Here is a 45,839-nt window from a genome sequence, read left to right on the forward strand (position 1 = left end):
ATTGCACTTTGCATTTAAATCTAACGTATTAAAACATAGAACATTTAAATCTATTTTATTTGTAGCTATTACATTTTTTATCAAGTCTAGATGTCCTCCTCTTTCTGTGTTGGTTAACTATTATATAGATGCTTACGTTTGAAATATCAAGTAAAAAATTAAAATTAAAACTAAAATTTGAGTGGTGTATGTCTATTTCCTTGAATTTTATAATAAATTACATTCTGTTTTTGTGTGATAAATAATTTGGCTAGTTTACCTCTCATTAAGATTGTCACTATGTTAGTTTAGCTTCGATAACCAATTAAAATATTACTAATGCAGCCTGATTTTTCAAGTGCTTAAACTGCAAGTATTTAAAACTAAAGCTTAGACCTAAATTCCAATTAACCTTACGTAATAATGATAATTTGTAATAAAGACTTTTATGTGGTGAAAACCTCCTGCATCTACATTTATATTGATAGAACATTTTACATATACCAACGTGGCGCTTAACTCCTTGTTCTTATTCGATAGTTAACGTAATTAGCTTGTGTTAGCGTTAAATTATGTGATGTCTGTCTCCATTTTTTAGTTAACCTTCTTAATCTTAAGTAGTGTGTATTAAACTTTAAATTATTTAGTTTTCACTGTGAAATTTGATGATAAATTGTCACTGCTCCTTAGTTATATCTAACAGCGGCTATATAAAATTACGTTATAAGCCTGAATCAGATTGTTGAAGTTTAACATATTTAAAATTATTTTATTTTGTATCGTTTAAATACTTTTCCACTTCCCCAGTGTGGTGGCTATTTAGTTAATGTGTATTTTTATTATTAAATATAATTTCACTATGTACTTGTAAAAACTGTGATCTAATTAAAAATTCTACTTTATTTTTCCAAGATGACACATGTATTCTATTAAGTGGACTTAAACTATATTACATCTTCCTCCTCATACTCATTTTGTTCGTCGTCAACTTCAATAATATTAGTAGTTGGTGCTAGTGATGTGAAGCGCAGAGCTTCAGGTTTGTGTGTTATGCGATTGAGTTGTTTCTCTAATTTTTGACCCATAGCATTAATCGCAGTATATAAATTTTCATGTTTTGCTTGAGCGAAGAGTTCACCATTTGGGATGCCAACCGATGCTTCTATTTTGAAACCTGGTTTCTCCTCTGTAATGGTCACATGGGGATTTATCATTTGCACATCATGTCTTGAAAGTTTTTCGAAACGACTTTCAATACGTTCACGAATAGGAGCTGTAACTTCAAGTTGTTTGCTAGTGATCTTTAGCATATTTCGAACCCTCTGCTGTTTCCTTGGATTTCAGATTACCAAGGTTCACGCTATAAAACGAGATCTTCGTCACACTTTTGTACTGATGAGATATCGTTCGCTGGATATTTGATCGCTTAGGCAAATATCAATAATTCTTAGCCCAAAAGCCTTGTATTGCCTGTTAAATAGAGTCATATTCGATGGGATAACTCCGCAGTCTTTGTCCTTATTTACTTATATTTACTTTAAGTTTCCCCCTTAACTCCGATAAAATACTTGAACTTATTTCACTCGTTTATGTTGAGCTTGCCCATTTTATGAATACTGAACACGTTAAAATTAAAGTTTGGGATTTACCAACGCGAATTTTCCATTGGGGCATGGTGTGTCTATTAGCACTTTTATGGTGGAGTGCTGATGCTGGCGAAATGCAGAGGCACCAGATTTTTGCTTATAGCTTGTTGATCCTTATTGGATTTAGGATCCTCTGGGGGATAATTGGTAGTGATACCGCAAGGTTTAACCATTTTGTGCATCATCCAAGAGTCGTGTTGGACTATTTAAAAGAGGTTAAGACGAAAGGTATGTCTGTTGTACTTGGACACAATCCTATTGGTGGCTACATGGTTATTGCGCTGATTGGGATTATTAGCCTTCAGTTAGTCACAGGTTTGTTTGCGACTGATGATATTTTTACCGAAGGTCCGCTCTATAGTTATGTGAGTTCTGATACCAGTGGATTATTGACCTGGCTACATAAAATGAACTTTAACCTTATCCTCTTGCTAAGTGCCATTCATATACTGGCAGTGGTCATTCATGCCATAAAAGGAGATAAGTTAGTCAGTGCTATGTTCAGTGGTTATAAAAAGGTATCTAAGGTGGCATTGTCATCAAGCTCGAAAAGCGATCTTACGTTTAAGTCAGTGTGGCTCGCTTTAGTGTTGTTGACTGTATTAGGGGCCGTGGTTTTTGTGTATTTAATCTGGCCCATAGTACAAGTGTTGTAGAATTATACTTAGTTTTGAAGCAACAAAAAGCCTGCTTATGAGCAGGCTTTTTGTTAGACAAAAACAGAATGAAATTAGTCTTTCTTATATACGTCGTGGCAACTTTTACAGCTTTTCCCTGTATCCGCAAAGGCTTGCTTGATTTCGGCTTGGTCACCTTTTTGGGCTACAGTAGCAAGAATGGCTGCATTTTCTTGGAAGGTTTTCATTTTCGCATCGAAACCTGCTCTGTCTTGCCAAATTTTGGCTAAGGCTTCTGTGTCGCCTTTGTCTGAGCCATCAATAAAACCTTCAAATGGAATTTTTGATAGGGCAGCAACGTTGGTTGCACGCATTGCGAAAGTTTCTGCTTCAAAAGGTTTTTTACCTTTCATCATGGCTGCCATATCACCGAAGTTATAGGCAATAAGACCAAATGCAGATTGGCGGTATTCAATCGCATCTTTTGGTTCTTCGAAATTGTGTGCCTGCGCAGCTGAAGCGAATAGAGCACTGGCAACGAGAGTAAGTAGTAGTTTTTTCATTGTATTCTCACAAATTAGCGTTGAAGTGTGACATTGTCCTGCTATTGTACACAAATTAACTTGATGTACTAGAAGCATTTTTGTCAGTTTTTGTCTAGATAAGTATCTAAACGTAACAAGTTATTTGTATAGAGGCTAAATCTGTTAAACTGCCTTATGTAATGCTTGAACAGTACTTCTGAGGGTTATTATGCGAGCAAATTGGGATTTAGTATTAGAAAAAATATTGAGCCACAGCAATTATGAAGATCTTTCTGTGTTGTTTCATTTATTGTTAACTGAAGAAGAGCGAAGTGCCGTTGCTGGGCGTTTAAAGGTATTTCAGTTGTTACTGGATGGAGATATGAGCCAAAGACACATAGCGGCTGAATATAAGGTGAGTATCGCAACTATTACACGTTGTTCTAATTATCTAAAAAATATGTCACCTGAACATAGATCAAGAATTCAAAAATTGATTAGCTAATGTCCGAGTGAAAGTTTCAAGTCAAAACTCACTATATCCGTTAGTCATTTTCCATTACCACATAGAGTATTTTGTGTATAAAAAATGCACGACCTTAGATTAAGGGCATGCATCTTAAAATGTTAAACAATGGCAATTTAATCGCTCAAGGATACACTATTTCTCGTTAACCTTTGCACCACCCCTTGTCTAGCCGCGGCAACCACAGCCGCCATTGCCGTCACAACCTGTTTTAGGTGTGTCGCAGGCTTCGTGCTCTTCATGGTGATGCCCATGATCGTGCTCTGAACCGCCACAACAGCCGCTAGATTCTTCTTTACCTGAACCACCACAGCATCCACCACCATGATCGTGATCATGGCCATGACTTCCACAACCGCCTTTTGCATGAATGTGACCGTGTGAGATTTCTTCTGCACTCGCTTCACGAACGTCAATAATTTCAACGCTGAAATTCAATGCTTGGCCGGCTAAAGGATGGTTACCATCGACGATAACAACATCGTCTTTAACTTCCATGACTTGAACTGGGCGTTGACCCATTTCAGTTTCGGCAATAAAGCGCATACCTGGAACGATATCTTCGATATCGCCAAAGGCTTCTAATGGTACTGCTTGGCGTAGGCCATCGTGGTAAGGGCCATAGGCTTCTTCGGCGCTAATAGTAACGTCGAGTTTTTCGCCTTTAGTTTTACCATCTAATGCGGCTTCTAAACCTGGGATCAGGTTTTCAGTGCCGTGCAGATATAGCATAGGTTCAGAGTCGAAAGAGTCTTCTAATAGTCTGCCTTCTTCATCTGATAAACGGTAATGAATGGTTACCGCGCTGTGTTGAGTGATCTTCATATCGCCTCCGGTTCAGAATGTGCGCGCATAATAACGTGCTTTTTTAGCGCTGGCGATAAGTTGAAGTCGCTTATGTTAGATACAGCACAGCTTTATTGCTCTTGAATTAAATAGCGCTGCGTATATGGCAATATAAGAAATGTTATTTTTGACACTTAGTCTATAGATTTTAACGGAATCATGATGTAGAACAAATAATGTAGCTTTAATTAAGGTTGTGTAAATAAATCGTTTTAAAACATATTGTTATTTATGCTCATTGGCTTTTTTTGACGTTGACGTCAAAAGTTATCTAGTGAATAAAACACATTTTTAGCTCTAGAAAACTTCATAATATCTAATCTTGAATGGCTATTTCATTGAGCGCCGTAATTTGTTAATAAATAATTAATTTAAGGGGTTGACAAGTGCAGGTAAAAAAAGCAATTCTGCTTATCAAGAAATTAACATGGATTAGCCCAAACGTATGAATAGCCTCGGTTTCGTAGTAACTACCATTATTACAACCACCACTACAACAATAGTGGGGGCGGGCTGATACACCCTAAAGAATTTTAATAATGAGCCCGCTTCCCACAAAGAAGCGGGCTTTTTTGTTTCTAGGCGGGCGTGGTGCAGGAGAATAAGATGAAAGTAATGAAATTTGGCGGTACCTCGCTTGCAAATTGGCAGCGATTCTCTATGTCGGCGGATATCATCGCCCAATCATCCCAAATTGAGTCGGTGGCGACAGTCTTGTCTGCCCCTGCAACCGTGACTAATGCGCTGTTAGAAATGGTGGATGTTGCGGTTAAAGGTGAAAACTATGCGCCAGTCTTGCAGCATGTCGAGCGAGTATTTACCTCTTTGTATCAAGATGCCGTTAACTCAGTGTTGTCGAGTGAACAAAGCGAGTTGCTCTTCTCAGGACTCAATGCCCAATTAGTCATCTGGCAAGACAGATTACGCGGTATTGCATTACTACAAGAATGTCCCGATGGCATCCGTGCTGAAATCGTGGTCGCTGGTGAGCGTTTATCTGCAGCCTTGATGGAACAAGTGATGATATCTAAAGGGATCACTTCGGCTCAGCTTGATCCTCGCGCTTTATTTTTAGGTCGTGGTAGCCCCCTTGAGTCGGTAGTTGATATTGGGGTGAGCAAGCCCAGATTTAAAGTATTACTGCTGGACGAAAAACGGGTATGGGTGATGCCAGGTTTCACCGCCGCAGATGCTCACGGTAAGGTGGTCACTTTAGGGCGTAATGGATCTGATTACTCTGCTGCTGTGCTCGCTGCGTGTTTAGATGCCTCTAGTTGTGAGATTTGGACCGACGTTGACGGGGTTTATAATATTGATCCGCGCGTCGTGGCGGATGCCAAATTATTATCACAATTGAGTTATCAAGAAGCGATGGAGCTGTCTTATTTCGGTGCGAAGGTGTTACACCCCAAAACAATCGCTCCTATCGCCCAGTTTCATATCCCTTGTTACATCAAAAATAGTTTTAATCCGAAAGCGCCGGGCACGCTTGTATCCGATAAAGCCGATGAGAGTGGCCTACAGGTAAAAGCTATTTCTAATCTTGATAATCAAACCATGTTTGATATTTCAGGCCCCGGCATGAAAGGCATGGTCGGTATGGCGAGCCGTACCTTAGCGGCAATTTCCCGCAGCGGTGTGTCGGTGTCTTTAATCACTCAAAGTTCTTCGGAATACAGTATCTGTTTTTGTGTTGCCACCGCTGAGGCGGAAAAAGTGAAATGGGCCTTAGAGCAAGAGTTTGAATTAGAAATAAAAAGTGACTTGCTTGAACCTATCGCTATGCGTCATGAGCTCGCCATCGTTTCTTTGATTGGTGATGGCATGCGCACCCACAAAGGTGTGGCAGCGCGTTTCTTCCAAGCGTTAGCGCAGGCAAGCGTGAACATTATAGCCATTGCCCAAGGATCGTCTGAACGGTCGATTTCGACGGTCATCGAGCAGCGTAAAACTAAGCATGCGGTTGCTGCTTGTCATCAAGGTTTTTTCGATGTGCAGCAATATTTAGATGTGTTTTTAGTCGGTTGTGGCAACGTGGGCGCTGGCCTGCTTGAGCAGATAAAACAACAATCTTCCATGCTCAAAGAGCAGCACATCAGCATTCGTGTTTGCGGTATTGTCAATTCAAACAAGATGTTACTCAATAGTGCGGGTATCGATTTAAATAACTGGCCTAGCTTGCTTGCCGATAGCCAGCAAGCCTGTGATATCCCCGCGTTATTGGCATGGGCGCAAGAACAACAATTACTGAACCCTGTGTTGGTGGATTGCACTTCGAGCGAACAAGTATCGAATCTGTATTTAAAGGTGATGAACTCAGGTTTACACGTGGTCACGCCGAACAAAAAGTCTAACACTCGCGATTATGCTTATTATCAAGCACTGCGCCAAACGGCATTAAAACAGCGTCGTCAGTTCTTATACGAAACCACGGTAGGTGCTGGATTACCTGTTATCGACAATCTGAAAAAACTATTATTTGCAGGTGATAAACTGCATAAGTTTAACGGTATTTTATCGGGCTCTTTATCCTTTATTTTCGGCATGCTAGATGAGGGCATGACGCTGTCAGAAGCAACCGGTCTTGCAAGGGATAAATGTTTTACAGAACCCGATCCCCGTGATGATTTAAGCGGTATGGATGTAGCGCGTAAAGTGCTCATTCTTGCCCGTGAAGTGGGATTAAAGTTAGAGCTCAGTGACGTGCAGGTTGAATCCGTACTGCCAGCCGAGTTTGATGATTCAGGCGATGTTGAAAGCTTTATGGCACGTTTGCCAGAGGTTGATGCAGCGATTGCCGCTAAAGTGGCGCAGGCCAAGGCACAAGGTAAAGTGCTGCGTTATGTGGGGCAAATTGAGGATGATGTGTGCCGTGTGCGTATCGCAGCAGTCGATGCACAAGATCCTCTATATAGCGTTAAAGGCGGCGAAAATGCCTTGGCATTTTACAGTCGTTATTACCAACCTATCCCCTTTGTGTTGCGTGGCTATGGTGCAGGAACGGAAGTGACCGCCGCTGGTGCGTTTGCCGATGTGTTAAGAACCTTGAATTGGACTCGTGAGGTGAGCGTATGAGTTTGACTGTTTACGCACCAGCCTCTATGGGTAACGTGGGCGTAGGATTTGATTTACTGGGTGCGGCATTGGCGCCGATTGATGGCAGTTTACTTGGTGACAGAGTGACGATTGCTGCAGCAAAATCGGGTGTGAGTTTGGCGCAAACTGGCGCTTGGGCCCATAAACTGCCTGATAATCCGCAAGACAATATAGTGTATCAGTGTGCCGAGTTTTTCTTAAAAGCTCTTAGTCGAGAGTTTTTAACGGCGCAAGGTAAAGTAGATGAAGGCGTGGCACTGACACTGGAAAAAAACCTACCTGTTGGCAGTGGGTTAGGTTCGAGTGCAAGCTCTGTCGTGGCGGCGTTATATGCCTTGAATGAACATTTTGACAGACCTTATAACGAGCAAGCTTTGCTGGAATTGATGGGCGAGTTTGAAGGTAAGATCAGCGGCAGTGTGCACTATGACAACGTCGCCCCCTGTTATTTGGGCGGCATGCAATTGATGCTCAATGTGCCGGGCACTGTATGTGAAGCGATACCCAGCTTTAAAGAATGGTATTGGGTAGTGGCTTATCCAGGGATTTCACTTTCAACCGCGATGATGCGTAAACTCATGCCCGATCAATACGATAAAAGTGTCACTATTGATTTTGGTCGCTATTTAAGTGCCTTTGTACATGCGTCTTATCAGCAAAACGCTAAGCTGGCGATTAGCGTATTAAAGGATGTGTTAGCTGAACCTTATCGCGCTGCTGCCATTCCGGGTTACGACAATGCTAGAGCTGCCTTAGCCGATTTAGGAATGTTGACTACGGGTATTTCGGGCAGCGGTCCAACACTGTTTTCGATTACTGACGATTTAGCCACAGCTAATGCTGCTAAAGCTTGGTTAGAGCAGCATTATTTAACTGAAGCGGGTGGCTTTGCCCACGTGTGTCGCCTTGATGAGCAAGGCACGCGTAGAGTCGATTAATGCTTGTTTTTAGATCAAGACTAAATATTACGGTTAAATATCAAAAATCAGTGTTTAAGTATTAGCATCAAAAGGTTGAGTGAGCATGGAACTATATAATTTAAAACACCCTTCGCAGAAAGTGAGCTTTAAAGAAGCGGTACAACTGGGGTTAGGTAAAGACAGAGGTTTGTTTTTTCCTAGTCAAATACCCGTACTAGACGATATTGAAGGGCTGCTGGCGTTGACATTCGTTGAGCGCAGTAAAAAAGTGCTCGGTGCATGGCTCGCCTCAGAGTTAGGGCAAGATGCGGTCGATAAATTGGTTGAGCGCGCCTTTAACTTTGATTTACCTTTGATTGCTGTTGACGAGCAGCGCGCTTGCCTCGAATTGTTCCACGGCCCAACGTTGGCATTTAAAGATTTTGGTGCGCGTTTTATGGCGCAGTGCGTCAATACTTTTGTGGGTGACACACGATTAACCATTTTGACTGCAACATCGGGCGACACTGGCGCAGCGGTTGCCGATGCTTTTTATGGGCTTGAGAAAGTCAATGTGGTGGTGCTCTATCCTAAGGGTAAGATTAGTGAACTACAGGAAAAGATGTTCACGACGTTGGGCAAGAATATCCATACAGTCGCCGTCTCGTCCGATTTCGATGCCTGCCAAGATCTCGTTAAGTGCGCCTTCGATGATGCCGATGTTCGTGATGGTTTGAGCTTGAACTCCGCTAACTCAATCAATATTAGTCGATTGCTGGCACAAATTTGTTATTACTTTGAAGCGGTTGCTCAGTCTAAGCTACGCCACGATGCCGATCCGGTGATTGCAGTGCCCAGTGGTAACTTTGGTAACCTCACTGCGGGTTTATTTGCTAAAGCGATGGGATTACCGGTTAAGCGTTTTATCGCCGCGACCAATGCCAACGATACAGTGCCGCGTTATTTAGACAATGGCCAATGGCAGCCCAATCCGACTCAAGCAACCATGTCCAATGCCATGGATGTGAGTGAGCCCAGCAACTGGCCGCGTGTGGAAGCCATTTGTGAGAAATTAGGCTGGCCACTGAGTAGCTTAGTGGGTATTCGCTTATCGGAGAAACAAACGTCACAGGCGCTGGCTGACTTGTACGCGCACAATTATGTATCTGAGCCCCATGCCGCAATTGCAGCTAAAGCCTTGTCGTTAACCCTAGTGCCTGGCGAAGTGGGCATATTTTTAGGGACGGCGCATCCCGCTAAGTTTAAAGATGTAGTCGATCGTGAGCTTAGCCTGAATTTACCTTTGCCAGCAGAATTAGCAGCCGTTGCGCATAAACCGATATTATCGGCAGAGTTACTGGCTGATTTTGCTGCATTAAAAAACCATTTATTTAAAATATTAGCTTAAATATCAATCCATAATAGACATGGGAATTATATTTTAAGGGAGCCTCGCTCCCTTTTTTATTACCCTATGGCAATGAAAGCGAAATCAGCGAGTTTATTTTATATTCTCAATTTTTATCTATTTGATCTGTATTGGTAAAATAGATGACACATTTGCTAAAACTTCTCTCACTCAAGGTTACTGAACTTTTGGCTCAATTCTGCTAGTTTGATTGGCAAATAGGTCGAGCCTAGCTGTAAATGCTTTGGCCTATCACCTATAAATCGTGCGTCATAAAATAGTCCGCCATAAAAAATAAGCATACTAAAAATAACAATAAGATAGAGGTCATACATGAAACTTCGCCATTCCGTTGCCAGCTGCATGCTTGCCCTCGGCACGTTAACCGCAGTACCAGCCATCGCTGCTGATACCGTGAGCAATCAAGGATATTATCGCGCGCCAGCTCTGCACGATCAAACCTTAGTCTTTACCGCAGAAGGCGATTTATGGACTCAGACCTTAGGTCAAAAGGCTGCGACTCGCTTAACGAGTTTGCCCGCAGAAGAGCTCGGAGCGAGTATTTCTGCCGATGGTAAGTGGGTGGCTTATGTAGCCAATTATGAAGGCGCGAGCGAAGTGTACGTGATCCCTGTTACGGGCGGCGTAGCTAAACGGGTAAGTTTTGAGAATAGCCGTGTGCGGGTTCAAGGCTTTACGGCCACAGGCGAGATTTTATATTCCACCGACAGTGGCTTTGGTCCTGCTAATAATTGGATGTTGCGCAGCGTCGATCCTCAAACCCTCACCACCACAGATTTACCCTTAGCCGATGCAGTTGAAGGTGTGATTGATGATCGCAACGAATACGTTTACTTCACCCGCTTTGGTCTGCAAGTGACGGGGGATAATGCCAAAGTGTACCGTGGTGGCGCGAAAGGCGAATTATGGCGCTTTAAACTCGGCAGTAAAACCGAAGCACAGCTGCTTAGCGGTCAACACGACGGCTCAGTGCGCCAACCTATGTTATGGCAGGACAGACTCTATTTTATCAGCGACAGCGATGGTAACGACAACCTCTGGTCGATGGCGTTCGATGGTTCAGACGCAAAACAGTTGACCCAGTTTAAAGATTGGCAAGTCCGCGGCGCGCGAATGGATAAAGGTAAAGTGGTATTCCAGCAGGGTGCAGATATCCATGTATTTGATATTGCGGCCACTAAAGACTCGTTACTCAATATTGAACTCACTTCTGATTTTGCCGAGCGCCGTGAGCATTGGGTAAAAGATCCTATGGATTACGCTTCTTCGACTAATTTGGCCCCCGCTGGCGATAAAGTAGTGATTACTGCTCGCAGCCATATCGCCATTGCGGGTGTTGATGGCTCGCGCTTAGTACAAGTTGCGCTGCCAGGGACTTATCGTGTTAGAGAAGCTATTTTGAGCCAAGATGGTAAGTCGGTTTATGCGATTAGTGACATGACAGGTCAGCAGGAAATTTGGCAATTCCCTGCTGATGGCAGCAGTGGCGCTAAACAGTTAACCAAAGATGGCCATACCTTAAGAATGAGCCTTAACCTGTCGCAAGACGGTCGGTTTATCGCCCACGACGATAACGATGGCAACGTTTGGCTACTGGATTTAAAGAAAAACACTAACCAAAAAATCATCACTAACGGTGAGGGACTTGGGCCTTACGCCGATATCCGCTGGTCCGGTGACAGTCGTTTTATTGCATTAACTAAGTCGGAAATCGGTAAGCAAAGACCGCAAATTGTTCTTTATTCAGTGGATGAGAATAAGGCCGAGACACTGACTAGCGATAAGTATGAGTCCTATTCACCCACCTTTAGTCGCGATGGACAGTGGCTCTATTTCCTGTCAAATCGCCAATTTAGTGCAACACCAAGCTCGCCTTGGGGCGACAGAAACATGGGGCCCGTGTTTGATAAACGCAGCCAAATATTTGCTATTGCCTTAGTTAAAAGTGCCAAGTTCCCCTTTAGTAAACCTAATGAGCTCAGCGTGAGCGAAACTGACAAAACCGCAGCTAAAGATAAAGCTAATCCACTAACCATCGATTGGGCGGATATTTCGCAGCGCTTATGGCAAGTTCCTGTTGATTCAGGTAATTACAGTGAGCTTCGCGCTGTTGATGGTAGGCTTTATGTGCTTGACCAAGCGATGGGTGATGATACCGAGCCGAGTTTAATGACCATTGAATTTGATCCCTTGAACCCTAAGGCCGAAGTGTTTGCAGAGGATGTGGGTCATTACGCAGTTTCTGCCAACGGTAAAAAGCTGATGCTGCGTAAACATAGTGATGACAAGGCGCTACTGATTGTCGATGGCGGCGATAAGTTGGGTGATACGGATAATGCCAAAGTGCAAACGGAGCAATGGCAATTAGCGATTTCTCCTCCGCTTGAATGGCAGCAAATGTTTGAAGATGCGTGGTTGATGCACCGAGAATCTTTCTTCGACAAGAAGATGCGCGGCCTCGATTGGCAAGCCACTAAGGCTAAGTATCAGCCTTTGCTCGACCGCCTGACCGATCGTAACGAACTGAATGACATCTTCATGCAAATGATGGGCGAGTTAGATTCTTTGCACTCACAGGTGCGTGGTGGTGATTTACCTCAAGATCCCGATGCGGCTAAAGCGGCAAGTCTTGGCGCGCGTCTACAGCAAACTGCGGATGGCGTTAACATTGCGCATATTTACAGTAACGATCCTGAATTACCCGCCAATGCTTCACCGTTAAATCGTATCGAAGTTGATGCTAAAGAAGGCGATATGTTGTTAGCCATTAATGGCACGCCAGTAGCTAATGTGGCTGATGTTACGCGGCTTTTACGTAATCAACAGGACAAACAAGTATTGCTACAGCTAAAACGCGGTAGTCAAACACATAAAACCATCGTCATGCCAGTCAGTGCTACGGTAGATAGCCAGTTACGTTACCAAGATTGGGTGAGCCATAATGCCGCAGTGGTTGAGGATGCGAGTAAGGGCAAGATGGGTTATTTGCACTTATATGCCATGGGCGGCGGTGATATTGAAAGTTTCGCCCGTGAATTTTATACCAACTACGATAAAGATGGCTTAATTATCGACGTGCGCCGTAATCGCGGCGGCAATATCGACAGTTGGATTATTGAGAAATTATTACGCCGCGCGTGGGCTTTCTGGCAACCCACTTACGGCAGCGCTTATAGCAATATGCAGCAAACTTTCCGCGGCCATTTAGTGGTATTAACCGATGAGCTAACCTATTCCGACGGCGAGACCTTCGCTGCGGGGATTAAAGCACTCGGTATTGCGCCATTAATTGGTAAACAAACAGCAGGAGCGGGTGTGTGGTTATCTGGGCGAAATGCGTTGACCGATAAAGGGATGGCGCGGGTGGCCGAGTATCCGCAGTATGCAATGGATGGCCGCTGGGTGCTTGAAGGGCATGGCGTAACACCGGATATTGAAGCCGATAACTTACCTTTCGCTACCTTTAATGGCAAAGATGCGCAGCTTGAAACTGCGATAAGCTATTTGAAGGATGAATTAGTTAAACAGCCTATTCCCGCCTTAAAAGCGCAACCGTTACCAGCAAAAGGTATGGCACAGGATATTAAAGCGCAGTAATTGATCGTTAAATTTAGAATTAAACCGAAATTTAACTGAAATTTAAGATATTGCAGTTAACATAGCCGCGTACAAAGTTAGGGTGTTGTCTCTTAGTTCCCGAGACAACACCCATTTTTATGTCCAGTCATTATCGTACTCATCCCTGTCGCTATACTGCCACGCTTACAATCAGCTAATATTCTCACCTCTTATGTGCCTTTATTTGACTCAGGCTTAAATATTATCCTGCTGTAGCGATATTTTTGTAGCATCAGATGGCGTAGCGAGTCTTGCGAAAGGTTGGTGTCAGGTAATAAAAAGCCTGCTTAGGAATACCTCCAGCAGGCCGTAAAGATAACGTTTAACGCTAAAACTTAATTTGAATATCCGTCGTTAACGTATTAGCAATAAAGCAGTTAGCATGGGCTTTTTCGTGGATTTTTTCTAACGTTTCATGGTTAACGTCAATCCCATCCGCAAAAATGACCTTAGGGTTAAGTACCATTTTAATAATAGCGAGTTTTCCGGCTTCGTTTTTTCCAAGCTCGGCTGTTGCATTATCAACATAGGACGTCACATTTAAGCGTTTAAGGTGAGCAATCGTCAGAAAGGTCAGCATATGACATGAGGATAGCGCAGCTAGTAAACTTTCTTCTGGATTAACATTATGCTCATTACCTTTGTAATCTGGCGCTGAAGAGGCCTGAATGGTCTGGCCGCTGCCAAAAGTAATGCTGTGGTCTCGGCAAAACTCACCTTCTTCGGCAGGCGAAGTTTGCCAATTGACCATTAACTTAAAGCCCATGATTTTCTCCTATCTGAAAGACATCTGGGCACTATAGCCTAGCGGTGATCACATAGCTATGATCTGCCAAGTCTAAGATGGACAGAACTGTTGCGTTATATCCCAGATGCGAATAATAAACTCCCCGTTAGCACACTGCTTGTGACTATACCTATGGGTAAATGGCGTGGACTAAAGCTTAAGGTCAGAATAACTAGCATTGCCGCGAGGGAAATGATCCCCATAAACAAAATGCTACCATAGGCCCAGCCTTGATCACTTGCGCAGGCACTGAGGCTCAACGCCAGTAATAACCAGGCAAACGAGGTGAGTAAATGGCTTTGCCATTGTGCTGGTGGGCGGTTAAACACATCTTTAAAATGACCAAACTTAGCTAAGGCGAATAGGGCGAGGGAAAGATAACTTAATCCTAATATCCCAAGTACAGGGATAAATTCTGGCATCATGATTTGACTTCCTCTAATGACGGTTGCGAGGTCAGTTCGTCGGCTAGTGATGTTTTTGACTCGCTGCGGCGGGCTTTATTCGTCTTTGCATTCAATGCAGGTCTTGCTGAGCCATTTACGGGGGATGTTGCTATCAAAGTTAATCTTTTACTGGCAAATAGCATAGCGCTGCCAAGTATAATGGCGAGCAGGTCAAACCCGACTAAAGCCCATTGATGAGATTGAATATTGTTGATGAGATGGCTTGATGAGGTAAAAGCATTTAGTACGGGCAGTGAACAATACAAGCTCCCTGTGAGTCGTAATGCGGTTTGCCACTGGCGACGTGAACGACCCAAGAAAGCCCAAACACCCATTACCGCTAACGCGATAAAGAAACTGTGAACTTCCCATTCAGAGCGGCTTGCAAAACTTGTCGATAAGAGACGATTGGCGTAAAAGAAGGCTACAGTGCCTAAGGGGAGTCCTAAGATAAACATGAAGTTTAACCCTTCAACTAAACGTAATCCAACGCTTGGTTTCTCGCCTTTATCGATCAATTTTTGCTGTTTTTGACGTAGACGAATGGCCCACATCAAAGTGCCTGTCGCGATCATAGCGCAGCCTAATAAACCGCAGAAAAAGAATAAAAATCTTAGCAGCGGGGCGGCGAAACGTGCCGTGTGCAGCGACATCATAGTATCGTAAGTCGCGGAGGCTCCTGAGGCTTCTTGCGGGCTAGTATATGTAAGCTCACCATTTACCCCGTTGAATATTAAAATATTGGCTTCATCGGTCACATCTTTACCTGTGTTTTGGTAAAAGGTCACTTGGCTATTTTGATCTTTAGGGTATGACACTATCACTTGCTTAATTGGCGCATCGCCCCATGCGGCTTTCACTTGCGGTAGTAATTGGCTCAGTTGCACCTGTGGCGCACTAATTCCTGCGGCTTTCTCGGTTTGTCTGGCGGGATTAAGTTCTTTTAAAAAGGCTTGGTTATCACCCGAATAGGCGGTATTAACCGTCCATGGAATATACATCAGCATTAGGGTAATAAGCCCTGTATAAGTGATCATCAAATGGTAGGGCAGTGCGATGACAGAACTCACATTGTGCGCATCTAGCCAAGAGCGAGCGCCTTTATCCCGTCTAAAACTGAACAAATCTTTGAAGATCCGTTTGTGTATCACTATGCCACTGATAAGGGCGATCAGCATAAACATAGTGCAAACGCCGACGATATAGCGGGCTGTAATAGCGGACATATAGTGCAAGTCAAAGTGCAGACGATAGAAGAAATTGCCACCACGACTTTCGCGCACTTCTGAGATCATGCCGCTGCCATCGGCTAAAGCGACATGTTCTTCAGTTTTACCGCGGCGTTGGCCTTTTTCTGGTGGCAGTTGCCAGCTAACACTGTGAAAGGGGGTTCGTTCAGTTGGAAAATTGATCATCCAGCGCTGCGCTGTTGCCGGCGAATGCGCTTCTATGTAACTTTGACCTTTATCCAATTGGTTTTCGAGTGTATCGGCTCGGTAGTCTTGATAAACCCCTTTGTGTAATTCGGGTTCATTCCAAAGGCTGATCTCATGGCGAAAATAGCTCAAGCTACCCGCAAAAAAGATCAACAATAAAACCCAACATACGAGCAGGCCTGCCCAGGTATGTAGCCAAGATAAAGTTCTAAAAAATGTCTCTTTCATCTTATTGCCCACATACCTTGATCAATCCAAAACATAACAAACTCACTAAGCCTAAGTCTCGCCACGCATGCCAGGTTTTACGCACACAAAAGGCATAAATAATAGCGATGGCATAAAACAGGAAAGCTAGCATATTGGCCGTTATCGTGCTTTCAAAGCGCGGCATAGGTAGCACTAATGTTAGCAGGCAAGCCAAGGTTGCTGCCGCAACGTACCCAGCCAATAGAGCGGCACTCGCACGAGCAAAGACTTTGAAGGCAACCTGCGATTGCTCTTGCTTAAACCATTGCACAATTCCTCGCGAAATCAGCGAGAACGAGCGCATTTGAGTTGTAGAAGATTGCGTTGAGGTTTCAAACGCGGGTGTATTAGACATAAGTGCCACTTCTCATTTCGAGCTAATATGGGTCTGTTATGGCTATCCGTTACTGTTGATGCTGCAAAGTGTGCTTGAGCTTTTTAGCTTAACGACGAATGCATTTCTATAGCAGGGGATAGTTAACCGCGAGAAGTATAACTTAGTTAACTCAAATGATAAACGATATCATTTAGATTCGAATGTAAATCTGTGATCTTAAGCTGATCTGCTTTAGCGAGTGTAGAGTGGCGAGTTTAACGGATGTAGCGTAACGAGCGCCCTGTCACAATTGTTTGTTTTTATTTGTTGATATGTATTTAGTGGTTACTGCTTGTTTAGCATTAGGTTAATTTTTATGCTGCCTATGTGAGCTTTATCAATTTTGATAGACGACGGTTTTGGCAGAATGCGTTATCTTTTTTACCGAGACTTAGCCTGATAACCCTATGCATAAAAATTCTACAAATGGTGAAACACACCTGTCAGATAATGCGATTTTACTATCCACGACGGATCTTAAGGGAAACATTAAATATGTGAATCAGACTTTTTCGCAGATCAGCGAGTTTAGTGCCGCTGAGTTGCAAGGGAATCCCCATAATATAGTACGCCATCAAGATATGCCTGCCGCTGCATTTAAGATCCTCTGGGAGCGAATTAAGCAGGGAAAACCTTGGATGGGGATAGTTAAAAATCGCACCAAAACGGGCGGCTATTATTGGGTGAATGCCTACGTTGCGCCTGTGTATGAAGATGGTAAAGTTCATGAGTATCAATCTGTTCGTCGCCAAGCCACCCCAGAGCAGATTAAAGCTGCTGAGAGTATTTACAGTGATATTAATCAGGGTAAGCAATCTAAAGTATTGCGTAAAGATAGGTTAGGTTTCAGTGGCAAAATACTGCTGGCCATGTTGGTTTCGATTACGGCTACGGCGATGATTGCCAGTTATTCCCCCATCGTTGCCGCGATGGTGGGGATGAGTCTCGCGTGCCTCGCATGGTATTACCTGATGCAGCCACTGCAAAAGCTCGTATCTATGGCAACCAACATTATTGACGATCCTGTCGCTACGGGCGTGTACACCGGCCGCCAAGATGAGATTGGTAAATTAGACCTCGCTCTGCGTTTTTTGATCACTGAAATTGGTGGCGTTGTTGGCCGTATGGCGGATTCAGCCAGTGAGATCCAAGCACAAAGTGTCAGCCTTAAACAAACCATTACAAACACTTGGGAACATGCTGATAGTCAGAGCGAACAAACCACGCAAGCTGCGACTGCGATGGAGCAGATGAGTACCAGCTTTGCTGAAGTGACAGGAAACATTCATCGTACTGCCTTGGAAATGGTGTCGAGCCATGAGGCGGCGCAACGCGGGCATTCTCGTTTAGAAACGGTTATTGATGCGATACATCAGTTGAGTGTGCAAGTGAGCCATTTTTCCGATGTGGTTCAAACGATTGAACAAGATAGCCGTGCGATTCATCAAGTGCTTGAAGTGATACGTGCCATTGCTGATCAAACCAACTTGCTGGCTTTAAATGCGGCAATTGAAGCGGCGCGGGCAGGAGAGAGTGGCCGTGGTTTTGCCGTGGTGGCCGATGAGGTCAGGCAGTTATCGAGCCGTACTAGCCAATCCACCTCGCAAATCGAGTTAATTGTTAGCCGTTTTAGGGAAAGCACTCAAAGGGCAACCTCGACCATGATGGCGGGGCAGGAACAGGTCAAACGTTCGGTAAGCTTAGCGCAAGATGCGAGTGTGGCTTTTGGCGAGTTGCTTTCATCTATTTCGCGAATTAATTCTTTGAGTGATGATAATGCGGCGGCGATGACGCAGCAGACTTCGGTGGCCGCAGAAATCAGCCGAGCCATCCATGTGATCAGCGACTTGGCTCAGCAGAGTTTAGAGCAGACGCTCGATGCGGCGGCGCGGGGGGATCAAGTGTCACGTTTATCGACCAAGACGCATCATTTGTCCCAACAGTTTTGGCAGCAGAGTGTGCAACGTAAATATTAAGCGTATTTACCTTATGTCGTATTGGATTAAGTGATTGATTTATTATTAACGCCTGTTTATAAATCAATCACTTAATCATGTTTTTCTCGCTGTTTTATTTTTAACTTCTTGATGGCGGTCACGTTTAGGAGATGCTAATACCTGAGTTGACCGAAATATTTGCCAATAACCCTTGTGTTTTATCCTGCATGCCCCAAGCTCTAATAGTGAAGCAAAATAAAAGTGATAACACTAAAAGGGACAACCTATGAAAATAAATATTTCTGGTCACCACGTTGATGTTACTGATTCTGTTAGAGAAGATGTTAACAATAAATTTGCCAAAATCGCCACTCATTTTCCCTCTTTGGTCGCACTTGATATTATTATCTCGAAGGAACATGGCGAGTATCAGGTTGAAATTCGTACCAATTATGAAGGTGCCCGTGTTGCAGCTTCGGGTAGCGATGAAGTGATGTATCCTGCAATTGCTGCAGCAGCGAAAAAACTTGATGCAGCACTTAAGCACCGTAAAGGGCTACTAAAAGCTGATTTACACGAAAAGCCGAGTTGTACTACACCTGCTATTGCCCACGAAATCATTCAAGAAATGGATCTACGTTAAACTTTAGCTGTCACTCATTACCTAAATGAGCACAAAAAGGGCCTAACAGGCCCTTTTTGTTTTTGTATTACTGAGATTTTCATTAATGAATTTATATATTATTTTGTCCGTTAGTTAATGCGCAACATTATGTAAATCATTGCGCTATAGCTCTCGCTATCGCATCAATAAAAATGCCGTCCACCTTAAGTGAACGGCATTGTTCAAAATTTACGTTTTAATGGGTACCACCTTAGGTGATATTACTCGTCGATTTCAGCATTGTGATAAACATTTTGTACGTCATCACAATCTTCTAATGCAGCCACAAATTTTTCAAACATGGCCACATCTTCACCCTCAACTTTTACCATGTCTTGCGGTACGAAGGTGATGTTGTCGAATTCAAAGTTTATGTCTGGCATAGCATCAGTGAGCGCCGTTTTAACTTTAAAGTACTCAGTGTGAGGTGCGTATACTGTTATTAAGCCATCTTCAAGCTCAACATCGCTTACATCAACATCAGCCATCATAAGTAACTCTAAAATGGCATCTTCATCGTCGCCAGCAAATACAAATACAGCTTGATGGTCAAACATGTGACCGACTGTACCTGGACTACCGAGTTTGGCATCGTTTTTAACAAAAGCTTGGCGAACTTCGGTGAAGGTACGTTTAACGTTATCTGTTAAGCAATCAACGATGACCATACAGTTACCAGGACCAAAACCTTCGTAACGGGCTGTATCGTAATCTTCACCGCCACTACCTTTCGCTTTTTCAATTGCGCGCTCAATAACGTGCGCGGGGACTTGATCTTTCTTTGCGCGCTCAATCAAACGGCGTAGTGATAAGTTTCCATCGGGTTCAACGCCGCCTTGCTTAGCAACGACGTATATCTCTTTACCGTAGCGTGAGTAAATGCGGGTTTTTTGACCTGCTGTTTTCGCCATGGATTCTTTCTTGTTTTGATATGCTCTGCCCATCTTGATCTCGTTAGCTCAAAAAATTGCGCCGATATTAGCAGTTTTCTCGGCATATGTGCAGCCGTTCCTATGGGATTTATTACGCAGAAGGCGACGTGGCACGCATTTCAGCATGAAGTTAGCGTTATTTAAAAATCATATGTGTGTAGGGCTTGATGCTGCATAGCGGTAAATGTTTAATGTCATATATCTGTGATACTGTTGATGTAAGTTTGAGCTGATTTTATGGTAGCAGATAAATTTTCTATTCTATTCAGCTAAATAGACTAAAAAATTAATGATGTTTTATTCTAAATAACATGGCAGAGCTTGTTATGGCTCAGCTCTAGTGCCTTATGTTAAAAATTTAAATTTTAATGTTCCCATAGGGGGGCCGTTATGGCCGTCATATTGAACCTGTATTACTGCATACCTAATACGGGTGGGTTATGCATTATTTATCAGGCCCCATTTTTTAATGGAAAACATCGAGGCCGTTTTAGAGCGGGATTTAAAGCGAAGTAAATGATGAATAATCTAAGCCTAAAATATTGGCTTTATATCCATACAGCTCTTTAAATCCGTTTTACATCTATTATCTAGCGCAACTAGCCATTAGCATCTGTGAAATGTATTGGTATCTTTTTATTAAAGTGTTTAAATAATCAAAATATGCTGCATGATGCCGTATTGTATGAAAAACGTGCGTTAAAAGACGTAGTAATATTCTTGTTTTTTGATTGTGTCTTTGAGGATATATTGACCACAGGGACAGCAACGCTCTTGCTAGGTAAATATAACGCAGCTGACGCTGCTAACGTGAGTTAAAAATAATGCAAGCAAATCAAGCTATTGTGACTGTTTTATATTATGACGCGCCTGTAGGGCTCATTATGCATAATGCTGTACTCGATGGGTTATCATTCAGTGAGTCAGGGCGCGTGATGATACCTGCAAGTTTCCGTAAGGGAAAATCAATTATCGCTGTACTTGAAGGTGAATGTAAGATACTGAACTCATTAGGCGAACGAGTTTTTGCGCAGCCCAATATAGGTAACCTTTCAAGCGAGTAGGGCGGCGCTTCAGGTTCTCTATAGCTGAAAATAGTGAGATGTATGTAGCACACTTCTGTAGTACAGGCTTGTTAAATGCCAGATAAGAAAAAGGACTGAAACCTTAACGGAATCAGTCCTTTATATTGTTTGGTGGAGGCGGCGGGACTTGAACCCGCGTCCAGAACACCTACGTCCAAGGCACTACATGCTTAGTCTTTCTTTTAGTTAACCCGAATAAACTCCGAAAGACAGGATTTCATTGGGTGAGTCCGGTACTATTTCGCGGTTCACCCCCGGACAGAGTTCCCTCGCTATCAAATGTAATATGACCATCTGTATACACTGCCCATTTGAGAGACCTGTGTCAGATGGCTAGCTAGCCTAAGCTGCTAGAGAGTAGTTAGAGTCGTTTGCAACTATAACGGTGCGGCTTTTTACGAGGCCAACCGCCCCTCGGCATGCTCCCAGGGTTTCGTGAATCCTGTCGAATCCAGAATCGCCCCCAAGATCTTGATTGTAACCCGTAGCCTAATGATCACCTAGCATCATTTACTTCAAGTTCAATCGTTTGTTCATTATCCGTGCGTTTTCTCTTTTTTCATCACGCGGGCTTTTTCTACTTCCCATTCACGCGCTTTAGTATCTTCGCGCTTATCGTGATCTTTTTTACCTTTACCAAGACCAATTTCCACTTTCACCCATGCACCTTTACGCCAGTACATTGAAATAGGAATGATGGAGTAGCCTTGACGCTCAACTAAGCCTGATAGTTTATCGAGTTCTTTACGGTTGAGCAGTAGTTTCTTAAGACGTAAAGGGTCGCAGATTACATGTGTCGATGCTGTATTCAATGGAATAATAGTGCAGCCATGCATGAAGGCTTCACCATTTTTCAAAAATATATAGCAGTCTGACAGGTTTACCTTGCCCATACGAATAGATTTAACTTCCCATCCCATAAGAGATAGTCCAGCTTCCATTTTTTCTTCGAAACGGTATTCGAAGGTTGCGCGCTTATTACGTGCGATAGCCGCAGGCGCTGCTTTGCTTGATTTTTTCTTTACCATAGTGTCGCCATTATACGCACGGTGAATAAATTTGATATTGATATAAGGGTTTATTTAGTTAATTTCAAGTCCCTGTGATGTTATTGCTACTTTTTTAAACGCGATATCGTTATTGAGTTAACCGCGCGGCGCCGTGCAAGGGGTGCGTTTTTTGTGTATCGTGATAAAATCTGAACAAATTTCGATTGTTTCCTTAAAATATTCTTTATGCATATGATTTTTTTAGTGCATTTTGAGTTTGTTGAGGTTGCGTGAATACGTTAGTAAAGAGTACTAGGTCCTATGCCGCAAATTTCTCGAAGTGTGTTAGTCCGTTTTAGTGCGATGCAAATGTATAACTTAGTTAACGATGTTGAATCATATAAAGACTTTTTACCTGGGTGCGTAGGGGGGAAGGTTCTCGAATTTGATGGCCAGACTATGCTGGCATCTGTGGATGTGAGCAAAGCAGGGATCCGTAAGACATTTACAACCCGTAATCAGGTCATTCCCGGTAAGCGTATCGATTTAACGTTAGAAAATGGACCCTTTAAGCATTTATTGGGGCAGTGGCGTTTTACCGAGCTAACTGAAGATGCCTGCAAAGTAGAGTTTGAGTTGAGTTTTGAGTTTTCAAATTCGTTAGCAGATATGGCTTTTGGCAGAGTGTTTAATGATCTTATGATGTCAATGGTAACGGCTTTTACGAGTCGAGCTAAGGTGATTTATAATGACAAATGAAACAGATAAGTTTGTGGTCGACGTTGTTTATGCATTGCCCACACAGCAAAAAGTGATTCCTGTGCATGTCACTCCCGGTATCTCAGCGATAGAGGTGGTGCGTTTAAGTAATATTGTGAGCTTTTTCCCTGAGATTGATTTGGATACTGTTAAACTAGGTGTGTTTAGCAATGTTGTTAAACATGACCAAGTGATTTTACCGGGGCAAAGAGTTGAGATTTATCGTCCTCTGATTGCCGATCCTAAAGATGTACGTCGTCGTCGTGCTGATAAAGCGAAGGATGAAGGTCGGGCAAATAAAGTGACGGGCGGACGAGCATAAGTATTGGCGTTATGGCTTAGAAAGCAACGCTGTGTATTATACCTATCACATTAAATATCTAATCAGTTCAGAGCCTCACATGTATTTCAATCCGAGGCGCATTGACGCAGAAATGGTTATTGCCTTTTAAGTCAATGCAACACGGGAGTGAGATGCCTGTGATGCTCCCAAAGGGCGGCTGATTTAACTGCATGGCAACGCGCTTTATACTGCGTTTAAGGCTTTCGACAGAGCACCACTATGCCTTCAAGCCTTCGCCTTGTCTAAAGCGCTTTGAACGCCAGCTGAATGAACAGATATTTAATACGATTGGTATTAATGTGGTTTACGTAAGTGCTTTGATTTATTGCGCTATCTAATAGTAAAGAACCCTGCCATGGCAGGGTTCTTTACTATAAAAAATGTTAGCTGCAAGACACCCAACTTAGCTGAATAGCATGTATTGTTAGGTGCTTTTATACGGCATGTTCAATTAAGCTGTTGGCAAAACCTTGGATACTACTTTATTGGTTTTTTAACTTGTGCTTCAGCTTCATTTTCTTTAACTAATGGTTTTTCATCAGGGCGCTGTACTGGGATAAGCGGTACTAACTCCGTTTTGTTACCTGAGGGTAAGCTACTTTGCTCTAGTGGCGTATTAAATTCTTTACTTAGCTCATAATCGCCTTTCACTGCAGTGAGTTTGTCACCCGTAAAGTGCAAAATAAGCTCTTTGTGGACAATACTCGCATCACGGCCGCTTTTATAGTGATACACGTAATACCAAGTATCGTTGGCAAAACTATCCCGTAATACAGGGCGCCCAAGGATGTATTCGGCCTGTTCCTTAGTCATATCAATGCGCAACTTTTCAACTTGTTGCGGTTCCATGTAGTTACCTTGTGGAATATCAGGCTTATAAATCAACCAATCAAACACGCTACAGGCACTGAGCGAAACAGAGAGCGCCACAGCGCTCAGCAGGGTAAGACTTTGCTTTTTATTGATCATTGTATGCGCTACTTCTGAAAATCTGGCGGCCATAATACCCAAGCATTCCCCCTCATGACAAGGGCAATCGGGCTTTGCTGCTGTCATAGATAGAATTGTGTGACTTTTCGACCCGTGATGTTGGCTTTAGTTCTCTATCTTTCAGGATATTTATTACTGGAAGTCACTTGGCAGCTGTGGGTGGGATTTTTCAGCTTCTAAACCGTACTGGTTTATTGCTGACTGGATTGGACAAAGGAAATGGGAGCCAGATTTCTTCTTTAAAGCCAAGCAATTAGTCAGTAAGTCGATAAACTGTTTATGTGGCGATAACCATAGTAATCTTGCTTAAATCAGATTAAAGTTACCGATATGTTTTTATTATGTTCTTTTGCTGTGGCTTTAGTTATGAGTTCGCAGTGTTTGAAATAAAATATTGGGATAGATGCTTTGGGGTCTTTAGTTTGCGTAGGCACGGGTTTACAGCTGGCCGGACAGATCAGTGTGATGAGCCGCAGTTATATTGAGCACGCCGATGTCGTGTTTTCACTCCTGCCCGATGGTTTTTCGCAGCGTTGGATCCAGAAAATTAATCCTAATGTCATCAATTTGCAGCCGTTTTATGCTCAAGATGGCGAAGTGAAAAATCGCCGTGAGACCTATGAGCAAATGGTGAGTGCAATTTTGGACGCTGTGAGAGCCGGAAAAAAAACAGTGTGTGCGCTTTATGGTCACCCCGGTGTGTTTGCTTGCGTGTCCCACTTAGCGATTAAGCTTGCGAGGGCAGAGGGGTTTGCTGCAAAGATGGAGCCTGGGATATCGGCAGAGGCGTGTTTATGGGCAGATTTAGATATAGACCCTGGTAATTCAGGACACCAAAGTTTTGAAGCCAGCCAGTTTATGTTCTTTAATCATGTTCCCGATCCGACAACTCATTTGTTGTTATGGCAAATTGCTATTGCTGGCGAACATACCTTAACTCAGTTTCATACTACGAGTGATAGGCTACAGATTTTGGTTGAACAACTGTATCAATGGTATCCATGGGATCATCAAGTGGTGATCTACGAGGCTGCTAATTTACCGATTCAAGCTCCTAGAATTGAGTATTTGTCGTTGAGTAGGCTGCCCGAGGCAAACTTGTCTCCCATCAGTACTTTGCTGATCCCGCCAGCAAAAAAACTCGAATACAACTATGCTATTTTAACCAAATTAGGCATTAGACCTGAAGAATTAGGCTAATTGCGAGTGCCGTACTTCTGAGTTGAATTCGGAAGTCATTATTAAAATAAGGAAAAAGTATGTCTGCATTATCCGATTTTTTTACTCAGTTAGGCCAAGATGCACAGTTGATGCAAGCGTATCAACAGGATCCTGAGGCCGTAATGCGCGCCCATGGGTTAAGTGATGAAGAAATTGCAGCCATCATGTCGGGAGACATGGAAAAACTGAAAAGCTTGAGTGGGGATGATGATTGTAAAGCCTACTTAGTTATTTCCCATGGTAATGGTGAGTAATTGAAACTCCTGTGCGCTTTTTTGTGGTTATTTTCGGGCATATATTGTATGCCCTTAATTGCTGCAACTATCAATTTTGATGAGGTATTAGCTGATCTGGAGCAGCTACAACATACCGATATGCAAAGTGCAATCACTAAGCTCCATGAGCTTGAAGCTGATTTCGAGCATATGACGCGTTTTCAACAAGGGCGCTTATTGGTATTTAAAGGGACTTCATTTATTTATTCAGGTCAATATCAAGAAGCCCTAGATAATTTAATTCAATCTGAAAATTTAGTTCAAAATAGCGATTATTTATTTTCGGCCTATAGCTATGAGGCAACGGCGTACATAGCCCTACGGAACTTTAAAGACGCTTTTGTTGTAATGAGCAAAAGCCTAGGGTTAATAGATCGAATAGATAATATAGATATCAAACGTGCTGCATATCTACGTTTAGCCAGTTTGTACTCTGCAATGGGCGTAAAAGAAGAGGTGGGAACCTACGCGGCTAAGGCACAATCGCTTGCTTCAGCAGATAATGTAAAAGATATTTGTACTGCAAAGTTGTATTTATCAGTTTATCAGTTAGAGCTTGAAATATATGACAAGGCATTTGATGAATTCCAGTACACGCACGATTTTTGTGAGTCGAATGGTTTCCCATTGATTTCGTTTATTGCATTGAAAGGGATGGGAGAGTCTAAGTTAAGATTACAGGAGTACTCTGCTTCAGTCCCTTTGCTCTTGAGTGCTTTAAAGGGGTACGAGTCTTTTAACTTTCAACTAGAAATTAATAGTGTCCATTCTTTGTTGACCGAAGCGTATTTTGCACTCAAGCAATTTGCTGATGCGGTCGAGCATGCCAAGTTCGTTACGTCATTACCTGATGATCCTAGTTATACTGATTTAAAGCATATTGTCTTTAAAGTGTTAGCTGGCTTAAATGCTGAGAATAAACAGTTTGAACAAGCCTATGTGTATTCGAAAAAAGAGCAGTATTACAATCAGCTGATGTTTGATGAAGCGAAAATGAAAATGTTAGCGTATCAGGCGGCAAAGTTTAATGCTGATGAACAGTCACGTGAAATTAATTTATTAAATAAGGAACGTGAACTGTATGTCGCTCAGCAAACGGTAAAAGAGCGCGAATATACCAATATGCTGATGTTTGTCACTATTCTAGTGGGCGGGCTATTTTTCCTCGGGATTTTATTAGCGGTAGGCCAGATGCAGAAACGCAAGTTTATGCGTATGGCGAGAATGGATGCATTAACGGGGATTTTGAATCGCGGTGCTGGGCAGGAATTAGGGGAAAACCTTTTTGTGCAAGCTACGGCCCGCGGTGGGGATTTCTGTGTCATTTTATTTGATTTGGATTTATTTAAACGTATCAATGACTCCTATGGCCATGGTACAGGCGATTGGGTGCTAAAGAAGGTCGCCGATTCTTTAAAATCCCATATTCGTAATGGAGATGTATTTGCCCGTATTGGTGGTGAAGAGTTTGCCATTCTGTTGCCTTACGCAAATGAAGAAAAAGGCATAGAAGTGGCGGAGCAATGTCGAGCCCGTATCGAAGCGATAGAAACGCAGCACTCTGGTCATAAATTTGTTATTACAGCGAGTTTTGGCGTGAGTGGTTTAATGGCTGATGATTTGAGTCTCGATCCACTATTTCATCGGGCTGATATGGCGCTCTATGCCGCTAAGTCCTGTGGACGCAACACGGTCGTGCGCTATTCCGAGGTGCTCAAGTGCGATCAGCAGGCAACAGATTTACAGCGCTATGCGACATCAACGTCAATATCCTAAAAGTCCTGGCCATTTAACGGCCAATTACATATCTACTGTTATTCCTAAATTCATAACATCGCGTTGGTTACGCTAGTGCTATAGGCTGCTGGCGATAATCAATAGGGCTTATTAGCTATTACGCCTTAAACTTCCTTCGTGTGTTTTCTCATCCCTAAGCATTGTTAATACCAAAAAAATTATAATTTTACTGTATTACCTTGGCCTTATTCATAAATAAATGGAGTACCATAGTTGAACATTACACTTGCGGTAGCGGGGGTATTTGATGAGATTATACGTTTTATTTTTCTGTTGGAGCCTTCATGGAACACTCTAGTTTGCTCACCTCAGTGTTGCTGTTTTTATTAGCAGCAGTCATCTTTGTTCCTTTAGGGAAACGTTTGGGCGCAGGTCCTATTCTTTCTTACCTTGCCGCAGGGATTATTTTAGGCCCAGGTGGCATGGCATTGGTTTCCGATCCCGCGGCGGTATTACACTTTGCCGAGTTAGGTGTAGTGCTGATGCTGTTTGTGCTAGGGCTTGAGTTGAACCCAAGTAAATTATGGGAACTACGCAGTGCTATTTTTGGCTTAGGTAGCGGTCAGTTATTATTGTCATGGGCCGCAATTGGTGGGTTAGCTTGGGGCTTTGGTTTGTCTGTAGAGGCTGCTTTAGTCGTGGGCGCGGCATTATCTTTATCATCGACCGCTTTTGCGGTGCAGCTGATGAATGAGCATAGGTTACTCACTACGCCACTTGGGCGTGATGCTTTTGGTGTTTTATTACTGCAAGATCTTGCAGTGATCCCCATGCTACTACTGACAGCGTATTTAGCGCCAAACTCTGCTCAAATTGAGCACCATACCGTGCCTTGGTATTGGACTAGTCTCGCATTAATTGGTTTTGTACTCGTGGGCAAATACTTATTACCTAGAATGCTTAGGCTAGTTGCAAGCAGCGGAGTCCGTGAAGTGCTGACGGCTTTTGCATTATTATTAGTGATGGGTAGCGCCGAGTTAATGGAGTGGTTAGGGCTCTCTGCGGGTATGGGAGCTTTTCTTGCGGGTATTATGCTTGCGAACTCTAGTTATCGACATCAACTTGAAACAGATATCGAGCCTTTTAAAGGGTTATTGCTCGGGCTATTTTTTATGGCAGTCGGTATGAGTATGGATTTGAGGTTATTTTTAACCGATCCATTTGTCATCTTAGGTATTTTAATTAGCATGTTGCTGATTAAAACTATTGTATTGATGTTGCTAGGCCGCATTAGGCACCATAAGTGGCGGCCGAGTATTGCACTCGGGCTTATTCTTGCTGAAGGTGGCGAGTTTGCATTTGTACTGTTATCGCAAGCACAGATATCGGGGATTCTCGGTGACAAAATCGCTCAAATACTAGTGCTTGCTATTGGTTTATCTATGGCCATCACTCCACTGCTTTTTACCTTATTTCGCGCCACTAAAGCTAAGGTGGTGGATACTCGTTTGCCCGATACTATTAATGTGACTGAATCTGAAGTGGTGATTGCGGGCTTTGGCCGTGTTGGCCAAATTACCGGTCGTATTTTGGCCTCATCAGGTATCCCTTTTGTGGCTTTGGATAAAGATGCAAGCCATGTGGACGTAATCCGTAAATACGGTGGTGAAGTTTATTTTGGCGATGCCAGACGTTTAGATATGCTAATGTCTGCGGGGATTGCGCGTTCTCGTCTTTTACTACTTGCTGTTGACAGTGTTGAGGATTCTATCGAAATAGCTCAGCAGGTAAAAATGCATTTTCCGCACGTCAATATTATCGCACGGGCAAGGGATCGTAATCATGCCTATCGCTTGATGAGTTTAGGGGTGACTGACATATTTCGTGAAACGCTAGGTTCTGCACTCGGTGCGAGTGAAAAAGTGCTGCAGGGTTTAGGGCTCTCCCAAGTTCAAGCCAGCGAGCGAGTGAAGATTTTTGCTGATCATGATAAAAAACTGTTTATAGAAAGCGTCGCTCATCAGCATGACTTAGCCGCTTTAGTTGATTTATCCAATAGAGGTAAAGCGGAATTAGAATCCTTAATGCGTGGCGATAAGGAAAACGTGACTTAATTCGATGATGTTGTTTAATTATTCGATATAAAAAGAGAGCATTAATGCTCTCTTTTTATTGGGTTAGTACATCACCATTTCTTTTCTATTTGGTGCTAGAAAGTATAGCTGTACTGTAGTTTTACGTTACGTTCTTCACCTGGCATTCCACCGAGGAACATGGCTTTGCTGTAGTAGTCTTTATTAAACAAGTTATTAATATTGAGTTGCACCTTCCAAGTATCAGTGCTGTAACTCAGTGCAGAGTCAAGGACTGTGTAGTTAGGTACATAGCCGTCTGGTATACCGAAAGAGCTTGAATGTGTGCTTCTATCATCAACAAATTTAGCTCCTAGGCTCAGCTCTACTGGGCTTGGTAAGGTAAACCAATCAGCGCCATAGGTTACCCAAGCGCTAGCGGTGACATAGGGAACCCCCTTTTGACGGCTATCGTAGTTTGCTCTGTCATTGGGATTCTGTTTATCTCTTGCATCCTGGTACATGCCATTAAGATTAACGCGCCACTGATCATTTAAATGGGCATTGAGATCCAGTTCAATCCCCTGAGTCTCTTCGCTACCATCATAGAAATAGATTGGGATATTAGGCGTTAGTACACCATTGGTATAATCCGGATTACCGTAAGGCACATTAGTGCGTGAACTTTTAAACAGCACCAGCGAACCTAATAATTGATCTTCAAATGCCTTAAAGCGCATACCTAAGTCGTTGCTGATGGATTCAGAATCATCACGATCCGCATCACTACCTTTTACGGCATCTAACACACTGTAGGCGGTACGCCCTTTGGAGTGGTTGATAAAAAATGATAAATCCTCAATTGGCATATAGGTTAAGCCAAGGTTATAGGTCATACCGTTGTCAGTTGTATCGGCTTCTGGTGTTGCTTGGGATTGACTGATGCTATAACGGGGATCAAGGCCAAAATGCTCATAGGCTTGTTTAATTTCATTAAAAGCTACGCCAATTCGCGTGGTAAAGCCGTAAGGAAGATATCCCACATGCTGTATGCCTACACCCCATGCACTCACTTTTTTATCATAGTCAGCAGTTTTGAGTGGGTCGTAATCTTCAAAACGGCCAGAGCCCCAATTAGGCCGACGAATATCGTAGATATACGGTAAACTACCCTGATAAGTGATGTTGCCTGAGTTGTCTTTAAGCACTTGATCGGCATCATAAATAGAATATTGTTTGAAACGGATATTACGATCTTCATAATTGGCATTGATCAATAATTCATTATCTATGCTGCCGAGCTGAAAGTCATAACGCAGATCGGCAAAGTACTGCCATGAAGTCTCATCGGCATCAAGTTTACGATATTCCTGACGTCTGGCGGCAAAGGGATATAACACGTCATTTTCAACCAAAGGTGCGCGGGGATCGGCATTGATAGCACCTTTATTATTCCAATAGACATAATTATAAGCGCCAGTTTGGCGAGCGAATCCCGAGGTATAGTCGCGATATTGCAATTGCTGATTAAGGAATAAATTATCGTTAAAGTAAATATTATGGGTCAGTTTAAATCGTAGCTCTTTGCCCTCATTATCCTTAGCCATTGGTGAAATTAATCCCGCATCACCAAAAGAATAGGGCGTTAAACCGTCGCCATTTGATAAAGAGGCCGCAAGCTGTTGACGCTGCGCATCGGTCAACTGAATGCCTTTACCGTTAGGATCGTTGATCAAATCTTGCCAAGTCACATCTTCTGCATTTTTACCGCCAACAGAATCTGCATTATAAATGCGGATTGGATGACCGATAGAGTCAACAGCCACAGCATCTTTAATGTAAGCACCTGAAAGCATTAAATCTTGGGTATCACTTAATACCCATTTTAATGCACCATAGATTTCGTCTCTGTCTGTGCCGATATCGCGATAGCCATCACTGCGGGCTGATTTTGCAACTAAGCGGTAGGCAACATCGTCGCTCAGTCCACCGGTGCTATCTAATGCAAGGGAGTAGGTATCCCATTGTCCCACTTCAGCTGAAAATTTATGTTTTGACTCAAATTGTGGCTTTTTTTCAATAAGGTTAATCACTCCACCTGCGCTACCCATACCATAGAGTCCAGTTGCTGGGCCTTTTAATACCTCAACGGATTCAACGTTTGTTAAAGATCGTGTTGGATTAAATGTATTGCCTAAGCCTGCACCACCATACATACCGTCATAGGTGTAATTAGCGCCTAAACCACGGATCACTAAGTTGTCGCCAATACCATAGTTGTTTCCTGCTTGAGTGACGCCGCTGATATTGCGGATCAAGTCTTGAAGGTGAGTCGCGCCTTGGGCTTCGATCAGTTCCTGATCAACAATCACAACCGCTGCAGGGGTTTCCATCAATGACATATCGGATTTAGTAGCAAGTCCTGAGTTTTTAACAACAGAGTTTTGTCTGCCATAAACCGTAATACGTTCAATATTAGCTTCAGTATCTGCTGAAACAGAATTCGATTCGGCATATGCCATATGAGATAAAACAGAAAGACAAGCGAGTGCGGTTAGCGATAAAGGAAATAGTTTCATCTTGGTTTCCCTAATTAAATTAGTCGCGAATAATAATGATTTGCATTTGAATTGCAACATATGTTTCATTATTTATCGTTTGAACGGATTATCTATCGCCAAATATCTTGAAATGAGGTTTTTGGTAAGACTTACAAGAATTACTATGAGTCATGATTTTGTGCAAAAATGCGGAATTTCCTGCTGCCTCGTTATTATTTCAAATTTGTTTCAATTTTTTTAGAAAAAAGTAATTTATTTTTAGGGTTAACCACCACATCCCACCTTGTTGATCGAGAAACGCAACCCTAGGCAGCATTCATATTAAAAACGCCGCACATCCTGTTTACGTAAACGTCAAATGTAAACGGTCGTTTAAATTATTCAGTGGTACGACCTTTCCTATCTACATGATCTATATGAACTTACTTGACTAACCCATAGGGGAGTTCAAAACACTCAATATTATCTACTTAGGTCTAATAGAATTAAATGGGTGGATTGAAAGTATTACATTAAGTTATTTAATTACGTAAGTTATTACTTTGTGGTGGTAGTGGTAAAGTTGTCTGACAAGTTTCATATAAATTAAAGTGTTCGGTATGCTTAATGGATTTTATGTTTTTATTATCAATATCTTGATGGCTTGCTGGTTGATTGGTCAGACCAATTTTATTACGGTTATGATTAAGTTTATTCGTATTTAAGGACGATTTTGACTGTTGCAAATACAAACGTTTATCGGTAAGTTTTAGTTTGAAACAAACATTTGATGGTTTTTTGGTGGGTTTATAAACAGCAGTGATAAACACGACAGCTTTTTATATAGCACCGGTAAACCTGTAGTTAAGCTTGTAATAGTTCAGCCTCATGGGAGGGCATTAAGATGACGGAACATACTTTGAGTGAGCAGCAATTGAATTCAATACAGGATAAAGCTGCAACACACTCCGCACTTAATATTGTGGGGCGTGAAATCCCTGGGCAAGACGTTATTTTTACAGAAGGAGCGGTTGCCTTACTTGAGTCCCTTTGCCGAGAGTTTGCAGGCGAAGTACCAACGCTACTGGCTAAGCGTAAAGAGAAACAAGCACGTATTGATAAAGGATCATTACCTGACTTTCTGCCTGAAACCCGTGCTATCCGTGATGGTGCGTGGCAGATTCGCGGTATTCCCGATGACTTGCTCGACCGCCGCGTAGAAATTACTGGCCCCGTTGAGCGTAAAATGGTGATTAACGCACTCAACGCCAACGCCAAAGTGTTTATGGCTGATTTCGAAGATTCTTTAGCACCGAGCTGGGAAAAAGTCGTCGAAGGCCAAATCAATTTACGTGATGCGGTCCGTGGCGATATTGAGTACACAGCACCAGAAACTGGCAAACATTACAAACTAGGCCCAAACCCAGCAGTACTTATTTGCCGCGTTCGTGGTCTGCACCTTAAAGAAAAACACGTGCAGTTTAATGGCAAAGCGATTCCTGGCTCACTATTCGATTTTGCACTGTATTTTTACCACAACTATCGCCAACTTCTGGCGAAGGGGAGTGGTCCCTACTTTTATATTCCTAAGCTTGAAAGCCATATAGAAGCGCGCTGGTGGGCAAAAGTGTTTGCTTTTGTTGAGGAAAGGTTTTGTCTGCAAGCGGGAACCATTAAGTGCACTTGCCTGATTGAGACACTACCAGCGGTATTTGAAATGGACGAAATTCTTTATGAGCTGCGTTCTAACATCGTCGCGCTAAATTGTGGCCGCTGGGATTATATTTTTAGTTATATCAAAACATTAAAACGTCACAGCGACCGAGTGCTGCCAGATCGTCAAGCTGTGACTATGGATACACCTTTCTTAAGCGCTTATTCAAGATTATTGATTAAGACCTGCCACAAACGCGGCGCCCTGGCGATGGGTGGGATGGCGGCCTTTATTCCGACGAAAGATCCTGTTCAAAATGAAGCGGTATTACAACGGGTTCGTAAGGATAAAGAGCTCGAAGCGCGTAATGGTCACGATGGAACTTGGGTGGCACACCCTGGTCTTGCCGATACCGCAATGGGGATTTTCAACGAGTACATAGGACAAGATCATTGCAATCAATTGCATATCACCCGTGATGTGGATGCACCAATCCTTGCCAGCGAATTACTGAAAACCTGTGACGGTGAGCGTACTGAACAAGGCATGCGACTAAATATTCGTATCGCATTGCAGTATTTAGAGTCTTGGATTAGCGGCAATGGCTGCGTTCCTATTTACGGTTTAATGGAAGATGCGGCTACCGCAGAGATTTCTAGAGCCTCAATTTGGCAATGGATCCAGCACGATAAGTCACTTTCAAATGGCAAGCTTGTGACCAAGCAACTGTTTAGAGACATGTTAGTTGAAGAACTGTCGACAGTGAAAAAAGAAGTCGGTAGCGACAGATTCACCCACGGAAAATTCACTCAAGCTGCTGTGTTACTTGAAGATATTACTACCTCCGACGAGCTAGTCGATTTTTTAACCTTACCCGGTTATGAAATGCTGACCGCTTAACGCCAATAATTTTGCTTTAACTGTTTTATAAAAAAGGATTTAACCGTGGTAGGCCTTTCGCCAACCCCATTATTTAGCAGTATGACACTAGGTAGTTTCATGCTTGCGACAACATTAAAGACCAAGGAGCGACACTATGACTTATGTAAAAAATCAGGCAGCGACCCAGACTTCACGTCAGGAGCAAGTTGATGCAATTAAGCGAGATTGGGCTGAAAACCCACGTTGGAAACACGTGCGTCGTCCTTATACCGCAGAAGAAGTGGTTGCGCTTCGCGGTTCAATCGTGCCTGAGAATACTATCGCTAAGCGCGGTGCAGCTAAGTTATGGGAATTGGTTAACGGTGGCGCTAAAAAAGGCTATGTGAATTCACTGGGTGCGTTAACGGGTGGTCAAGCGGTACAACAGGCGAAAGCGGGTATCGAAGCGATTTACCTTTCAGGTTGGCAAGTGGCAGCCGATGCTAACTTAGCCGGCACTATGTACCCAGATCAATCTTTATACCCAGCCAACTCAGTGCCAGCAGTGGTGTCACGCATCAATAACTCATTCCGCCGTGCTGACCAAATTCAGTGGGGCAATGGCGTTAATCCAGAAGATGAAAAATTTGTTGATTACTTTCTGCCAATTATTGCTGACGCAGAAGCGGGTTTTGGCGGCGTATTAAATGCCTTCGAACTGATGAAGTCGATGATCGACGCGGGCGCTGCCGGTGTTCACTTTGAAGATCAGTTAGCTTCAGTGAAGAAATGTGGTCACATGGGCGGCAAAGTATTAGTGCCAACCCAAGAAGCGGTGCAAAAGCTGGTTGCTGCACGTTTAGCGGCAGACGTGAGCGGTGTCGATACACTGGTTATCGCCCGTACCGATGCTAACGCGGCTGATTTGTTAACTTCAGATTGCGACCCATACGATCGTGATTTTGTGACAGGTGAGCGTACTAACGAAGGTTTCTACCGTGTGAAAGCCGGTCTTGACCAAGCGATTTCTCGTGGCCTTGCTTATGCCCCGTATGCGGATTTGATTTGGTGTGAAACCGCTAAACCGGATCTTGAAGAAGCGCGTGTTTTTGCTGAGGCTATCCATGCTCAGTACCCAGATCAACTACTTGCTTATAACTGTTCGCCTTCGTTCAACTGGAAGAAAAATCTGGACGACGCTACTATCGCGCGCTTCCAGCAAGCCTTGTCTGACATGGGCTACAAGTACCAGTTCATCACTTTAGCCGGCATTCACAACATGTGGTACAACATGTTCGATTTAGCCTACGACTACGCTCGTGGGGAAGGCATGAAACATTATGTTGAGAAGGTTCAAGAGGTTGAGTTTGCTGCAGCGAGTAAAGGTTACACATTCGTCGCGCATCAACAGGAAGTGGGCACAGGTTATTTCGACCAAGTGACTACGGTTATTCAAGGTGGCCATTCATCAGTGACCGCGCTGACAGGTTCTACCGAAGAAGAGCAATTTTAAGTTGTGAGCATTGAGGATGAACCATAGTGATTGTGTTTCATCTTTGATTACGCCTTACCCAGATGCTTGTGGTGAGGCGTGGTGGTAAAACTCGAAGTAAAGGACAAGACGGGCTGTGATGAGTTACTGGCTTTGTTACTTTAATCTCGGGTTAGTGAAAGAGTGTTACCTGTAAACCTGTGTTAGCTGCTTTGCAGCCGTTATCTTCGTGCCGTTCACCTACATGTTCAGCACGGATTTTTAAGTCAATTCTTGTGACTTAACTTCCTACCCAGTAAGTTTTTGCTTGCCTTAGCTTGGCGACTCTATGAGTCGCTATTTTTTTTGCTTATTCATTCACCATCGCGCTGATTAATATGGTGCAACGCTGGTGCGGCTTGGTGCAGTAATCAGATTATTTTACAGTAGCTTATTGCTATCGCATTGTTATTTAATGGCTATTAATTATGGCCTGAAAAATGCTCTGAATAATGTGGAAAGTTATAGCGTATTAAAGCTGATTGCTGGCATTCACATTGAGGTCACCGCCATGAAATATTACAGTCGTCGTTTAGTTAAACCTGAACATTTGAATCCAGCAAATACCCTGTTTGGCGGCCAACTGCTTAGTTGGATAGATGAGGAAGCCGCCATTTTTGCCGCCTGTCAGATGAAGAGTACAAGCCATGTGACTAAATTGATTTCAGAGATTAACTTTATGACCCCAGCACATCAAGGTGATGTGATTGAGTTTGGGTTAGCACTGGTTAGTCTCGGTCATAGTTCAATTACTGTGAGTTGTCATGTACGTAATAAAATGACTCAAGCGCCAGTGGTCAGTATTGATAAGATGGTGTTTGTACATGTCAATGCCCAAGGATTACCAGTGCCACATGGTATTAGGGCGAATGCGGCTTAAGTTAGCTTTAGAGTGACAGGTGCCATTACCGTTATCAAGCACTGTGACCTTGCGCCACTGTGCTGAGTGACTATTTGCAAACACAATGCACAGTGGTTGTGGCTTAGTCTGTAGTTAAATCTTCTTTTACCGACTTCACCGCATCTCGCGAGGCATGGCCTATGGCTTTGGTGGTATCTCGAGTCGCATGGCCTATCTCTGTAGTGACTTCTTTAGTGGTGGTGCCGATGGCACGACCCGCATCCTTTAAATCCGCACAGGCAGAGGTAGCCAGTAATAAAGGAATAATAATGAGCGTCGCTTTGTTCATTGTGGTGTTAATCCTTAATTTCAGTTTGTAACCCTATTCATGGGCAATATAACGGCTCGCAATAATATAACAGATCCTAACAGATCTTTACGTTAATCACATAATTAGACTGATTATCTCGCTTGACGTAGGAGTTTGATTTGTGCGACTTGATATTGATGAGGGCGAGTTTGAAATCTTGATGTCGAGCCGAGTTGCTCACAGTGGCAAATAAAAACGCCAGTGGCGTTATCGGCACTGGCGTCTCAGGTCGCTAAATAATACTGCAAAGATTATTCGATTTTAGCTAAACGCTGTTGGTAGTCTTCAATGAGGTGCTGCATGATTTCTTCTGGAGCGGCATCGTCACAGCAATTGTCTAAAAATATTTTAAAGGTGGCTAGTGCATGGCGATCATTTTTGAGTCTGTCGCTTTTCATTGAAAAATAGGCATCTTCATTTTCAGCCTTGCGAACGACAAAATTATGGGTTTCGAAAGATTTATCACCAGAGATCTCGTGCCATTTAGTTATACGATTTAATGCGATCTCACTGGATTGGTTCATCTCAATATGATTTAACCAAGTTACGGGATTTTCAGCATCTTTATAGTGTGGACATCTAACAGTGTAGTTATATACGTGGGTGATTGCAGTCATAGCGTACCTACCTTTTCGGGGGATATTGTTGTCATCATAGGCATCGTTTTGGAATTCGGTCAATCATTAATTAACTCTATTTACCTTTGATGTTTTTTGATGGTTCAGTATTGTTATTACATAAAAATTAATCATTTACTTCATTTGTGATAGAGCTATTTAGCATGAGTTTTATGTTAATAACTATGTGCTAGATCCCAGTTTGAGATGAAGTTTCGTTTTTACTGAATTACTGATTAATAAAGCAACAATAGATTGGTCGTGGGGATTAACGCGTGAACACAATAAAAGTATTGAGTAAGGTGTGCGGGCTTTGAATAGAGGCGAGATCAAAAGGCAAAATGGAAAGAGGCCCATTCGTTAGAACGGGCCTCTCAGCTGGCTTCATCTTTTGCAGGGAAAAAGCGAACTGGATTTAGTTTATCGGATCTAAAATCATATGTAACCCACAGAGATCACGTTTTTTATATCATTTTTGCGAACAATATTTGAGGTTCAGAGCATTTATCCCTTAACTCGCTTGTTTGTGACTGTTTTGTCAGCAATAAGGAGTGGGATCGCTAAATTTTGTTGGTATTTTTGTTGGTGCTGAGTGTGCTTTATCTTGGTTAGCAATATAAAAAGCCTTCAATAATACTTATGTTATTGAAGGCTTAAACGAATTTACTGGAGATGACGTCGCGTTTATATAAATGACGAGTTGTGTAAATTACAGCGCATTAGTGAATATTTGGCAGATCTCCGCATGGGTCGCTTGTTTTGGATTGGTAAATCCACAGGCATCTTTTAACGCGTTATCCGCAAGTGTTGGAATATCTTCCGCTTTTACGCCTAACAAGGTCAGGTTTTCTGGGATCTTAACCGCAACAGACAGCTTTTTGATTGCCGCTATCGCCGCACTGGCACCTTGCTCATCGGTCATCGCAGACACATCCACACCCATAGCCTTGGCAATGTCTTTTAAGCGAGCAGGGACGACCTGGGCGTTGTATTCCTGTACATGGGGCAGCAGCAGGGCGTTACACACGCCGTGGGGCAGATCGTAGAAACCGCCTAACTGGTGCGCCATCGCATGCACATAGCCTAAGCTGGCATTGTTAAACGCCATACCCGCTAAGAACTGGGCGTAGGCCATTTGTTCACGGGCGTTGATGTCTTGACCGTTTTCAACCGCGTTGACTAAGTTAGCTTGAATCAATTCCATGGCCTTGATCGCACAGGCGTCGGTGATCGGGTTAGCAGCAATAGACACATAAGCTTCAACCGCGTGAGTCAGTGCATCCATACCGGTTGCGGCCGTGAGGCTCGCAGGCTTTTTCAGCATTAACTCAGGGTCGTTGACCGACAGCAAAGGCGTGGTGTGCTTATCGACAATCGCCATTTTAATGTGGCGGGCTTCATCGGTAATGATACAGAAGCGCGTCATTTCACTGGCTGTGCCTGCGGTTGTATTAATAGCCACTAACGGCAACTGTGGTTTCGCAGATTGATCTAACCCTTCGTAGTCTTTGATGCTGCCACCGTTGGTGGCAACAAGGGCGATACCCTTGGCGCAATCATGGGGTGAGCCGCCGCCGAGTGAAATCACAAAATCACATTTGTTAGCTTTTAACAGAGCTAAACCTGCTTCGACGTTCGTCACGGTTGGGTTAGGTTGTACGCCATCATAGATGGTGGAGGTAATGCCATTTTGACCGAGTTTTTCGGCCACTTCACCGACTAAGCCAATTTTGACTAAGGGTTTGTCTGTCACTATGAGTGCGTGTTTAAAGCCTAAGGTTTTGATGTCACCGATAGCGTCATCCACTGCGCCTTGGCCTAATACGTTGACAGAAGGAATAAAAAATTTAGCAGCCATAAAATTCACCTATTTGCTTGTAAAGATTAAGTTGTGTTCTTTTCTGGTGATCAAGCTACCAATTTGGAGGTAGTGAAAGTGTGAGCTCGATCGAGTTCGGCGCTTATCTGGGGGCAATTTCCTACTAAAGTTGGAACTCGGTAACTAAACTTCGGACTTTTATGACGGGTATTAGTGTTGGCGTACGATATGGTTTTTCTGGGGTTTTAGCGCCCGTGGTGAGGCATCATTTTTGTGTGTTTTTACTGGTCTTGTTATTCCACTTTTCATCCCACTTTTTAGCTAAAATTTGACGGCTCAATTGTTAAATCTAACAGAGGTTAAACCTCATTAATACTCTCATTCGTAGCATCAACCCCAGTTAATTAGTTTGATATCTAACATTAATTTATGCGTACTGATGTGGTTGTGTTAGGGCCGCAAGTCAAAGAAATCTATACGTTTATCTTGTTTTTACAGATTAATTCTTTTTTACATAACTAACTTGTGAGCTTTGTCACTGTGCTATTTTAGGTTGATAGTTACACCACTAATCATTATTATAATTGTTAATTGAACGTTCAGTTAACGTCGTTCAGAGTATTAAGAGAGTGGTTATTCCTTGAGTATTTATGCCTAAAGCCGCAATGAAATTGATACGCAGACAGCAGCTTATCGATGCGACATTAGCATCGGTTGCCTTGCATGGATTGCAGCACACGACCATCAACAGCATTAGTCAGTTGGCGGGGATGTCGTCGGGGATCATCAGTCATTATTTCAGTGGTAAGCAGGGCTTGCTCCAAGCGACGCTGCGTCATTTACTTGAGCAGTTAAAGCAGGCGTTGCTCAATCGAATCCAAGGACAAGTGTTGGCGCCAACAGAGCGCTTAATGATGATAGTTGAAGCGAATTTTACCGAGTTACAGCGCTCAAGAAATGTCACTCACACTTGGCTGAGTTTTTGGGCACAGGCCGTCCACGATCCCCAGTTAGCCCGTTTGCAGAATATCAATAGTCGCCGTCTATACAGCAACTTACATTTTTCCTTTCGGCACGTGTTGCCCAAAGAGTTTGCCCTGATGGCTGCTGAGCAAACGGCGGCGATGATCGATGGATTTTGGTTACGTAGCGCCTTAAGTGAAACCCCTGAGCAGGATTTTGCTCAGGCCGAAAAATTATGCAAAACCTTTATCCACAATGTGATAAAGCAGCATGGAGTCAATACATGTCAGTAGAAGTACAGTACAACTTTATTGCGGGTCAGTTGCTCGCTAACGATAGCGGCGAAATCTTCGACGTCGTCAATCCTGCCACTGGGCAATTGGCGTACCGAGTGCAAGTGGCCGATGAAAAAATTCAGCAAGCGGCCATCGAGAGCGCCAAAAAAGGCTTTGCGATTTGGTCTGCCATGAGTGCCACCGAACGCAGTCGTATTCTATTAAACGCGGTTGCGCTATTGCGCGCTCGTAATGATGAGCTCGCAGCAATCGAAGTGCGCGACACAGGTAAACCTTGGCAAGAAGCCTCAGTGGTTGATGTGGTCACAGGCGCAGATGCCATTGAGTTTTTCGCCCATATTGCCCCTGGGCTTGAAGGCGCACAGCAGCAAGTCGGTGGAGATTTTTATTACACCCGTCGTGAGCCCTTAGGCATTTGTGCTGGCATTGGCGCGTGGAATTACCCATTACAAATCGCCTGTTGGAAGGCCGCTCCTGCATTAGCCAGCGGCAATGTGATGATTTTTAAACCTTCGGAAGAAACGCCGCTTGGCGCACTGAAATTAGCGCAACTCTTAAGTGAGGCGGGTTTGCCCGATGGCGTATTTAACGTCGTGATGGGCGATGGCAAGGTTGGCGCTTGGTTAACGGGACATGCGGATATTGCCAAAGTGTCTTTCACTGGTGAAGTCGGTACTGGCAAAAAAGTCATGGCCGCTGCAGCAAGTTCATTAAAAGACGTCACTATGGAACTTGGCGGTAAATCACCGCTTATCGTGTTTGATGATGCCGATATCGACAATGCGGTTTCAGGTGCCATGCTCGGTAACTTCTACACCCAAGGTGAAGTCTGCACCAATGGGACGCGAGTGTTTGTTCATGAATCGGTTTATTCACGCTTTATCGAAAAACTGCTCGCCCGTACCCAAGCCAACATTGTGGTGGGCGATCCTATGGCGCCAGAGACTAACTTTGGCGCGTTGATTTCCAAAGATCATCAACAAAAAGTACTCGATTATATTCAGCAAGGTATCGATGACGGAGCAACGCTACTCACCGGTGGCACAGCATTAACGCCTGATAATGCGCCTAATGGTTACTTTGTTGCCCCAACCATTTTTACCGATTGCACCGACGAGATGCGTATCTGCAAAGAGGAAATTTTTGGCCCTGTGATGTCGGTACTCACCTTTAAAGATGAAGCCGAAGTAATTGCTCGGGCAAACAATACCGCCATGGGCTTAGCCGCTGGGGTGTTCACCCAAGATATCAGCCGTGCCCATCGGGTTATTCATCAGTTACAAGCGGGTATTTGTTGGATCAATGCCTATGGTGCATCGCCAGCCGAAATGCCAGTAGGTGGATATAAGTTGTCGGGTATTGGCCGTGAAAACGGTAGCGAGACACTCAAGCATTACACCCAAGTTAAAGCCGTTTACGTGGGTCTACAGCCCTTAGAAAGCCCATTTTAAGGAGGCATTTTGGCCCATTCACTCCAGCAAAAATATTATAACTACATCATAGTCGGCGCAGGCTCAGCGGGTTGTGTGCTCGCCAATCGCTTGTCTAAGGATCCTAAAAACGAAGTGCTGTTATTAGAAACCGGTGGCAGCGATAAGAGTATCTTTATTCAAATGCCGACGGCGTTATCCATTCCGATGAACAGCCCTAAATATGCTTGGCAGTTTGAGACGCAGCCTGAACCATATTTAGATGATCGCAAGATGCATTGCCCACGGGGCAAAGTGCTTGGCGGTTCATCGTCGATTAACGGCATGGTGTATGTCCGTGGTCATGCCAGGGACTTTGATGAGTGGCAGGCGCAAGGGGCGACCGATTGGGATTATAGCCACTGCTTACCGTACTTTAAGAAGGCGGAAACCTGGGCCTTTGGTGGTGATGAGTATCGCGGTGAGTCAGGGCCGTTAGGGGTGAATAACGGTAACCAGATGCAGAATCCTTTATACCAAGCCTTTGTGGATGCGGGCATTGCGGCGGGGTATTTATCGACCGCCGATTATAATGCGGCTCAGCAAGAAGGTTTTGGCCCTATGCATATGACGGTCAAAAAAGGCGTGCGTTGGTCTACCGCTAATGCTTATTTACGTCCGGCGATGGCCAGACGTAACCTTACCGTGTTGACCCATACCTTAGTGCATAAAGTGTTATTGGAAGGGCAAGCGGCCGTTGGCGTTCGCATTGAGCACAAAGGCAAAGTTGAAGATATTCGTTGTAATAAAGAAGTGATTTTAGCTGCAGGCTCAATAGGTTCGCCGCATTTGTTGCAATTGTCAGGCATTGGCGATCCCCAAGTATTGGCCGATGCTGGGGTCGAGTTACAACATGAGTTGCCCGGTGTTGGTCAGAATTTACAGGATCATTTAGAGTTTTATTTCCAATTCAAATGCCTTAAACCGATTTCACTCAATGGCAAGTTAGATCCTTTTAGCAAGTTCTTAATCGGTGCCCGGTGGATTTTAGATAGATCCGGTTTAGGGGCCACGAATCACTTCGAGTCCTGTGGTTTTATTCGCTCAAAAGCGGGTCTGGAATGGCCAGATTTACAGTACCACTTTTTACCTGCGGCTATGCGTTACGATGGCAAAGAGGCCTTTGCGGGTCATGGGTTTCAGGTGCATGTGGGCCATAACAAGCCTAAAAGCCGTGGTGCCGTGACCTTAGTGTCGGCAGATCCTAAAGCGCCGCCAAAAATTCAGTTCAATTATTTACAGCATCCCGATGATATTGAAGGCTTTAGAGCCTGTGTGCGTTTAACCCGTGAGATCATCAATCAAGCGCCATTCGATGAGTATCGCGGTGAAGAAATTCAACCCGGCACACAAGTGCAAACCGATGCGCAAATTGATGCCTTTGTGCGTCAATCGGTTGAGAGTGCTTACCATCCTTCTTGCTCGTGCAAGATGGGCACGGATGCCATGGCCGTAGTGGATCCTGAAACTCGTGTGCACGGATTGCAGAATCTACGAGTGGTGGATTCTTCTATTTTCCCGACTATCCCGAACGGCAATTTGAACGCGCCGACCATCATGTTGGCCGAGCGCGCCGCGGATATGATTTTAGAGGCTGAGATGTTAGCGCCGGCGGACTGTGCCGTTGTGGTTGCCGACACTTGGCAAACCACACAAAGAAGCACTGCTATAAGTTAACGGCGCAAGTTAACGCCATAAGTGCACAACATGCCTGCTCGGTCCGTCTTATCGATGGACTGGCGGCTTCAATTTTAAGTGACTCATTAATTGATGACTCAAAACTCATTAATTGATTACTCAAAATAAGGGTCATGATTCATTTTATCTAAAGGCTCGGTCAGCCCGCAGTGAGTGTGCAAATGATCGCTTTCACGACTGAACATCTATCAGGGTTTAACTATCGCGGAGTGTTTTTAAGTAGCGATATTTAAGGCTTGAGGGCAGAGCGCTGCCTTTAAAAATGATTCAGTTTTTATTATTAAATAAAAACATGGAGTTACATTTTATGGATTCATATCCTCATGCCTACTTATATCCAGTATCGACTGGGACGGAGTGCATCCTATGACCTGGTTATTATCCGCAGGGATACTGTTCACTTTTGCCGCGATTGCGTTTGTGATTTATCGCTGGGGTAACATTCGCTGTATCGGGGTGACGCCTGTGCGTACTTTTACCTTTATCGCGATTCTGTTCACCTCTGGCCTTGATGTCGGCTTGATCATGTTTCCGCTGACCGAGTTTGCCGGCTATGCCAATGTGGCGGCGAGTCCTGAATACGGCTTTACCAATCCGCTGGCGATTGAGTTTGGCTTTTGGGCCTTCTTGATTTGGGGTTTCTACTTTTTAACCTGCTTCTATTTTTGTGTGATTGAACCTAGGGTGAAGTTCTTCGACATTCCTTTGGTCAAGTTCATCAATAATGTGGTGATTATTGGTACCTGTGCCTTTACCGCCTATTTGTTATTAAGCAATTTGCCCTGGTACTTACCCGAATTAGGTGATGGCGAAACCATAGTCGGTAGCTTTTATTTAATCGTATTTATGGTGATTGCCGCGGCGGTATATTCCAGCACTAGCATACGTTATGTGCGTATTTTGAGCTTAGCCAGCACTTGGTTATTTTTAGGCTTGATTGCCATGATGTGGGCCAGTGCATTTTTATCGGCTGACTCGAGTGTGGGCGAGTTCTTTACGGCCTTTGCCATGTTGGGTGACTACTTTGGCAATATTCAACATTTTGTGTTACCCATTAACGACTACCATGAGTTTTATCTGTTCTGGTGGTTTGCGTGGAGCATTATGATCGGTCAATTTACCTCGCGTTTTGTCGGCGGAATGAAAACCTACCAAGTGCTGCTGGCCATGATGGTGTTTCCGTCTATCCCCATCGCGATTTGGTTCACTGTACTTTATTACTACAGCGCCAATAGCTTAGATACCTCGGGCTTCTATAATCTGGCGATGGTGATTGTAGGGGTGACCTTTGTGATTAACTCACTCGACTCACTGGTACGCCTGTATACCGACAATCTTAATCTGACGATTGAGCGTTTAGGCAAGCTTAAATATATCAGTTTTAACTTAGTCTTGCTCTGCAGTCTGACATTACTGTTTCAATTAGACTTTCTTCAAATTCAATGGGTTGGTGCCATCGCACTGGGCCTGATCTTTAGCTGTTTTGGTTACATCATGATGACGCAATTGCAAACTGTTCGTGCCATTGATCGCTCGCCAAAAGAGAACAAAATCGACTTTACTAAAATTGAGCTAGCTAGGGTCTGTTGATCTTTCGAGAGTGATTTTTAGACAGCATGGCAAGACGTTATAATTTGCTTCGCCAAAAGTAACCATAACCTCAAGCCATGCCAAGACTTATGCTAACCGATGAACGCTGGGA

36 protein-coding genes, 1 other RNA gene and 1 other annotated feature are annotated in these 45,839 nt (G+C 43.6%); of the genes, 22 read left to right on the plus strand and 15 right to left on the minus strand.

What is annotated here, in order from left to right; genetic code table 11:
• Window positions 1-923: 923 nt before the first annotated feature.
• Window positions 924-1,289, minus strand: a complete 366-nt coding sequence (hpf, locus tag ACRN9H_RS13170) for a ribosome hibernation-promoting factor, HPF/YfiA family (RefSeq protein ID WP_432314299.1) — start codon at window positions 1,287-1,289, stop codon at window positions 924-926.
• A gap of 299 nt (window positions 1,290-1,588) precedes the next feature.
• Here hpf (ACRN9H_RS13170) and ACRN9H_RS13175 point away from each other — a divergent pair, with 299 nt between their 5' ends.
• Window positions 1,589-2,281 (plus strand): cytochrome b/b6 domain-containing protein, encoded by a 693-nt coding sequence (locus tag ACRN9H_RS13175; protein WP_432314300.1) that lies wholly within the window; start codon window positions 1,589-1,591, stop codon window positions 2,279-2,281.
• A gap of 74 nt (window positions 2,282-2,355) precedes the next feature.
• Here the strand turns inward: ACRN9H_RS13175 and ACRN9H_RS13180 are convergent, their stop codons facing one another.
• The gene (locus ACRN9H_RS13180; protein WP_432314301.1) at window positions 2,356-2,805 is read right to left on the minus strand and encodes a c-type cytochrome; all 450 of its coding nucleotides are present in this window, start codon (window positions 2,803-2,805) and stop codon (window positions 2,356-2,358) included.
• 190 nt (window positions 2,806-2,995) lie between these two features.
• Between ACRN9H_RS13180 and trpR the strand changes: the two genes are divergently transcribed.
• Window positions 2,996-3,271 (plus strand): trp operon repressor, encoded by a 276-nt coding sequence (trpR, locus tag ACRN9H_RS13185; RefSeq protein ID WP_432314302.1) that lies wholly within the window; start codon window positions 2,996-2,998, stop codon window positions 3,269-3,271.
• A 189-nt stretch (window positions 3,272-3,460) separates the two neighbouring features.
• Here trpR and slyD read toward each other — a convergent pair whose 3' ends face one another.
• Window positions 3,461-4,117, minus strand: coding sequence for a peptidylprolyl isomerase (gene slyD, locus ACRN9H_RS13190; RefSeq protein WP_432314303.1), 657 nt, complete (start codon window positions 4,115-4,117; stop codon window positions 3,461-3,463).
• Between the two features lie 473 nt (window positions 4,118-4,590).
• Window positions 4,591-4,715, plus strand: a sequence feature (Thr leader region).
• Window positions 4,716-4,744: 29 nt separating this feature from the next.
• Here slyD and thrA point away from each other — a divergent pair.
• The 4 genes from thrA (at window position 4,745) to ACRN9H_RS13210 (ending at window position 13,159) form a co-directional block, all read left to right on the plus strand.
• On the plus strand, window positions 4,745-7,213 hold the full coding sequence (thrA, locus tag ACRN9H_RS13195; protein WP_432314305.1) for a bifunctional aspartate kinase/homoserine dehydrogenase I: 2,469 nt from the start codon (window positions 4,745-4,747) through the stop codon (window positions 7,211-7,213).
• A complete protein-coding gene (thrB, locus tag ACRN9H_RS13200; RefSeq protein ID WP_432314307.1) occupies window positions 7,210-8,172 on the plus strand; it encodes a homoserine kinase in 963 nt (320 codons plus the stop codon). Before thrA ends, thrB begins: the two co-directional genes overlap by 4 nt.
• A gap of 85 nt (window positions 8,173-8,257) precedes the next feature.
• A complete protein-coding gene (gene thrC, locus ACRN9H_RS13205) occupies window positions 8,258-9,541 on the plus strand; it encodes a threonine synthase (protein WP_432314309.1) in 1,284 nt (427 codons plus the stop codon).
• 333 nt (window positions 9,542-9,874) lie between these two features.
• Entirely contained in the window at window positions 9,875-13,159 is a 3,285-nt protein-coding gene (locus ACRN9H_RS13210; RefSeq protein ID WP_432314311.1) for a S41 family peptidase, read from the plus strand.
• A gap of 349 nt (window positions 13,160-13,508) precedes the next feature.
• On the opposite strand, the gene ACRN9H_RS13215 is transcribed toward ACRN9H_RS13210, so the two are convergent.
• The 4 genes from ACRN9H_RS13215 to ACRN9H_RS13230 all read right to left on the minus strand — a co-directional run bounded on the left by ACRN9H_RS13215 (window position 13,509) and on the right by ACRN9H_RS13230 (window position 16,453).
• Window positions 13,509-13,946 (minus strand): OsmC family protein, encoded by a 438-nt coding sequence (locus ACRN9H_RS13215; RefSeq protein ID WP_432314313.1) that lies wholly within the window; start codon window positions 13,944-13,946, stop codon window positions 13,509-13,511.
• A 95-nt stretch (window positions 13,947-14,041) separates the two neighbouring features.
• Window positions 14,042-14,392, minus strand: a complete 351-nt coding sequence (locus tag ACRN9H_RS13220) for a DUF3325 domain-containing protein (protein WP_432314315.1) — start codon at window positions 14,390-14,392, stop codon at window positions 14,042-14,044.
• Window positions 14,389-16,077 (minus strand): PepSY-associated TM helix domain-containing protein, encoded by a 1,689-nt coding sequence (locus ACRN9H_RS13225; RefSeq protein ID WP_432314317.1) that lies wholly within the window; start codon window positions 16,075-16,077, stop codon window positions 14,389-14,391. Before ACRN9H_RS13225 ends, ACRN9H_RS13220 begins: the two co-directional genes overlap by 4 nt.
• 1 nt (window position 16,078) lies before the next feature.
• The gene (locus tag ACRN9H_RS13230; protein WP_432314319.1) at window positions 16,079-16,453 is read right to left on the minus strand and encodes a DUF3649 domain-containing protein; all 375 of its coding nucleotides are present in this window, start codon (window positions 16,451-16,453) and stop codon (window positions 16,079-16,081) included.
• 428 nt (window positions 16,454-16,881) lie between these two features.
• Here ACRN9H_RS13230 and ACRN9H_RS13235 point away from each other — a divergent pair, with 428 nt between their 5' ends.
• Window positions 16,882-18,450, plus strand: a complete 1,569-nt coding sequence (locus ACRN9H_RS13235) for a methyl-accepting chemotaxis protein (RefSeq protein ID WP_432314321.1) — start codon at window positions 16,882-16,884, stop codon at window positions 18,448-18,450.
• Window positions 18,451-18,697: 247 nt separating this feature from the next.
• Window positions 18,698-19,054, plus strand: coding sequence for a ribosome hibernation-promoting factor, HPF/YfiA family (gene hpf / locus ACRN9H_RS13240; protein ID WP_432314323.1), 357 nt, complete (start codon window positions 18,698-18,700; stop codon window positions 19,052-19,054).
• 242 nt (window positions 19,055-19,296) lie between these two features.
• On the opposite strand, the gene ACRN9H_RS13245 is transcribed toward hpf (ACRN9H_RS13240), so the two are convergent.
• Window positions 19,297-20,019 (minus strand): YebC/PmpR family DNA-binding transcriptional regulator, encoded by a 723-nt coding sequence (locus tag ACRN9H_RS13245; RefSeq protein ID WP_220773710.1) that lies wholly within the window; start codon window positions 20,017-20,019, stop codon window positions 19,297-19,299.
• An 812-nt stretch (window positions 20,020-20,831) separates the two neighbouring features.
• Here ACRN9H_RS13245 and ACRN9H_RS13250 point away from each other — a divergent pair.
• Window positions 20,832-21,071 carry a TIGR02922 family protein gene (locus tag ACRN9H_RS13250; RefSeq protein ID WP_432314325.1) on the plus strand — a complete coding sequence of 80 codons (240 nt, stop codon included), beginning with the start codon at window positions 20,832-20,834 and terminating at the stop codon, window positions 21,069-21,071.
• A gap of 130 nt (window positions 21,072-21,201) precedes the next feature.
• Here ACRN9H_RS13250 and ssrA read toward each other — a convergent pair.
• Both ssrA and smpB read right to left on the minus strand, forming a co-directional pair.
• Window positions 21,202-21,557: a transfer-messenger RNA gene (gene ssrA, locus ACRN9H_RS13255) on the minus strand.
• A 71-nt stretch (window positions 21,558-21,628) separates the two neighbouring features.
• Entirely contained in the window at window positions 21,629-22,120 is a 492-nt protein-coding gene (gene smpB / locus ACRN9H_RS13260; RefSeq protein ID WP_432314327.1) for an SsrA-binding protein SmpB, read from the minus strand.
• Between the two features lie 282 nt (window positions 22,121-22,402).
• On the opposite strand from smpB, the gene ACRN9H_RS13265 reads away from it, so the two are divergent.
• Together ACRN9H_RS13265 and ACRN9H_RS13270 are read left to right on the plus strand one after the other, a co-directional pair.
• On the plus strand, window positions 22,403-22,840 hold the full coding sequence (locus ACRN9H_RS13265) for an SRPBCC family protein (RefSeq protein WP_220773707.1): 438 nt from the start codon (window positions 22,403-22,405) through the stop codon (window positions 22,838-22,840).
• The gene (locus ACRN9H_RS13270; protein ID WP_432314329.1) at window positions 22,830-23,162 is read left to right on the plus strand and encodes an RnfH family protein; all 333 of its coding nucleotides are present in this window, start codon (window positions 22,830-22,832) and stop codon (window positions 23,160-23,162) included. The genes ACRN9H_RS13265 and ACRN9H_RS13270 overlap by 11 nt, the downstream gene beginning before the upstream one ends.
• Window positions 23,163-23,660: 498 nt before the next feature.
• Here the strand turns inward: ACRN9H_RS13270 and ACRN9H_RS13275 are convergent, their stop codons facing one another.
• Window positions 23,661-24,185 carry an outer membrane protein assembly factor BamE gene (locus ACRN9H_RS13275; protein ID WP_432314331.1) on the minus strand — a complete coding sequence of 175 codons (525 nt, stop codon included), beginning with the start codon at window positions 24,183-24,185 and terminating at the stop codon, window positions 23,661-23,663.
• A 396-nt stretch (window positions 24,186-24,581) separates the two neighbouring features.
• On the opposite strand from ACRN9H_RS13275, the gene ACRN9H_RS13280 reads away from it, so the two are divergent.
• From ACRN9H_RS13280 to ACRN9H_RS13295, 4 genes are all read left to right on the plus strand, one after another.
• The gene (locus ACRN9H_RS13280) at window positions 24,582-25,373 is read left to right on the plus strand and encodes an SAM-dependent methyltransferase (protein ID WP_432314332.1); all 792 of its coding nucleotides are present in this window, start codon (window positions 24,582-24,584) and stop codon (window positions 25,371-25,373) included.
• A gap of 59 nt (window positions 25,374-25,432) precedes the next feature.
• Window positions 25,433-25,648 carry a hypothetical protein gene (locus tag ACRN9H_RS13285; protein WP_432314334.1) on the plus strand — a complete coding sequence of 72 codons (216 nt, stop codon included), beginning with the start codon at window positions 25,433-25,435 and terminating at the stop codon, window positions 25,646-25,648.
• A gap of 48 nt (window positions 25,649-25,696) precedes the next feature.
• Window positions 25,697-27,445 carry a GGDEF domain-containing protein gene (locus ACRN9H_RS13290; RefSeq protein WP_432314336.1) on the plus strand — a complete coding sequence of 583 codons (1,749 nt, stop codon included), beginning with the start codon at window positions 25,697-25,699 and terminating at the stop codon, window positions 27,443-27,445.
• 305 nt (window positions 27,446-27,750) lie between these two features.
• On the plus strand, window positions 27,751-29,520 hold the full coding sequence (locus ACRN9H_RS13295) for a monovalent cation:proton antiporter-2 (CPA2) family protein (RefSeq protein WP_432314338.1): 1,770 nt from the start codon (window positions 27,751-27,753) through the stop codon (window positions 29,518-29,520).
• Window positions 29,521-29,615: 95 nt separating this feature from the next.
• Here ACRN9H_RS13295 and ACRN9H_RS13300 read toward each other — a convergent pair whose 3' ends face one another.
• On the minus strand, window positions 29,616-32,057 hold the full coding sequence (locus ACRN9H_RS13300) for a TonB-dependent receptor (protein WP_432314340.1): 2,442 nt from the start codon (window positions 32,055-32,057) through the stop codon (window positions 29,616-29,618).
• Between the two features lie 865 nt (window positions 32,058-32,922).
• Between ACRN9H_RS13300 and aceB the strand changes: the two genes are divergently transcribed.
• From aceB to ACRN9H_RS13315, 3 genes are all read left to right on the plus strand, one after another.
• Window positions 32,923-34,572: a malate synthase A gene (gene aceB, locus ACRN9H_RS13305; protein ID WP_432314342.1), complete on the plus strand. Its 1,650-nt coding sequence runs from the start codon at window positions 32,923-32,925 to the stop codon at window positions 34,570-34,572.
• 136 nt (window positions 34,573-34,708) lie between these two features.
• On the plus strand, window positions 34,709-36,046 hold the full coding sequence (aceA, locus tag ACRN9H_RS13310) for an isocitrate lyase (RefSeq protein WP_432314344.1): 1,338 nt from the start codon (window positions 34,709-34,711) through the stop codon (window positions 36,044-36,046).
• 529 nt (window positions 36,047-36,575) lie between these two features.
• Window positions 36,576-36,944 carry an acyl-CoA thioesterase gene (locus ACRN9H_RS13315; RefSeq protein WP_432314355.1) on the plus strand — a complete coding sequence of 123 codons (369 nt, stop codon included), beginning with the start codon at window positions 36,576-36,578 and terminating at the stop codon, window positions 36,942-36,944.
• A 103-nt stretch (window positions 36,945-37,047) separates the two neighbouring features.
• Here ACRN9H_RS13315 and ACRN9H_RS13320 read toward each other — a convergent pair whose 3' ends face one another.
• From ACRN9H_RS13320 to yiaY, 3 genes are all read right to left on the minus strand, one after another.
• Window positions 37,048-37,254: a hypothetical protein gene (locus ACRN9H_RS13320; RefSeq protein WP_076496890.1), complete on the minus strand. Its 207-nt coding sequence runs from the start codon at window positions 37,252-37,254 to the stop codon at window positions 37,048-37,050.
• A 272-nt stretch (window positions 37,255-37,526) separates the two neighbouring features.
• Complete coding sequence (locus ACRN9H_RS13325; protein WP_220774089.1) at window positions 37,527-37,892, minus strand: cytoplasmic protein; 366 nt, start codon at window positions 37,890-37,892, stop codon at window positions 37,527-37,529.
• Window positions 37,893-38,601: 709 nt separating this feature from the next.
• Window positions 38,602-39,750: an L-threonine dehydrogenase gene (gene yiaY / locus ACRN9H_RS13330; RefSeq protein WP_028760717.1), complete on the minus strand. Its 1,149-nt coding sequence runs from the start codon at window positions 39,748-39,750 to the stop codon at window positions 38,602-38,604.
• A 611-nt stretch (window positions 39,751-40,361) separates the two neighbouring features.
• Here yiaY and betI point away from each other — a divergent pair.
• The 4 genes from betI to ACRN9H_RS13350 all read left to right on the plus strand — a co-directional run bounded on the left by betI (window position 40,362) and on the right by ACRN9H_RS13350 (window position 45,727).
• A complete protein-coding gene (gene betI, locus ACRN9H_RS13335) occupies window positions 40,362-40,967 on the plus strand; it encodes a transcriptional regulator BetI (RefSeq protein ID WP_432314345.1) in 606 nt (201 codons plus the stop codon).
• On the plus strand, window positions 40,958-42,421 hold the full coding sequence (gene betB, locus ACRN9H_RS13340; RefSeq protein ID WP_432314347.1) for a betaine-aldehyde dehydrogenase: 1,464 nt from the start codon (window positions 40,958-40,960) through the stop codon (window positions 42,419-42,421). Before betI ends, betB begins: the two co-directional genes overlap by 10 nt.
• A 9-nt stretch (window positions 42,422-42,430) precedes the next feature.
• Complete coding sequence (betA, locus tag ACRN9H_RS13345; RefSeq protein ID WP_432314349.1) at window positions 42,431-44,116, plus strand: choline dehydrogenase; 1,686 nt, start codon at window positions 42,431-42,433, stop codon at window positions 44,114-44,116.
• A gap of 387 nt (window positions 44,117-44,503) precedes the next feature.
• Window positions 44,504-45,727, plus strand: coding sequence for a BCCT family transporter (locus tag ACRN9H_RS13350; RefSeq protein WP_432314351.1), 1,224 nt, complete (start codon window positions 44,504-44,506; stop codon window positions 45,725-45,727).
• Window positions 45,728-45,839 lie beyond the last annotated feature (112 nt).

It is taken from the genome of Shewanella sp. MF08487, from assembly GCF_050848685.1.
Classification (GTDB): Bacteria; Pseudomonadota; Gammaproteobacteria; order Enterobacterales; family Shewanellaceae; genus Shewanella; species Shewanella glacialipiscicola.

What these genes read in the sequence shown, in the direction of transcription:
- hpf (WP_432314299.1), bottom strand. Translation starts at nt 1,289, where the DNA reads ATGCTAAAGATCACTAGCAAACAACTTGAAGTTACAGCTCCTATTCGT.
- ACRN9H_RS13175 (WP_432314300.1), top strand. Translation starts at nt 1,589, where the DNA reads ATGAATACTGAACACGTTAAAATTAAAGTTTGGGATTTACCAACGCGA.
- ACRN9H_RS13180 (WP_432314301.1), bottom strand. Translation starts at nt 2,805, where the DNA reads ATGAAAAAACTACTACTTACTCTCGTTGCCAGTGCTCTATTCGCTTCA.
- trpR (WP_432314302.1), top strand. Translation starts at nt 2,996, where the DNA reads ATGCGAGCAAATTGGGATTTAGTATTAGAAAAAATATTGAGCCACAGC.
- slyD (WP_432314303.1), bottom strand. Translation starts at nt 4,117, where the DNA reads ATGAAGATCACTCAACACAGCGCGGTAACCATTCATTACCGTTTATCA.
- thrA (WP_432314305.1), top strand. Translation starts at nt 4,745, where the DNA reads ATGAAAGTAATGAAATTTGGCGGTACCTCGCTTGCAAATTGGCAGCGA.
- thrB (WP_432314307.1), top strand. Translation starts at nt 7,210, where the DNA reads ATGAGTTTGACTGTTTACGCACCAGCCTCTATGGGTAACGTGGGCGTA.
- thrC (WP_432314309.1), top strand. Translation starts at nt 8,258, where the DNA reads ATGGAACTATATAATTTAAAACACCCTTCGCAGAAAGTGAGCTTTAAA.
- ACRN9H_RS13210 (WP_432314311.1), top strand. Translation starts at nt 9,875, where the DNA reads ATGAAACTTCGCCATTCCGTTGCCAGCTGCATGCTTGCCCTCGGCACG.
- ACRN9H_RS13215 (WP_432314313.1), bottom strand. Translation starts at nt 13,946, where the DNA reads ATGGGCTTTAAGTTAATGGTCAATTGGCAAACTTCGCCTGCCGAAGAA.
- ACRN9H_RS13220 (WP_432314315.1), bottom strand. Translation starts at nt 14,392, where the DNA reads ATGATGCCAGAATTTATCCCTGTACTTGGGATATTAGGATTAAGTTAT.
- ACRN9H_RS13225 (WP_432314317.1), bottom strand. Translation starts at nt 16,077, where the DNA reads ATGAAAGAGACATTTTTTAGAACTTTATCTTGGCTACATACCTGGGCA.
- ACRN9H_RS13230 (WP_432314319.1), bottom strand. Translation starts at nt 16,453, where the DNA reads ATGTCTAATACACCCGCGTTTGAAACCTCAACGCAATCTTCTACAACT.
- ACRN9H_RS13235 (WP_432314321.1), top strand. Translation starts at nt 16,882, where the DNA reads ATGCATAAAAATTCTACAAATGGTGAAACACACCTGTCAGATAATGCG.
- hpf (WP_432314323.1), top strand. Translation starts at nt 18,698, where the DNA reads ATGAAAATAAATATTTCTGGTCACCACGTTGATGTTACTGATTCTGTT.
- ACRN9H_RS13245 (WP_220773710.1), bottom strand. Translation starts at nt 20,019, where the DNA reads ATGGGCAGAGCATATCAAAACAAGAAAGAATCCATGGCGAAAACAGCA.
- ACRN9H_RS13250 (WP_432314325.1), top strand. Translation starts at nt 20,832, where the DNA reads ATGCAAGCAAATCAAGCTATTGTGACTGTTTTATATTATGACGCGCCT.
- smpB (WP_432314327.1), bottom strand. Translation starts at nt 22,120, where the DNA reads ATGGTAAAGAAAAAATCAAGCAAAGCAGCGCCTGCGGCTATCGCACGT.
- ACRN9H_RS13265 (WP_220773707.1), top strand. Translation starts at nt 22,403, where the DNA reads ATGCCGCAAATTTCTCGAAGTGTGTTAGTCCGTTTTAGTGCGATGCAA.
- ACRN9H_RS13270 (WP_432314329.1), top strand. Translation starts at nt 22,830, where the DNA reads ATGACAAATGAAACAGATAAGTTTGTGGTCGACGTTGTTTATGCATTG.
- ACRN9H_RS13275 (WP_432314331.1), bottom strand. Translation starts at nt 24,185, where the DNA reads ATGGCCGCCAGATTTTCAGAAGTAGCGCATACAATGATCAATAAAAAG.
- ACRN9H_RS13285 (WP_432314334.1), top strand. Translation starts at nt 25,433, where the DNA reads ATGTCTGCATTATCCGATTTTTTTACTCAGTTAGGCCAAGATGCACAG.
- ACRN9H_RS13290 (WP_432314336.1), top strand. Translation starts at nt 25,697, where the DNA reads ATGCCCTTAATTGCTGCAACTATCAATTTTGATGAGGTATTAGCTGAT.
- ACRN9H_RS13295 (WP_432314338.1), top strand. Translation starts at nt 27,751, where the DNA reads ATGGAACACTCTAGTTTGCTCACCTCAGTGTTGCTGTTTTTATTAGCA.
- ACRN9H_RS13300 (WP_432314340.1), bottom strand. Translation starts at nt 32,057, where the DNA reads ATGAAACTATTTCCTTTATCGCTAACCGCACTCGCTTGTCTTTCTGTT.
- aceB (WP_432314342.1), top strand. Translation starts at nt 32,923, where the DNA reads ATGACGGAACATACTTTGAGTGAGCAGCAATTGAATTCAATACAGGAT.
- aceA (WP_432314344.1), top strand. Translation starts at nt 34,709, where the DNA reads ATGACTTATGTAAAAAATCAGGCAGCGACCCAGACTTCACGTCAGGAG.
- ACRN9H_RS13315 (WP_432314355.1), top strand. Translation starts at nt 36,576, where the DNA reads ATGAAATATTACAGTCGTCGTTTAGTTAAACCTGAACATTTGAATCCA.
- ACRN9H_RS13320 (WP_076496890.1), bottom strand. Translation starts at nt 37,254, where the DNA reads ATGAACAAAGCGACGCTCATTATTATTCCTTTATTACTGGCTACCTCT.
- ACRN9H_RS13325 (WP_220774089.1), bottom strand. Translation starts at nt 37,892, where the DNA reads ATGACTGCAATCACCCACGTATATAACTACACTGTTAGATGTCCACAC.
- yiaY (WP_028760717.1), bottom strand. Translation starts at nt 39,750, where the DNA reads ATGGCTGCTAAATTTTTTATTCCTTCTGTCAACGTATTAGGCCAAGGC.
- betI (WP_432314345.1), top strand. Translation starts at nt 40,362, where the DNA reads ATGCCTAAAGCCGCAATGAAATTGATACGCAGACAGCAGCTTATCGAT.
- betB (WP_432314347.1), top strand. Translation starts at nt 40,958, where the DNA reads ATGTCAGTAGAAGTACAGTACAACTTTATTGCGGGTCAGTTGCTCGCT.
- ACRN9H_RS13350 (WP_432314351.1), top strand. Translation starts at nt 44,504, where the DNA reads ATGACCTGGTTATTATCCGCAGGGATACTGTTCACTTTTGCCGCGATT.